This window comes from Kitasatospora sp. NPDC057015 (assembly GCF_042673745.1).
GTDB lineage: Bacteria > Actinomycetota > Actinomycetes > Streptomycetales > Streptomycetaceae > Kitasatospora.
Genome location: NZ_JBHUSG010000040.1, coordinates 1 through 56844 on the forward strand (window position 1 = coordinate 1; position 56844 = coordinate 56844).

Annotated in this window: 48 protein-coding genes and 1 pseudogene (1 of these 49 only partly in view); 25 read left to right on the forward strand and 24 right to left on the reverse strand. The window is 75.6% G+C overall.

Features of this window, described 5'->3' with window-relative positions:
* From ACFTWP_RS29755 to ACFTWP_RS29780, 6 genes and pseudogenes are all read left to right on the forward strand, one after another.
* Window positions 1–116, forward strand: a pseudogene (locus tag ACFTWP_RS29755) (electron transfer flavoprotein subunit alpha/FixB family protein); the annotation flags it as partial.
* A gap of 107 nt (window positions 117–223) precedes the next feature.
* On the forward strand, window positions 224–1672 hold the full coding sequence (locus tag ACFTWP_RS29760) for an acyl-CoA synthetase (RefSeq protein ID WP_380268019.1): 1449 nt from the start codon (window positions 224–226) through the stop codon (window positions 1670–1672).
* A 396-nt stretch (window positions 1673–2068) separates the two neighbouring features.
* A complete protein-coding gene (locus ACFTWP_RS29765; protein WP_380268020.1) occupies window positions 2069–3073 on the forward strand; it encodes a C40 family peptidase in 1005 nt (334 codons plus the stop codon).
* Between the two features lie 128 nt (window positions 3074–3201).
* Window positions 3202–4143 carry an ROK family protein gene (locus ACFTWP_RS29770; protein WP_380268021.1) on the forward strand — a complete coding sequence of 314 codons (942 nt, stop codon included), beginning with the start codon at window positions 3202–3204 and terminating at the stop codon, window positions 4141–4143.
* Window positions 4144–4381: 238 nt separating this feature from the next.
* Entirely contained in the window at window positions 4382–5479 is a 1098-nt protein-coding gene (locus tag ACFTWP_RS29775; protein ID WP_380268022.1) for an NUDIX domain-containing protein, read from the forward strand.
* Between the two features lie 112 nt (window positions 5480–5591).
* A complete protein-coding gene (locus ACFTWP_RS29780; RefSeq protein ID WP_380268023.1) occupies window positions 5592–6437 on the forward strand; it encodes a DUF4184 family protein in 846 nt (281 codons plus the stop codon).
* Here the strand turns inward: ACFTWP_RS29780 and ACFTWP_RS29785 are convergent.
* Complete coding sequence (locus ACFTWP_RS29785; RefSeq protein WP_380268024.1) at window positions 6413–7777, reverse strand: dipeptidase; 1365 nt, start codon at window positions 7775–7777, stop codon at window positions 6413–6415. The two genes, ACFTWP_RS29780 and ACFTWP_RS29785, sit on opposite strands and share 25 nt — an antisense overlap.
* Window positions 7778–7935: 158 nt before the next feature.
* Between ACFTWP_RS29785 and ACFTWP_RS29790 the strand changes: the two genes are divergently transcribed.
* Window positions 7936–9222, forward strand: a complete 1287-nt coding sequence (locus ACFTWP_RS29790; RefSeq protein WP_380268025.1) for a geranylgeranyl reductase family protein — start codon at window positions 7936–7938, stop codon at window positions 9220–9222.
* Between the two features lie 93 nt (window positions 9223–9315).
* Here the strand turns inward: ACFTWP_RS29790 and ACFTWP_RS29795 are convergent, their stop codons facing one another.
* Together ACFTWP_RS29795 and ACFTWP_RS29800 are read right to left on the reverse strand one after the other, a co-directional pair.
* Window positions 9316–11616, reverse strand: coding sequence for a glycosyl hydrolase family 18 protein (locus tag ACFTWP_RS29795; RefSeq protein ID WP_380268026.1), 2301 nt, complete (start codon window positions 11614–11616; stop codon window positions 9316–9318).
* 256 nt (window positions 11617–11872) lie between these two features.
* The gene (locus ACFTWP_RS29800) at window positions 11873–12859 is read right to left on the reverse strand and encodes an ArsR family transcriptional regulator (RefSeq protein ID WP_380268027.1); all 987 of its coding nucleotides are present in this window, start codon (window positions 12857–12859) and stop codon (window positions 11873–11875) included.
* Between the two features lie 83 nt (window positions 12860–12942).
* Here ACFTWP_RS29800 and ACFTWP_RS29805 point away from each other — a divergent pair, with 83 nt between their 5' ends.
* Window positions 12943–14433 carry an MFS transporter gene (locus tag ACFTWP_RS29805; RefSeq protein ID WP_380268028.1) on the forward strand — a complete coding sequence of 497 codons (1491 nt, stop codon included), beginning with the start codon at window positions 12943–12945 and terminating at the stop codon, window positions 14431–14433.
* Window positions 14434–14485: 52 nt separating this feature from the next.
* On the opposite strand, the gene ACFTWP_RS29810 is transcribed toward ACFTWP_RS29805, so the two are convergent.
* Entirely contained in the window at window positions 14486–15025 is a 540-nt protein-coding gene (locus ACFTWP_RS29810; RefSeq protein WP_380268029.1) for a GNAT family N-acetyltransferase, read from the reverse strand.
* 262 nt (window positions 15026–15287) lie between these two features.
* Window positions 15288–16127, reverse strand: a complete 840-nt coding sequence (locus ACFTWP_RS29815; RefSeq protein ID WP_380268030.1) for an ATP-grasp domain-containing protein — start codon at window positions 16125–16127, stop codon at window positions 15288–15290.
* A 190-nt stretch (window positions 16128–16317) separates the two neighbouring features.
* Between ACFTWP_RS29815 and ACFTWP_RS29820 the strand changes: the two genes are divergently transcribed.
* The gene (locus tag ACFTWP_RS29820) at window positions 16318–17082 is read left to right on the forward strand and encodes an enoyl-CoA hydratase family protein (RefSeq protein ID WP_380268031.1); all 765 of its coding nucleotides are present in this window, start codon (window positions 16318–16320) and stop codon (window positions 17080–17082) included.
* An 89-nt stretch (window positions 17083–17171) separates the two neighbouring features.
* Here the strand turns inward: ACFTWP_RS29820 and ACFTWP_RS29825 are convergent, their stop codons facing one another.
* Complete coding sequence (locus ACFTWP_RS29825; RefSeq protein WP_380268032.1) at window positions 17172–17921, reverse strand: maleylpyruvate isomerase family mycothiol-dependent enzyme; 750 nt, start codon at window positions 17919–17921, stop codon at window positions 17172–17174.
* 162 nt (window positions 17922–18083) lie between these two features.
* On the opposite strand from ACFTWP_RS29825, the gene ACFTWP_RS29830 reads away from it, so the two are divergent.
* Complete coding sequence (locus ACFTWP_RS29830; protein WP_380268033.1) at window positions 18084–18845, forward strand: acyltransferase; 762 nt, start codon at window positions 18084–18086, stop codon at window positions 18843–18845.
* Window positions 18846–18894: 49 nt separating this feature from the next.
* On the opposite strand, the gene ACFTWP_RS29835 is transcribed toward ACFTWP_RS29830, so the two are convergent.
* Both ACFTWP_RS29835 and ACFTWP_RS29840 read right to left on the reverse strand, forming a co-directional pair.
* Entirely contained in the window at window positions 18895–19461 is a 567-nt protein-coding gene (locus tag ACFTWP_RS29835; protein WP_380268034.1) for a HutD family protein, read from the reverse strand.
* 293 nt (window positions 19462–19754) lie between these two features.
* A complete protein-coding gene (locus tag ACFTWP_RS29840) occupies window positions 19755–21008 on the reverse strand; it encodes an MFS transporter (RefSeq protein ID WP_380268035.1) in 1254 nt (417 codons plus the stop codon).
* A gap of 17 nt (window positions 21009–21025) precedes the next feature.
* On the opposite strand from ACFTWP_RS29840, the gene ACFTWP_RS29845 reads away from it, so the two are divergent.
* Complete coding sequence (locus tag ACFTWP_RS29845; RefSeq protein WP_380268036.1) at window positions 21026–22279, forward strand: ROK family protein; 1254 nt, start codon at window positions 21026–21028, stop codon at window positions 22277–22279.
* 638 nt (window positions 22280–22917) lie between these two features.
* Here ACFTWP_RS29845 and ACFTWP_RS29850 read toward each other — a convergent pair.
* Entirely contained in the window at window positions 22918–23121 is a 204-nt protein-coding gene (locus tag ACFTWP_RS29850) for a hypothetical protein (RefSeq protein ID WP_380268037.1), read from the reverse strand.
* Window positions 23122–23420: 299 nt separating this feature from the next.
* Here ACFTWP_RS29850 and ACFTWP_RS29855 point away from each other — a divergent pair, with 299 nt between their 5' ends.
* Window positions 23421–24545, forward strand: coding sequence for a PLP-dependent cysteine synthase family protein (locus ACFTWP_RS29855; protein ID WP_380268038.1), 1125 nt, complete (start codon window positions 23421–23423; stop codon window positions 24543–24545).
* A gap of 222 nt (window positions 24546–24767) precedes the next feature.
* On the forward strand, window positions 24768–27764 hold the full coding sequence (locus ACFTWP_RS29860) for a hypothetical protein (protein WP_380268039.1): 2997 nt from the start codon (window positions 24768–24770) through the stop codon (window positions 27762–27764).
* A 248-nt stretch (window positions 27765–28012) separates the two neighbouring features.
* Here the strand turns inward: ACFTWP_RS29860 and ACFTWP_RS29865 are convergent, their stop codons facing one another.
* The 9 genes from ACFTWP_RS29865 to ACFTWP_RS29905 form a co-directional block, all read right to left on the reverse strand.
* Complete coding sequence (locus tag ACFTWP_RS29865) at window positions 28013–28819, reverse strand: DeoR/GlpR family DNA-binding transcription regulator (RefSeq protein WP_380268040.1); 807 nt, start codon at window positions 28817–28819, stop codon at window positions 28013–28015.
* 230 nt (window positions 28820–29049) lie between these two features.
* Complete coding sequence (locus tag ACFTWP_RS29870) at window positions 29050–29595, reverse strand: GNAT family N-acetyltransferase (protein WP_380268041.1); 546 nt, start codon at window positions 29593–29595, stop codon at window positions 29050–29052.
* A 77-nt stretch (window positions 29596–29672) separates the two neighbouring features.
* A complete protein-coding gene (locus ACFTWP_RS29875) occupies window positions 29673–32069 on the reverse strand; it encodes a right-handed parallel beta-helix repeat-containing protein (protein ID WP_380268042.1) in 2397 nt (798 codons plus the stop codon).
* A 237-nt stretch (window positions 32070–32306) separates the two neighbouring features.
* Window positions 32307–33209, reverse strand: a complete 903-nt coding sequence (locus ACFTWP_RS29880; protein WP_380268043.1) for an MOSC domain-containing protein — start codon at window positions 33207–33209, stop codon at window positions 32307–32309.
* 306 nt (window positions 33210–33515) lie between these two features.
* Entirely contained in the window at window positions 33516–34310 is a 795-nt protein-coding gene (locus ACFTWP_RS29885; protein WP_380268044.1) for a DUF6643 family protein, read from the reverse strand.
* Between the two features lie 321 nt (window positions 34311–34631).
* Window positions 34632–35075 carry a large conductance mechanosensitive channel protein MscL gene (gene mscL / locus ACFTWP_RS29890; RefSeq protein WP_380268045.1) on the reverse strand — a complete coding sequence of 148 codons (444 nt, stop codon included), beginning with the start codon at window positions 35073–35075 and terminating at the stop codon, window positions 34632–34634.
* 303 nt (window positions 35076–35378) lie between these two features.
* On the reverse strand, window positions 35379–36446 hold the full coding sequence (locus ACFTWP_RS29895; RefSeq protein WP_380268046.1) for a GNAT family N-acetyltransferase: 1068 nt from the start codon (window positions 36444–36446) through the stop codon (window positions 35379–35381).
* A gap of 7 nt (window positions 36447–36453) precedes the next feature.
* Entirely contained in the window at window positions 36454–37746 is a 1293-nt protein-coding gene (locus ACFTWP_RS29900; RefSeq protein WP_380268047.1) for a glycosyltransferase, read from the reverse strand.
* Window positions 37747–38204: 458 nt separating this feature from the next.
* Complete coding sequence (locus ACFTWP_RS29905; protein ID WP_380268048.1) at window positions 38205–39335, reverse strand: glycosyltransferase family 4 protein; 1131 nt, start codon at window positions 39333–39335, stop codon at window positions 38205–38207.
* A 436-nt stretch (window positions 39336–39771) separates the two neighbouring features.
* Between ACFTWP_RS29905 and ACFTWP_RS29910 the strand changes: the two genes are divergently transcribed.
* Both ACFTWP_RS29910 and ACFTWP_RS29915 read left to right on the forward strand, forming a co-directional pair.
* Window positions 39772–41067: a glycosyltransferase family 4 protein gene (locus ACFTWP_RS29910; RefSeq protein WP_380268049.1), complete on the forward strand. Its 1296-nt coding sequence runs from the start codon at window positions 39772–39774 to the stop codon at window positions 41065–41067.
* Window positions 41068–41283: 216 nt separating this feature from the next.
* The gene (locus ACFTWP_RS29915; RefSeq protein WP_380268050.1) at window positions 41284–42189 is read left to right on the forward strand and encodes a slipin family protein; all 906 of its coding nucleotides are present in this window, start codon (window positions 41284–41286) and stop codon (window positions 42187–42189) included.
* Window positions 42190–42282: 93 nt separating this feature from the next.
* Here the strand turns inward: ACFTWP_RS29915 and ACFTWP_RS29920 are convergent, their stop codons facing one another.
* Window positions 42283–43764: a purine-cytosine permease family protein gene (locus ACFTWP_RS29920; RefSeq protein ID WP_380268051.1), complete on the reverse strand. Its 1482-nt coding sequence runs from the start codon at window positions 43762–43764 to the stop codon at window positions 42283–42285.
* Between the two features lie 370 nt (window positions 43765–44134).
* On the opposite strand from ACFTWP_RS29920, the gene ACFTWP_RS29925 reads away from it, so the two are divergent.
* Window positions 44135–44788: a thiol:disulfide interchange protein DsbA/DsbL gene (locus tag ACFTWP_RS29925; protein ID WP_380268052.1), complete on the forward strand. Its 654-nt coding sequence runs from the start codon at window positions 44135–44137 to the stop codon at window positions 44786–44788.
* Window positions 44789–44830: 42 nt separating this feature from the next.
* Here ACFTWP_RS29925 and ACFTWP_RS29930 read toward each other — a convergent pair whose 3' ends face one another.
* On the reverse strand, window positions 44831–45454 hold the full coding sequence (locus ACFTWP_RS29930; RefSeq protein ID WP_380268053.1) for a TetR/AcrR family transcriptional regulator: 624 nt from the start codon (window positions 45452–45454) through the stop codon (window positions 44831–44833).
* A gap of 87 nt (window positions 45455–45541) precedes the next feature.
* Here ACFTWP_RS29930 and ACFTWP_RS29935 point away from each other — a divergent pair, with 87 nt between their 5' ends.
* Both ACFTWP_RS29935 and ACFTWP_RS29940 read left to right on the forward strand, forming a co-directional pair.
* A complete protein-coding gene (locus tag ACFTWP_RS29935) occupies window positions 45542–46417 on the forward strand; it encodes an alpha/beta fold hydrolase (RefSeq protein WP_380268054.1) in 876 nt (291 codons plus the stop codon).
* An 8-nt stretch (window positions 46418–46425) separates the two neighbouring features.
* Entirely contained in the window at window positions 46426–47028 is a 603-nt protein-coding gene (locus ACFTWP_RS29940) for a flavodoxin family protein (RefSeq protein WP_380268055.1), read from the forward strand.
* Between the two features lie 87 nt (window positions 47029–47115).
* Here ACFTWP_RS29940 and ACFTWP_RS29945 read toward each other — a convergent pair whose 3' ends face one another.
* Both ACFTWP_RS29945 and ACFTWP_RS29950 read right to left on the reverse strand, forming a co-directional pair.
* On the reverse strand, window positions 47116–47865 hold the full coding sequence (locus ACFTWP_RS29945; RefSeq protein WP_380268056.1) for an SAM-dependent methyltransferase: 750 nt from the start codon (window positions 47863–47865) through the stop codon (window positions 47116–47118).
* Between the two features lie 148 nt (window positions 47866–48013).
* The gene (locus tag ACFTWP_RS29950; RefSeq protein WP_380268057.1) at window positions 48014–49168 is read right to left on the reverse strand and encodes a glycosyltransferase; all 1155 of its coding nucleotides are present in this window, start codon (window positions 49166–49168) and stop codon (window positions 48014–48016) included.
* 57 nt (window positions 49169–49225) lie between these two features.
* Between ACFTWP_RS29950 and ACFTWP_RS29955 the strand changes: the two genes are divergently transcribed.
* Complete coding sequence (locus tag ACFTWP_RS29955; protein WP_380268058.1) at window positions 49226–50017, forward strand: glutamate racemase; 792 nt, start codon at window positions 49226–49228, stop codon at window positions 50015–50017.
* Between the two features lie 40 nt (window positions 50018–50057).
* On the opposite strand, the gene ACFTWP_RS29960 is transcribed toward ACFTWP_RS29955, so the two are convergent.
* The gene (locus ACFTWP_RS29960) at window positions 50058–51173 is read right to left on the reverse strand and encodes a polysaccharide deacetylase family protein (RefSeq protein ID WP_380268059.1); all 1116 of its coding nucleotides are present in this window, start codon (window positions 51171–51173) and stop codon (window positions 50058–50060) included.
* A gap of 309 nt (window positions 51174–51482) precedes the next feature.
* Between ACFTWP_RS29960 and ACFTWP_RS29965 the strand changes: the two genes are divergently transcribed.
* The 3 genes from ACFTWP_RS29965 (at window position 51483) to ACFTWP_RS29975 (ending at window position 53226) form a co-directional block, all read left to right on the forward strand.
* Window positions 51483–51755, forward strand: coding sequence for a hypothetical protein (locus ACFTWP_RS29965; protein ID WP_380268060.1), 273 nt, complete (start codon window positions 51483–51485; stop codon window positions 51753–51755).
* A 243-nt stretch (window positions 51756–51998) separates the two neighbouring features.
* Entirely contained in the window at window positions 51999–52634 is a 636-nt protein-coding gene (locus tag ACFTWP_RS29970) for a sugar transferase (protein ID WP_380268061.1), read from the forward strand.
* 94 nt (window positions 52635–52728) lie between these two features.
* Window positions 52729–53226 (forward strand): NUDIX domain-containing protein, encoded by a 498-nt coding sequence (locus ACFTWP_RS29975; protein ID WP_380268062.1) that lies wholly within the window; start codon window positions 52729–52731, stop codon window positions 53224–53226.
* 268 nt (window positions 53227–53494) lie between these two features.
* Here the strand turns inward: ACFTWP_RS29975 and ACFTWP_RS29980 are convergent, their stop codons facing one another.
* Window positions 53495–54034 (reverse strand): PTS-dependent dihydroxyacetone kinase phosphotransferase subunit DhaM, encoded by a 540-nt coding sequence (locus ACFTWP_RS29980; RefSeq protein WP_380268063.1) that lies wholly within the window; start codon window positions 54032–54034, stop codon window positions 53495–53497.
* 444 nt (window positions 54035–54478) lie between these two features.
* Between ACFTWP_RS29980 and ACFTWP_RS29985 the strand changes: the two genes are divergently transcribed.
* The 3 genes from ACFTWP_RS29985 to ACFTWP_RS29995 form a co-directional block, all read left to right on the forward strand.
* Window positions 54479–54742: a DUF397 domain-containing protein gene (locus ACFTWP_RS29985; protein ID WP_380268064.1), complete on the forward strand. Its 264-nt coding sequence runs from the start codon at window positions 54479–54481 to the stop codon at window positions 54740–54742.
* Between the two features lie 803 nt (window positions 54743–55545).
* Entirely contained in the window at window positions 55546–56040 is a 495-nt protein-coding gene (locus tag ACFTWP_RS29990) for a hypothetical protein (protein WP_190212576.1), read from the forward strand.
* A 342-nt stretch (window positions 56041–56382) separates the two neighbouring features.
* Window positions 56383–56844, forward strand: partial view of an acyl-CoA dehydrogenase family protein gene (locus ACFTWP_RS29995; RefSeq protein WP_380268065.1) — the 5' portion only. It continues 750 nt past the right edge of the window; 462 of the gene's 1212 nt are visible here — the first part of the coding sequence; it begins with the start codon at window positions 56383–56385; the stop codon falls past the right edge of the window.

The following is a 56844-nucleotide window of genomic DNA, read 5'->3' on the forward strand; positions in this document are numbered from 1 at the left end:
CGGTGAACAAGGACCCGGAGGCGCCGATCTTCGAGCTGGTGGACTACGGCGTGGTCGGCGACCTCTTCGCCGTCCTGCCCCAGCTCACCGCCGAGGTCAAGAGCCGCAAGGGCTGAGCTGCGCGACCCGCCCGGAGGGCGCGACGGCCGTAATCGGCCGGCCGCGCCCTCCGGCGTTTCCGGGGCCCGTAGAGTCGGCGCCAGAAACCGACGCGGAGGGGCTCATGAGTCTGTTGACGGCGCTTCAGGAGGGGCACGGCGACACCGCCGACGCCCTGCGGATCGACGGGGTCGCGCTCTCGCGCGAGCAGTTGCTCGGCGCGGCCACCGCCGTCGCCGACCGGGTGGCCGGTGCCCCCGCGCTCGCGGTCCTCGCCCGACCCACCGCCGAGACCGTGGCGGCCGTGGTGGGCGGGCTGCTGGCGGGCGTACCCGTGGTGCCGCTGCCCCCGGACTCCGGCCCCAAGGAACGCGCGCATATCCTCGGCGACTCCGGCGCCGCGCTGCTCGCGCTCGCCGCCGGCGAGCGGGCACCGGAGGGGCTGGACGAGCTGCCCGGTCTCGACACCCTCCAGGTGGACCTGGCGCTGCGCTCGTCCGCCACCCACCCCGAGCCGGCCGGGGACGCCACCGCCTTCGTGCTCTACACCTCCGGCACCACCGGCGCCCCCAAGGGCGCGGTGATCCGCCGTTCCGCCGTGGCCGCCGACCTGGACGCCCTCGCCGGCGCCTGGCAGTGGACGGCGGACGACACCCTGGTCCACGGCCTGCCGCTGTTCCACGTGCACGGCCTGGTGCTCGGTGTGCTCGGCGCCCTGCGGACCGGCAGCCGCCTCGTCCACACCGGCCGGCCCACCCCCGAGGGCTACGCCCGGGCCGGCGGCACGCTGTACTTCGGCGTCCCCACCGTCTGGTCGCGGATCGCCGCCGACCACGAGGCGGTGGCGAGCCTTCGGGACGCCCGGCTGCTGGTGTCCGGCAGCGCACCGCTGCCCGTGCCGGTGTTCGAACGGCTGGCCGCACTGACCGGGCACGCGCCGATCGAGCGCTACGGCATGACCGAGTCGCTGATCACCGTCAGCACCCGGGCGGACGGCGAGCGCCGACCCGGCAGCGTCGGGCTGCCGCTGGACGGCGTGCGGACCAGGCTGGTCGGCGAGGACGGCGCGCCGGTCGCGCGGGACGGCGAGAGCGTCGGCGAGCTCCAGGTGGCCGGCCCGACCCTGTTCGCCGGATACCTCAACCGGCCGGACGCCGACGCGGAGTCCTGGACGGACGACGGCTGGTTCCGCACCGGCGACGTGGCGGTGATCGGGGCGGACGGGTTCCACCGGATCGTCGGGCGGGCCTCCGTCGACCTGATCAAGAGCGGCGGCTACCGGATCGGCGCCGGCGAGGTGGAGGCCGCCCTGCGCGACCACCCCGCCGTCGCGGACGCGGCCGTGGTGGGCGCGCCGGACGCCGACCTCGGCCAGGCCGTCGTCGCGTACGTGGTCGCGGACGGCGCGGTCACGGGTGAGCAGCTCACCGCGTTCGTGGCCGACCGGCTGTCCGTCCACAAACGGCCCCGGCGAGTGGTCCTGGTGGCGGAACTGCCCCGCAACGCGATGGGCAAGGTGCTGAAGAAGCTGCTGCTCCAGGAGCAGCCGGCGGGCGGTGGCGGGCACTTCTGACGGTCCGCCGCACGACCCGCCGCCACCTGCGGCACGACCCGCCGCCACCTGCGGCACGACCCGCCGCTGCGACCTGCGGCGGGACCTGCCGAGCCGCCTGCCCGGCGACCCGCCGCGCGGGCTCCCGGCCTGACGGACCCTCCGGAGTCGGGCCGTGCTCGGCTGACGGCCACTCACCGAGGGTGAACCACCCATTGGCTCCGCTCGTTGCGCGCCGTGAGCGCGGGCGTGCTTAACGTGACTTCCAGAACTGAACCCCGGGCCGCCGCGCCCGCGCCGCCTCAGCGGCCGGTGCGCATCCGGACCGATCGGCCTCCGGAGCAAGCGGCTTCCGGTCCGTGGCGCAAGGCCGCCGCGGACCGCCCGGGCCCCCGTCAGCAGAGGAAGTCAGTAGCAATGAACACCGTCGTGACCGGCGCTCCGAGCGCCCCGCAGACCGAGCCGACCACCGCGATCAGTGCCGAGCGGGCCCGGTCCCACCGGATAGCCCGGATCGGGCGGATCCGCCGGGGCCTCGGCCTGGTGGCCGTGATCGCGGCCGGGGCGGGCGTGATCGGCCTCGGCAGCAGCGTCGGCACCGCCGCCGCCGAGCCGGCCCCGGCGCACGCGGGCTGGGACGGCTCCAAGTACTGGTTCAGGGACGCGCAGGGCCAGTGGCGGTGGACGAGTCACTACGACGTCTACCAGCAGCGCACCGGCGCCGGTGGTGGCGGTGCGGTGAAGGTGTCGTCCGGCGGTGGGATCACGCAGGGCTGGGACGGTTCGGTCTACTGGTTCAGGAACGCGCAGGGCCAGTGGCGGTGGACGAGTCACTACGACGTCTACCAGCAGCGCACCGGTACCGGTGGTGGCGGTGCGGTGAAGGTGTCGTCCGGCGGTGGGATCACGCAGGGCTGGGACGGTTCGGTCTACTGGTTCAGGAACGCGCAGGGCCAGTGGCGGTGGACGAGTCACTACGACGTCTACCAGCAGCGCACCGGCGTCACGGCCGCCCCGGCGTCCTCGGACACCGCCGCCGCCCCGGCCGCCGCCGCGAGCGGCGACTTCGAGGACGCCGTGGCCTTCGCCCTCGCCCAGCTAGGCAAGCCGTTCAAAACGGCCGGCAACGGACCGGACGGCTACGACTGCTCGGGCCTGGTCCAGCAGGCCTTCCGGCGGGCCGGCGTCGAGCTGCCGCGGGTCGCCAACGACCAGTACGAGGCGACCACCCCGGTCAGCGCGGGCCAGCTGCGCCGCGGCGACCTGCTGTTCTGGTCCGAGGACGGCACCGCCCGGGGCATCGAGCACGTCGCCATCTACCTCGGCGGGAACCAGTACGTGGAGGCCGCCCGGCCCGGGACCAACATCCGCGTCTCGACCATCAGCAGCGGCTACTACCCGGACTACATGGGTCGCCCCTGACCCGTCCGCAGGAGCCGCCCGCCCCGTCCACGGGAGCCGGGGGTGCCGTCGGCGCGAAGCCGTCGGCACCTCCGGCATGCCCGGCGGGGCCCGCTCGCCGGTCCGGGCCGGGGGTAGGGTCTGGTGCTGTGAGCAGCGAGCAGGCCCGGGTGGCGGCCATCGACATCGGCGGTACGAAGATCGCGGGCGCGCTGGTCGGGTCGGAGGACGGCCTGCTGTCCGCCCGCACCCAGCGGCCGACCCCCGCGAAGGAGCCCGGCGAGCGGGTGTTCGCGGCCGTCGCCGAGGTGCTGGCCGAGCTGCGCCGGGCGCCGCAGTGGGCCCGGGTGGAGCGGATCGGGCTCGGCAGCGCCGGGCCGGTGGACGGCCGGCGCGGGCTGGTCAGCCCGGTGAACATCGCCGGCTGGCGGGACTTCCCGCTGGTCGAGCGGGTGCGCGAGCTGGCCCCCGGGTTGCCCGTGGTGCTGACCGGCGACGGCGTGGCGATGGCCGCGGCCGAGCACTGGCGGGGCGCGGCGCGCGGCTACGACAACGCGCTCTGCATGGTGGTCTCGACCGGTGTCGGCGGCGGCCTGGTCCTGGGCGGGGCGCTCCACCCGGGGCCCACCGGCAACGCCGGCCACATCGGTCACATCAGCGTCGACCTGGACGGCGACCTCTGCCCCTGCGGGGGCCGCGGGTGCCTGGAGAGCCTCGCCAGCGGTACCGCGATCGCGCGCCGGGCGGCCGCGGCGGGCTGGCGCCCGGCCGGGGGCGACGCCTCGGCCGCGGCCGTCGCGGAGTCCGCCCGGCAGGGCGACCCGATCGCACGGGAGGCCTTCGACCGCGCCGCGCAGGCGCTGGCGGCGGGGATCGCGGCCACCGCGACGCTGGTCGAACTGGAGGTGGTGGTGATCGGCGGCGGCGTCGCCCAGGCCGGCGAGCTGCTGTTCGGCCCGTTGGAGAAGTGGCTCGGCTCGTACGCGGCGCTCTCCTTCGTCCGGGGGATCGAGGTCGTGCCGGCGCTGCTGGGCACCGACGCGGGCCTGGTCGGCGCGGCGGCGGCCGCGTTGCGGGCCGGCGGTCACTGAGCGGATCGGCGCCGCCCCCGGGGCGTCCGCCGGGCGGCGGTGGCGCGAGGCGGGCCGCCGTGCCCGGCCTGGCACATGCCGCTGACAAGCGGTGAGGCCGGTAAGTGACGGTGGGTGAGAGGGCGAGGTATGGGGACGGCCGCGCAGCGGGTACCACCTTCACTGGCGCCGGCCGCGGGTGGCCGGGCCGCGCGCCCGGCGGCGATCGCCGCCGGGCTGATCTAGGGCAGGGGACGTCGTGATCGTCTGGGTCAATGGCACGTTCGGCGCGGGTAAGACCAGCGCCTGTCGCGAGCTGGTGGAACTGCTCCCGGGGAGCCTGCTGTTCGATCCCGAGCTGGTCGGGTACGGCCTGGCCCGGATGCTGCCGGCCGAGCGGGCCGCCGAACTGTCCGACTTCCAGGACCTGCCGTCCTGGCGTCGGCTGGTGCCGGAGTACGCCGCGGCGCTGCTCGCGGAGGTGCCCGGCCCGCTGGTCGTCCCGATGACCGTGCTGCGCGAGGAGTACCGCGACGAGATGTTCGGCGGTCTGGCCGCCCGCGGTCTCGCGGTGCACCACTTCGTACTGGACCCGGCGGAAACGATCCTGCAGTCCCGGATCGAGGCCCGCGAGGAGTACCCCGGGCAGCCGGAGCGCAGCGCCCGCGTCCGGGAGTGGTGCCTGGAGCACCTGCCCCGCTACCGCGCCGCCCGGCGCTGGCTCAGCCGCGACGCCGAACTGCTCGACACCGGCGGGCTGACCCCGCGCCAGACCGCCGAGCGGCTCGCCGCGCTCGTCCGGGACGGCGCCGCCCGCTGCCCCATCGTGCAGAGCGCCGACACCACCGGGGACACCGTGGCCGCCGCCGTGCTGCTCTTCGACGAGCAGGACCGGGTGCTGCTCGTCGACCCCGTCTACAAGCCGGCCTGGGAGTTCCCCGGCGGTGTGGTGGAACGCGGCGAGGCCCCCACCGACGCGGCCCTGCGGGAGACCGCCGAGGAGCTCGGCCTGCGCCTGGACGCCGCCGACCTGCGGTTGCTCGCCGTCGACTGGGAGCCCAGAACCGGCCCGCGCCGCGGCGGCCTGCGGCTGGTCTACGACGGCGGCCGGCTCGACGCCCCGGCCCGCGGCGCCCTGCGGCTGCAGGCCGAGGAACTGCGCGGCTGGCGCTTCGTCACCCTCGACGAGGCCGCCGGCCTGCTCACCCCCGGCCGGCACCGGCGGCTGGCCGCCGCCCTGGACGCCCGCCGCCGCGGCGAGCTGCGCTACCTGGAGGCCGGTCTGCCGGCCGCCGAGGGCGTCACCACCGGACGGCTGGCGGCTGGCGGCCTGGCCGGCGCGGTCGACGCCGCCTGAGCGCGGACCGGCCCGGCGCCGCGGGTCCGCTCACCCGCGGTGCGAGGCCGATCGTCCGCGCGGCCCCGGGGTTCACCGGCGACGCCGGAGCGGACGGGGCAGGATGGGACCCATGCCGTTCACCCTCAGCCATGTCGCCGCCGCCCTGCCCTTCCTGGACGGCACCAGGGCGCGCGGCCCGCTGGTCGCCTCGGCCCTGGTCGCCGGGTCGATGGCCCCCGACGTCCTGTTCTTCGCCGACTCGCTGCTGCCGGGGGTCTACGGCCGGGGCGAGCTGACCCACCACTGGTGGGCGGTGCCGACCGCGGACGTGGCGCTCGCCGCCGCCCTGGTGGCCGGCTGGCACGGCCTGCTGCGCGGGCCGCTGGTCGCGCTGCTGCCCGAGCGCTGGGCCCCCGCCGCCGAGTCGATGACCGCGCCCGGCCCGTGGCGGCGGCCCGGCGCCGAGCGGGCCGCCTGGTTCGCCCTCTCGGCGGCGCTCGGCGCGGCCACCCACGTCGGCTGGGACGCCTTCACCCACGGCGGCCGGTTCGGGGTCGTGCTGCCCGTGCTGAACACCCCGGTCGTGGGTGGCCTGCCGCTCTACACCGTGCTCCAGTACGGCTCCTCGGCCGTCGCCCTCGCCGTGCTGGCGCGGTACCTGGTCCGCCAGGCGCGCCGGGCCGAGCCGCGTCCGCCCGAGCTGCGCCTGCCCACCGGGGTGCGCCGGGCCGCCGTCGGGCTGCTCGCGGCGGCGACGGCGGCCGGGGCGGCGCACCGCCTGGCGGGGACGGACCGGCAGCTGATCGCGGAGTTCTGCTTCGGCGCCGGCGCCGGACTCGCGGTGGGCGCGGCCGGGTACGCGACGGCCGTGCGGCTCTGGCAGTGGCGCCGCGGCCGGCCCGGCCCGGGCCCCGCCCACGAGCGGGACCGCGGACCGGACCGGGCCAGGACTCAGCCCCGGCGGGCCTCGGCGTAGTTGCGCAGGAACAGCGCCTCGGTGAGTGCCATCAGCTCCAGCTCCCGGGGGTCGACGCTCTCGTTCACCGCGTGGATCCGGGTGGTCGGCTCCTCGACGCCGATCAGGATGATCTCCGCCTCCGGGTACAGCGTGCGCAGGGTGCTGCACAGCGGGATCGAGCCACCCTCGCCCGAGGAGGCCATCTCCTTGCCGAAGGCCTCCAGCATCGCCGCGCCCATCGCCTCGTAGGCCGGCCCCGAGGTGTCCGCGCTGAACGCCTCGCCGCTGCTGAGCCGCTCCACCGACACCCGGGCGCCGAACGGCACCGCGGCCTCCAGGTGCGTCACCAGGGCCTGCTGCGCGGCGGCGGTGGTCACGCCCGGCGGCACCCGCAGGCTCACCAGCGCCTTGGCAGCGGCCTGGACGGAGGAGGTGGCGCCGATCACCGGCGGCGCGTCGATGCCGAGCACCGTGACGGCGGGCCGGGCCCAGAGGCGGTCCGCGACGCTGCCGGTGCCCACCAGGCGTACGCCGTCCAGCACCCCGGCGTCGGCGCGGAACTGCTCCTCCGGGTACTGCACGCCGGGCCACTCCTGGTCCGCCGCCAGGCCCGCGACGGTGAGCGCGCCCTGCTCGTCGTGCAGCGAGGCGAGCGCCCGGACCAGGGCCTGCAGGGCGTCCGGGGCGGCGCCGCCGAAGGCGCCCGAGTGCAGGTTGCCGGCCAGCGTGCGGACGGACACCTCGACCACGGTCATCCCGCGCAGCGAGGTCGTCACGGTCGGCAGGCCGGCGGTGAAGTTGCCGGCGTCGCCGATCACGATCGCGTCCGCGGCCAGCAGCTCCGGGTGCGCCTCGGCGTACCGCTCCAGCCCGCCGGTGCCCTGCTCCTCGGAGCCCTCGACGATCACCTTCAGGCTCACCGGGTACGAGCCGTCCACCGCGCGCAGTGCCCGCAGGGCCGTCAGGTGCATCAGGATGTTGCCCTTGCAGTCCGCGGCGCCGCGCCCGTACCAGCGCCCGTCACGCTCCGTCAGCTCGAAGGCGGGGCTGGCCCAGGCCGCCTCGTCCAGCGGCGGCTGCACGTCGTAGTGCGAGTAGAGCAGTACGGTCGGCGCACCGGCCGGGCCGGGAAGTTCGGCGTAGACGGACTGGGTGCCGTCCGGGGTGTCCAGGATCCGCACGTCCGTCAGGCCCTCCGCGGCGAAGGCGTCGGCGACCCAGCGGGCCGCCTTCTCGCACTCCTCGACCGGGAACTGCCGGGGGTCGGCCACCGACGGGAACGCCACCAGCTCGGCGAGGTCGGCGCGGGCCCGCTCCATCAGGGTGCTGACGGTGTCGGCCAGGGACTGCTGCGGCATCGGGGCTCTCCAGGTTCTCCGAGGGGGTGGTTCGGGTGAACGCGACCGGGGGATGCTGCCGATCATAGAGGTGCGCGCAGGCGGCTCCGCGGGGGAATCTGACACGACCGTGGCGGCGGTCGGCGACCCGGCCCGGCGGACGCATAGGATTGCTCGACGTGACAGACTCCGGTAGCCCCGTTTCCCGCAGCCCGCTCGGTGCAGACCGCCCGGCGGGTGCAGACAGTCCGGTCGCCGCAGAACCCGCCGGGGCCGGGCCCGGGCCCGAACCCCTCGACGGCGTCTGGGACGTGGTCGTGGTCGGCGCCGGGCCGGCCGGCTCCTCGGCGGCCCACGCCGCGGCCGCGCAGGGCCGGCGGGTACTGCTGCTCGACAAGGCCGAGCACCCCCGGTACAAGACCTGCGGCGGCGGCATCATCGGCCCCTCCCGGGACAGCCTGCCGCCGGACTTCGTCCTGCCGCTGCAGGACCGCGTGCACGCCGTCACCTTCGCCTACGACGGCCGCTTCACCCGCACCCGGCGCTCCCGCCGGATGCTGTTCGGCCTGGTCAACCGGGACGAGTTCGACCTGCGCCTGGTGCAGGCCGCGAAGGCGGCCGGAGCGGTGCTGGTCACCGGAGTGACCGTCAGCGGCGTCGAGCAGCGCGGCGGCGAGCACCGCACCGTCACCGTCACCGCCACCGACGGGCGCAGCTTCGAGGCCCGCGCGGTCGTCGGCGCGGACGGCAGCGCCGGCCGGATCGGGCGGCACGTCGGGGTGAGCTTCGACCAGATCGACCTGGGCCTGGAGGCGGAGATCCCCGTCCCGCCGGAGGTCTCCGCGCACTGGGCCGGCCGGATCCACCTCGACTGGGGTCCGCTGCCCGGCAGTTACGGCTGGGTGTTCCCCAAGACCGAGTCCGGCAGCCTCACCGTCGGGGTGATCTCCGCCCGGGGCGACGGCGAGCGGACCAAGAAGTACCTGGCCGACTACATCCGCCGGCTCGGCCTGGCCGGGTTCCCGCCGAGCGTGGAGTCCGGGCACCTCACCCGCTGCCGCGCCGAGGACTCGCCGCTCGCGCGCGGTCGCGTCCTGGTCGCCGGTGACGCGGCCGGCCTGCTGGAGCCGTGGACCCGCGAGGGCATCTCGTACGCGCTGCGCTCCGGCCGCCTCGCGGGGGAGTGGGCGGTCAAGGTCGCCGAGGCGAACGGCGCCACGGACGTGCGGCGCCAGACCCTCAACTACGCCTTCGCCATCAAGGCCGGCCTGGGCGTGGAGATGCGGGCCGGCAAGCAGATGCTGGCCGCCTTCGAGCGTCGGCCGCACCTCTTCCACGCGGCCGTCTGCCTGGTCGACCCGGCCTGGCGGGCCTTCGCCCGCACCACGCAGGGGCACACGACGTTCGCCCAGGTGCTGCGCCAGTACCGGGCGGCGCGGCGGCTCTCCGCGCTGGCCTCGCGCTGACCTCCGGCCACCGGTCCGGCGGGCTCCCGCGGGAACCCGCCGGACCGGTGGCCGCCCGGGCGCGGTGCACCCGGGGCCGGTCGTCGCGGGAGGCTACTTGAGACCGTTGTCGAGCGCGGTGATCAGGGTGCCGGAGGGAGTGTCACCGGACATCTCCCAGATCATGCTGCCCAGCAGGCCCTTGGACTTGAGGTAGGCGGTCTTCTGGCCGATCGACCAGGGGTCGTCGAAGGTCCACCACTGGCCGCCGGCGCCGGTGTAGCCGTAGGTCGAGATCGACTGGGTGTCGTGGTAGACGGTCAGGTTGGGGACGCTGGCCAGCAGGTTGTTGTAGCCCCTGGTGCCGGCCTCCTCGGCGAACTGGCCCGGTGCGGCGCCGGTCGCGGCCTGCCACTCGCCGTTCGCGCCGCCGGCGGTGACGCCCTGCCAGCCCCGGCCGTAGAACGGGAACCCGATGGTGAGCTTGCGCGGGTTCACCCCGGCGGTGAGGTAGGCCTGGACGGCGGCGTCCACGCTGAAGTGGAAGGCGTACGGGTCCTGCGCGTCGGCGTAGAGGTTGGCCTGGTGACCGGCGCGGTTCGGCTCCCAGGAGTTGTCGCTGCCGGCGCCGTGGAAGTCGTAGCCCTGGACGTTGGCGATGTCCAGGTAGCTGAAGATCTTCGACAGGTCCCAGCCCTGGTTGATCTTCACCGGGTCGGCCGGGGTGAAGGCGGTCAGCAGCTTGTGCGAGCCGCCGAGGGCGTCCAGCTGCTTGCGGAACTCGGCCAGCAGCAGGGTCAGGTTGTCCTTGTCGGCGGCGTTGTAGTGGTTGCCGGCGTGGCCGTCGGCCGAGCCGGGCCACTCCCAGTCGAGGTCGATGCCGTCGAAGATGCCGGCCCCGACGCCCGGGCCGCCCGCGCCGTTGTAGAGCGGCAGGTTGCCCTTGATCCAGACGTCCAGGCAGGAGGAGACCAGCTTCTTGCGGGAGGCGTCGGTGGCGGCCGCGTCCGAGAAGTACTTGGAGTAGGTCCAGCCGCCCAGCGAGACCACCACCTTGAGGTTCGGGTACTTCGCCTTGAGCTTCTTCAGCTGGTTGAGGTTGCCGCGCAGCGGACCCCAGCCGTCGTCGGCCACGCCGTCCACGGACTGCGCCGCGCTCATCGGGCGCGCGTAGTCGGCGTCCGCGTCACCGGCGCCGGTGCCCTGGTCCGGGTCCTGCGGGTTGGCGGTGGTGCCCTTGGTGACGCCGGCCAGGCAGGTCAGGTTGACCGGATCGATGTTCTCGAAGGCGTAGTTGATGACGTCGAGCTTGGCCGCGCTGCCCGAGGTGTCCAGGTTCTTCACGAAGTACTGCCGGCCGTAGATGCCCCACTGGGTGAAGTACCCGACCCGTGCGTACTTGCCCGGGCCGACCAGGTCACCGGTGCTCACGGTGAGCGCGTTGGACGCCGGCGAGGCGTTGTCCGCGGGGTCGCGGGCCTTGACGGTGAAGGTGTAGGCGGTGGACGGCGAGAGGCCGGCGACGGTCGCCGTGGTGGTGGCGCCGGTGACCGTCTGCACCAGGGTGGTGCCCTGGTAGACGTCGTAGGCGGAGATCCGCTGGTTGTCGGTGGCCGCCGTCCAGGCGAGCGTGATCGAGGACGAGGTGACCGCGGTGCTGCGCAGCGCGCCCGGCGCGGTCGGCGGGACGGTGTCGGTGGCCGGGTCCACCGTCCTCGCCGTGACGGCCGCGCTCGCCGGGCCGGTGTTGCCCCGGGTGTCCTTCGCCCGGACGGTCAGGGTGTACGCGGTGGCCGGGGTCAGGCCGGTGACCAGCACGCCGGTCGAGGCGGAGGCGGCCAGCACGGCGGCGCCGTTCAGCACCTCGTACGAGGCGACCGGGAAGTCCCCGGCGGTGGCGGCCGGCCAGCTCAGCGCCAGGCTGTGCGCGGTGGCCTCGGTGACCTGCGGGGTGCCCGGGGCCCCCGGCAGGACGTCCGAACTGCCGTCGCACTTGTCACCGTTGATCCGGCAGCCGGTGGGCGCCCCGATCGGGCCGTTCGCCACGAACCAGAAGCTGTACGGCTCGGTGGTGCCGTGCGCGGCGACGTTGGCGTTGTAGTAGGCGTTCTTCGCGGTGACGTGGCGGCCGCTGACGGTGGCGTCGCCGTTGTAGCTGCCGCTGACGGTCACGCCCGCCGGGAGGTCGAACTCCAGCGTCCAGCCGGAGACGGCGGTGGCGTTGTCGTTGTGGACGATGTAGGTGCCCTTCCACCAGGAGCCGTTGTCGGCGCTGGTGAAGGCGGCGGTGAGCTTGCCGGCGGCGTGCGCGGGTGCGGCCAGGGCGGTGATCGCGGCCAGCGGCAGGAGCAGCGCGGTGAGCAGGCTCAGCAGTCTGCGGCGCACGCGGCGGCGGGGATGATGCTTGACGGACATGGTTCTCCCTGTAGCGGTGGGGGTTGAACAGGGTGGTGCCGAACCTTGCGCGTGCGGGGAGCCTGTGCGGGGAGACCGGCCGGGCACGCGTGCGCGCACGTACGCCTTGCCGTGCGTGCGCCCGATGATCCGGTGCGTGTCCGATCGATGCCGCGGACTGTGGGGGTCCGGACACTAGGCAATGTAGGAGGACTGGACCAAAGCGTCAACAGGTCCATACCATTTGGGAGTTGGGCCCGGAGTCGCGGGCCCGCCCTCAGCGGGCGGACAGCTCGTCGCCCAGCGCGCTGCGCGCGTACAGCACCGAGCGGCCGTGGCGGGTGCGGGTGACCAGGCGGGTGTCGAACAGCACGGCCAGGTGCTGGCTCACCGCGCCCGGGGTCACCCCGAGGCGGCGGGCCAGGTCGGTGGTGGAGGCGGGCTCGGCGAGCAGGGCCAGCAACCGGGCCTTCGGGGCGCCGAGGAGCAGCTCCAGGGCGTGCGAGGTCGGTGGCGAGGCGGGTGCCCCGGCCATCGTCGCCTGGCCGCGCGCCGGGTAGCTGATCATCGGGGGGTGGTGGTCGCTGATCGAGGTGATGGCGCCCCGGGCGAAGAAGGTCGGGACGAACACCAGCCCCCGGCCGTCCACCACGACCTCCCCGTCCATCGACTCCCACTTGCGGTTGATCCCGAGCACCCCGTCCGTCCAGTGCAGTCGCGCGTCCAACTCCGTGAACAGCGCCGCCGCACCGCGGTGGGCCAGCACCCGCGAGCGGTACAGCAGGTCGGCCTCCAGGACGCCCCGCGCCCTCGGCCACCAGTGCGGCGCCAGGCAGCGCTCCCAGTACTCCTCGATCGCGTCCGCGATCCGGGCCAGCAGCGCGGCCGGGTCGTCGATCCCCGCCGCGAGCGGTGCGGGGAGCGCCCGGTCGTGCGGCAGGAAGGCCTGCTCCAGCTCGGCCCGCAGCCGCTCCGGCGGAGTGGCCCTGACCACCGCGAGCTCGGCGCGGAAGTCCGGCGCGGGGCCGGACGGGCGGGGCGTCAGGAAGTCCGGCACCCAGCGGTTGGAGGCGATCAGGGCGCAGAGCAGCGGCCCGCAGTCGAGCTGTTCGAAGGCCGGACGCAGCTCCTCGAAGGCCGGGGTGTGCCAGACGTACACCCCCGGGTGGGTCCACATCCGCAGGCTGAGCACCGCCTCCTGGAGCGGCGAGTAGGCGAACGAGGCCGCGGCCAGGTCGGCCAGTCCGAGCCGGAAGAGGTGCACCGCGGGCCCCTTCCTCCATGACGACGATTCAGGCCCAGCCTAAATGAGTTCTGCCCGGGCGCAGGGCGCGGTGGGATCGGCGCATGACCACCACACCCACCGAGGCGCCGGCCGGCCCGAGCGGTCCCGGCCCCCTCGTCGCCGCGCCCGCGAACCCCGGCCGCGGCCCGTCCCGACTGCTGCACCCCGACCCGACGGTGCGCCGGCTGGCCCGCATCACCCTGCTCAACTGCCTCGGCAACGGGCTCTCCCTCGCCGTCGCCGTCCTGTTCTTCACCCGGGTGCTCGGCCTCTCCGCCGCCCAGCTCGGCTTCGGCCTGACCGCCGCCGGCCTCTGCGGCGTCGCCGCCAGCATCCCGGCCGGCCGGGCCGCCGACCGCTGGGGCACCCGGCGGGTCCTGGTCCTGCTGGTCGCCCTGGAGGCCGTCGGCACGGCCGGGTACGCCCTGGTGCACGGCTACGCCGCGTTCGTCGCGCTGGCCTGCGCGGTGACGGCGGCGGACCGCGGCTCCTCCGCCGTGCGCAACGCGCTCTACGCCGAAGTCCTGCCGGCGGACCGCCGGGTGGCCGGCCGCGCCTACCTCCGGGTGGTCACCAACGTGGGCATCTGCCTCGGTACGGCGCTCGGCGCCCTCGTCCTCGAGGTGGACACCCGCGCCGCGTACGCGAGTGCGATCCTGCTCGACGCGGCCTCCTTCGCGGTGGTCGCCGTCCTCTACGCGCGCATGCGGATCGAGGTCCCGGCCGCCGGGGCCGGGACGGCCGGTACGGACAAGGCCGCTGCGGACATGGCCGGGACGGCCGGTACGGACAAGGCCGGTACGGACATGGCCGGGACGGCCGGTACGGACAAGGCCGGTACGGATCCGACGGGTACGGAGGTGGCGGGCGTCGGGTCCGCCGACGCCCTGTCGACCGACCCGGGCGAGGCCGGGCGGCCGGCCGGCCGGCGGCGGAACCCGGCGCTGCGCAACGGGCCGTTCCTGGCGGTGACGGCGCTCAACGCCGTGCTCTGCCTGCAGTTCGCGATGCTGGAGGTCGGGGTGCCGCTCTGGATCGTGCGGGAGACCGAGGCGCCGCGCACCGTGGTGGCCGCCACCCTGGTGGTCAACACCGTGCTGGTGGTCGCCCTCCAGGTGCGCGCCACCAGGGGCACCGAGCGCCCGGAGGCGGCCGCCCGGGCCTGCGGCCGGGGCGGGCTGCTGCTGGCCGGGGCCAGTGTGGTGCTGGGCCTGGCGCACGGCCTGCCGGCGGCCCTCGCCGCCGTGGTGGTGCTGGCCGGCGTCGCCCTGCAGGCCCTCGGCGAGGTGCTCAGCCAGGCCGGCGGCTGGGCCCTCGGCTACGACCTGGCGGACGACGGCGCGCACGGCTCGTACCAGGGCGTCTTCAACGCGGGCACCTCCGCCGCGATGATGATCGGCCCGGCGCTGGTCAGCACCGCGGTGATCGGCTACGGCCTGGCGGGCTGGGCCGTCCTGGGCGCGGTGTTCGCCGCCGCCGGGCTGGCGATGGCGCCGGCCGTCCGCTGGGCCGCGCGCCGGCGAACGGCGGCCGGCTCGGCGGCGGCGATCTGACGGCCGGTCGCTCCGCCGCAGGTCAGGGCGCTGCAGGTCAGGGCGCCGCAGCTCAGGGTGCCGGCCGGACGAGCCTGAGCAGGACCTCGTCGTACTCCTCGTCGCCGCGCCTGCTCTGCTCGGTGAAACCCATCCGGGCGTAGAACCCCCGGGCGGCCGTGTTCCGCTCGTACACCTCCAGGGTCAGCGCACCGTGCCGGGCGGCCGCGTGCCCGACCAGCGCCCGGCCCACGCCGTGCCCCTGCGCCTCGGGGGCGACGAACAGCCCGCCGATCTCCGCACCGGTGTCCGGGCCGGTGTCCGTCCCGGTCTCCGCGCCGGCCGCCGCCTCGCTCCCATGCGGTACGTCCGATACGTCCGGTACGGCGGTGCCGGAGTGCAGGAGCCCGAGCACCCCGACGGCCCGGCCGTCGATCTCGGCCATCCAGTTGTCCGCGTGGACCAGGTAGACCTCCCGCATCTTCCGCTCGCGCTCGCCCGTCCCCTCGCCCGGGATGAAGGGGTGCGCCTGCCGGCCGGCCCGGGCCCACACCAGGACGGCCGCGTCCTCGTCCGCCGGAGTGTACGGACGGATGATCAGATCGTCGGTCATGGTGCCGACGGTACCCGGGGACGGTCGCGGCGGCGGGGCATTTACCGGGTGCCGGTGCCGGCACCCGCTCAGGCCCGCCGGTGCTGGGCCGCGTGATCGTTCTGGTAGTGTTCACCACGTCGAAGAGAGATCTTCCACATGCGTCGGTGGTGCTGGTGGAGCACGTCCTACTTTCAGTAGGAAGAGTCCGTTCGAATCGGGCCCGGCGCTCCAGTTCTCCATCCTCCGCCCGGGCCGCCTCAGCGTCCCGGGCGGAGGCGTTTCAGCCGACCACCAGCGGCAGATCGCGGCAGAACCGCCGGTCGGCGTCCCGCAGCTCGCCGGCCGGACCGGCCGCTCGCAGCACCACGTCCAGCACCGCGTCCGGGTCGCAGGCGTAACCGCCGCTGGCCCAGGCCGGATTGGCCTCCACCACGCTCCAGGCCCCCGAATCCGCGAGCAGGCCGACGTCCACCACCACCGCGCTCGGCAGGCTGCCGGCGCAGCCGGCCAGGACGTCGGCGGCGAAGGCCAGCGCCTCCTCCCGGTACGGGTCGGCGGCGAGCGGCGCGACGGACAGCCCACCGTCCACCGCGTACCGGCTCGCCGCGTGCACCACACCGTCCAGCACGAACAGCCGGTACTCCCGCCGGAACGCCACGATGTCGCTGACCAGGACGAGGGTGTCGTCGTCGAGCGCGTCCGGGCCGGGCAGGCCGCTGCCGTCCGGGTAGATCCGGGCGGGGAAGAGCTTGTCCACCGGGGGCTTGAGGAACGCCGGCCGGCGCAGCCGGCGCGCGTCGGCCAGGGGCAGGCACTCGATCCGGCGTCCCGTCAGCCCGACGGGCAGGGTGGTCAGCCAGTCCGGCGCCGCGTCCAGCAGCGCGAGGCCCAGCTCGCGACCGACCGCGTCACCGAACAGCGGCCCGCCGTAGACGTGCGCGGCCACCGCGGCGGGCAGCCCTTCGGGCACCCGGTACGACGTTGCCGTACGGGCCGCCAGCCCCCGCCGCTGCGCCGCGGTGCGCAACGCGAGCCCGGTCTCGTTGATCCGGGGTGCGAGCAGGAGCAGCCGGCCACCGGTGGGGCCGGTGCCGTCGACGGTCTTCGGGCTGATGGTCATGGAACGTGATGCTGCCCGGCCGGAAGGACGGCTGACCAGTGGTTTTCGCCGGGGGATCTGGTGACGGGGCCCTCTGCCGTGCCAGAGTCCTCCCTGAACCGGCCGGCGACGGGGGTGGGCGACACCGGCCCCCGCACCGGTCGCCGCAGGCACTCCGACCCACCCTCAGCCGGAAAGCAGGCCACCGCCGATGACCAGCGAAGCACCCTTCGTCCGCGTCAGCACCGCCGACGCCGTCACCACCCTCGAACTGGACTCGCCGCACAACCGCAACGCGCTCTCCACCCGCCTGATGGCCGAGCTCACCGCCGGGCTCGCCGCGGCGGCGGCCGATCCCGCGGTGCGCGCCGTGGTCCTCGGGCACACGGGCAAGGTGTTCTGCGCCGGTGCGGACCTCTCGGAGGCCACCGGCGCCGACCCGACGGTCGGGCCGCGCGGACTGGTCGACCTCCAGCGGGCCCTGCTGGACTGCCCGAAGCCGGTGATCGCGGTGATCGACGGGCACGTCCGGGCGGGCGGGCTCGGCCTGGTCGGCGCCGCCGACCTGGCGATCGCCGGTCCGGCCTCCACCTTCGCCTTCACCGAGGTACGGCTCGGGCTGGCCCCGGCGGTCATCTCGCTGCCGCTGCGTCCGAAGCTGGAGCCCCGCGCGGCCTCCCGCTACTACCTCACCGGCGAGACCTTCGACGCGGCCGAGGCGGCCAGGATCGGCCTGGTCACCGAGGCGGCCGAGGACGTGCCGGGCGCGCTGAAGGGGCTGCTGGACGCCCTGCGGCTCGGTTCGCCGCAGGGGCTGGCCGAGTCGAAACGGCTCGCCAACGCCGAGGTGGTGCGCTCCTTCGAGCGGGACGCGGACGAGTTGGTCGCGCTGTCGGCCCGGCTGTTCGGTTCGGACGAGGCGCAGCAGGGCATGCGGGCCTTCCTGGAGCGCCGTCCGGCGCCGTGGGCGCAGTGAGCACCCGCGCCCGATAGGGCCGGTGGCCGGGCTCCCCGCGGCCGGTTGCCTGGTCGACCGGGGGAGCCCGGCTTGCCGCCGGGCCGGCGTCAGCCGATCGCCGCGCGCTCCCGCCAGAGGTCCAGCAGTGCGCGGTCGCCCTCGCACTCCACCGCGTCCGGCCGGAGGCGGTTCCAGAGCAGCAGGTACAGGTCCCGGGCGGGCCCGGTCAGTACCAGGTCCGCCGGGGCGTCCCGGAGCTCGACCGTGAGGGGGTCCGGACCGATCGTCGCCAGCCAGGTGCCGGGTCCGTCGGTGGCCCGGACCGCCACCGTGCGCGGCCGCTCGCTGCGCAGCCTGGTGCGCGGGCGGGCGAGCATGCCCCGCAGCAGCTCGTCGATCCCGTCCAGCGCGGGCTCGGTGGCCAGCCGAGGGCCCGCGAGGCCGGCCGCCGCCTCGGCGTCGTGGCGGTGCACGGCCGTCTCGTGGGCCTGCCGGCGGGCCCAGAAGGCGAGCGGGGAGGGAGCCGGCAGGAAGGTCCAGCAGTCCAGGTCGGCGGGGGCGTTCCGGAGGGCGGCCAGCAGGTCCGCGTGCCCGGCCCGGAACCAGTCGACGAGGTCGGCGTCGGAGGGCTCCGGGCCCCAGAGGGCCGCGGTGGCGTCGTCGTCCAGCGGTGCGGTGTGACCCCGCGTCACATAGGCGCCGGCCCACCGGTGCACCCGGCCGGTGTGCACCACCAGGTCGCGCAGCAGCCAGTCGGGACAGGTCGGTACGGGGGCGGCGGGGTCGGTGGCCGCGGCGGCGTCGGCGAGCAGCCCGCCCTCGCGGTCCAGTACGTCGAGGTGCGCGTCTATGTCCATGGTGGACATGATCTCTTGCGGCGCCTGCGGCTGGTGGTGGCGGTGGCGGTGGGGGTGGGGGTGGGGGTGGTGAGTGCGGCGTGGCAGGTGCGGGCGTGGCAGAGGTGTGACGTTGCTCGCCCCGTCCGCCGGGTGGCGCCTACGGGCCGGTAACGTGAGCGCATGTCGATCACCAGTTCGCTGTTCTCCACCGCCCGGGCCGGCGGGCGTCGCGCCCTGGGGCGGCTGGTGCACCGGGGCTGGGCCTGGGTGCAGCGGACCGGCGCCGTCTCCAACGACAACCCGGGGCCGTACCGCTTCGGCGCACTGGGGGACGGCACCAAGCTGGCCTTCCCGCTCGGCGCCGTCTTCAACGAGCAGTGGATCACCATCGGCCCGTTCTCGATCATCGGGGAGCGCGTCACCATCAGCGCCGGCTTCCTGCCCGGCCTCGATCTCGGCCCCGAGCCGATCGTCCGGATCGGCGGCGGCTGCGTGATCGGCCGGGACAGCCACATCGTCGGCCACCAGTCGATCGTGCTCGGCGACGACGTCTGGACCGGCCCCGGCGTCTACATCTCCGACCAGGCGCACGAGTACCGCTCCACCGACCTGCCGATCGGCAAGCAGTGGCCGCGCAACGAGCCGGTGGAGATCGGGGCCGGCAGCTGGATCGGCACCGGCGCGGTGATCCTGCCCGGCGCGCGCCTGGGCCGCAACGTCGTGGTCGCGGCCGGATCCGTGGTGCGCGGCGAGGTGCCGGACCACAGCGTGGTCGCGGGCGCCCCCGCCAGGGTGGTCCGCAGCTGGACGCCCGAGGAGGGCTGGCAACCGCCGTTCCGCAACGAGGCGCCGAGCCCGATCCCGGAGGGCGTCACCGCCGAGCAGCTGCGCGCGCTGGTCGGCTGGGACCTGCGCCTGCCCGGCGAGGGCACCGCGCCCTGACGGGCGGTCCGGGCCGGGGCCGCGGGTGCGCGGGTGGCCGCCCGGGGCGTCAGCCCGCGGGGCGGAGCGTGACGACGGCGGTGACGCCGTCCACCCGCAGCAGGTCCGGGCCGGGGGAGTCCAGCAGGGCGGCGTCGAACCGGCCCAGCCGCAGGTCGGCCGCGCCCAGGCCGGCGCTGCCGGTGAGGCAGACCAGCAGCAGCGCCGCGCCCGGCGGCACGTCCACCTCCCGCTGGTAGTCGGCGATCGCGACCTCGGCCGTCGCCCGGCCGCGCCGGGTCATGACGTTGAAGTCGACCACCGGGCCGCCCAGCAGGCGGCAGTCCGTCACGGCGTCACCGGCGAAGGCGAACGGCCGGTACGGCTGCGCGAGGACGTGCTCGGTCCCGTCCACCGTGAGGGCCATCCCGGGGCCGTCCACCAGGGTGATCACCCGGTCGACGCCGGGGAAGGCCGAGAACGGCCCGCCCTGTCCGACGTCCGCGAGGCTCACCCGCCAGTCGAAGTCGGCCAGCCCGGCGCCGGCGGGCGCGCCCGCCACCTCGCGGGTGACGCCGCCGCCGTTGAGCCAGGCCGTGGCGGGGCGTTCGGCCGCCCGCAGTACCCGTACCGCCATGCCGCACCTCGTCCCGTCGGTTCCGGTCGCCGGTCGCCGATCACCGGGCGTCAGCCACCGGCCACCGGTCCTCGGTCCTCGGTCAGGAAGATCCTCGCACGCGCCCGCGGCAGCGACCCGCCGTGCCGGCTGCCGCACCGGTCCTCCGTGCACTCCCGGGCGGGGGTGGGCGGCCCGGGAGGGCAGACCCGCCCGACCCGCGGGGCAGTGATTCGGGGCGCCGTCGTTTCGGGACGCCGTCGGCGGGCGGTGTCCGCGGCCCGGGCCCGGAGCCGCGCCCGTTCGCGGCCGGCTCAGTGCGCCGCGGCGGCCGGTCGCCGGGAGCGGATCGCGAAGGGCAGCAGCCCGGCCAGGGCGGCGGCGCCGGCGACGGTGGTGAGGGCCGTCGGGAGCCCGGTGGCGTCGGCCAGGAAGCCGATCACCGGGGGGCCGATCAGCATCCCGGCGTACCCGAGGGTGGAGGCGGTGGCCACGCCCTGCGGGCCGCCGGCCGCGCCGGCCTGGGCGATGGCCAGCGGGAAGATGTTGGCGAGCCCGAGCCCGACCAGCACCAGCCCCGCGAGGGCGGCGGCTACCGACGGCGCGAGCGCCGCCACCAGCATGCCGGTGCAGGCGGCGAGCCCGCCGATCGCCATCACGCGGGTCTGGCCGAGCCTGATGGAGAGCCAGGTGCCGCTGACCCGGCCGGTCGTCATCGCGAAGGCGTAGGCCGCGTAGCCGGCGGCGGCCAGGGCCGGGGTGGCGTGCACGTCGTCGGTCAGGTGCAGGGTGGCCCAGTCGGCGATCGCGCCCTCGCCGTACGCGGTGAACAGGGCGGTCAGGCCGAGCAGGACGACCAGCAGCGTCGCCGGCCGGGCGCCCGCCGCCCTGGTCGTGCCCTTCGCGTCGGCCCGGTCCGCCGCCTTGGCGGTGCGCGGTGCCGCGGCCGGGGAGGACGGGCCGCGCAGCAGTGCGGTGCCGGCGGCGGCGGTGACGGCCAGGCCGAGGGCGCCGCTGAGCGCGAGGGCCCAGGCGGTGCTGAGGGTGCCGGCGAGCAGGCCGCCGATGCCCGCGCCGAGCAGGCCGCCGAGGCTGTATCCGGCGTGGAAGCTGGGCATGACGGGCCGCCGCAGTTCGGCCACCACCTCGACGGCGGCGCTGTTCATCGCCACGTTCGCCCCGCCGTAGCCGGCTCCGAAGAGCAGCAGGACGGCGCCGAGGGTGAGGACCGAGTGGGTGTGCGCGGGCAGCGGCACCGCTGCGCTGAGCAGCGCGACCGAGGCGATCGTCACGGGCCGGGAGCCGTAGCGGACGCAGAGCCTGCCGACCACCGGCATGGTGGCCACCGCGCCGGCCGAGATGCAGAGCAGGGCGAGTCCGAGCGCGCTGTGCGAGGCGCTGACCTGTCCCCGGATGTCGGGGATGCGAACGACCCAGGCGGCGAAGAGGAAGCCGTCCATGGCGAAGAATGCGGTGAGGGCGAGTCGGGCGGGCGACCAGGCGGCCCGCTTGCTGGGAGACTGGTAGGGGGCTTCCGAACGGGCGCGGGTTTTGTTTAGGAGCGGCACAAAGTAAGAATAGGGGTGTGCAGCACTCACCCACAAGCCCGAAGCCCGTCCAGGACACCAGTCGCAGGGCCGCGCCCGACCGCGGACGCACGCTGCTCGGGCCGGCGCTCACCCTCATCCACACCGGTCAGGCGCCCACCAGATCGGCCCTGACCAAGGCCCTCGACGTGACCAGAGCCACAGCCGGGGCCGTCACCGGGGAGCTGGAGGCGCTCGGACTGATCACCGTCGACTCCCGCCCGGCGGGCGGCGGACGCGGCCGGCCCTCGCACCGGCTCGCCGTCGACCCCGCCGGGCCGGTGGTGGTGGCCGGCCAGATCCACTCGGACGGGTTCAGCGTGGCGCTCGGCGGCCTCGGCGGGCAGCTGGAGCCGCCCGTCCACCTGCCGCTGCCGGCCGCCACCGACCCCGTCCGGATGCTGCGGGCCGTCGCCGAGACCGGGGCCGAGCTGGCCCGCGCCACCTCCCGCCGCTGCCTCGGCGCCGCCCTCGCACTGCCCAACCCCGTCACCGAGCCGGACGGCACCGCGCTCGCCGCGCTGCACTTCGCCTGGCCGAGCGGCACCCCGGTGGCGGACCTCTACGACGTGGAGGTCCGCCGCGCCGACCACGGCCCCCACGCGCCCGCCGCGCTGCCCAGCTTCGTCGCCAACGACGCCAACCTCGGCGCCCTCGCCGAGTACCGGCACGGCGCCGGCCGCGGGGCGCGGCACCTGCTGCTGGTGACCTCGGGCCACCGGGGCGTCGGCGGCGCGCTGGTCATCGACGGGAAGCTGCACACCGGCAGCGCCGGACTCGCCCTGGAGGTGGGCCACCTGACGGTGGATCCGCAGGGCCGGCTCTGCCAGTGCGGCAACCGGGGCTGCCTCAACGCGGAGACCGACCCCGACGCGCTGTTCGCCGCCGCCGGACTCGTCCCCGACCCGGCGCGTCCGCTGCTCGACCAGGCCCGCGAGCTCACCAGGTCCGCGGCCACGGACCCGCGCGCCCGGGCCGCGGTCGCCCACGTCATCGACCGGCTCGGCCTCGGCCTCGCCGGGGTGGCCAACATCCTCAACCCCGACCGGGTGGTGCTCAGCGGCCTCCACCTCGACCTCTGGGAGGCCGACCCGGACCGCCTGCGGGCCGTGGTCGCCGAGCGCTGCCTCTGGGGCCGCAGCGGACGGGTGCCGATCGTCGGCGCCGCCCTGGAGCACGGCGCCCTGGTCGGCGCGGCCGAACTCGCCTGGCTGCCCTACCTCGCCGACCCGCAGGCGGTGACCGGCGACTGAGGTCCGCCGGCGGCCCCGGGCGGCGCCCGTCGCGGCGTCCTGTGCCCGTGATCCCGGCGAGCCGGTGGCCGGCGTCCGGTCCGTAGGCCTGCCGGGCTGCTGTCGACGTCCGTGTACGCGGCGGACACTGCCCGTGGCGGGACGGCTCGTGGTTGGAGGGTTCGCGGCTGGAGGGTTCGCAGCGGGACGGCCTGCCGGGTGCCCGCCGTGGTCGGCGAAGCGCGGCTCGTTCGGGTCTCGCCCGTCGGGGTGGGCGCGAGGCCGCGGCTGTCGCAACCCGTGGGCCGGGTGCAGCTCGCGGTGGCGGCGTAGCCCGCCGATCCTGGCCCGGCCCTGGCGCCTGCCGTGCCGGCCCTGCGGCGGGAGCGGCCGGTGCCGCGGGGGAGGGCCGGGAGTGGGGGAGGGAGGCCGGCCTCGGCACGCGGTCCTTCGCGTGCGGCGGCGGCTTCCGCTGTCCGGTCGACTTCTCCGGCGAGGGGTGACCTCTCCGACGAGCCGGTGGCGCTGCCGGCGGACTCCGTCGTCCTGCTCAGCAGCTCCCCGCTCGTCGGTGGCGTGGTGGGCCCGTCAGGGCTCCCGACCGACGCCGTCGTCCGTTTCACGACCGGCTGACGCACCTGCGTCGGCGGCCGGCGGTGCTACGCGAAGGACGGCCGCCGGCCGAAGGGGCGGCGCAGCAGGCGGACGGCCGGCCGGCTCGGCGCCGGAGCGTCATCGCGGCGGGCGGTCGAGGCGAGCCGGTCGGCCTCGTGGCCGGCGAGCCGAGGCGGCGGGCCGGATCCGTCGTCGGTGTCGGTGTGAAGCTGGGTCAGGGCTGCGACGAGTACGGAGTAGTCGCTCATTTCAGGGTTCCTTTCGGTCTGCTTCCTATGACCTCAAGGTTGACACCTCGTCATGACGCCAGTTTTGCAGGCGGGTCTCGTTCTGGTGGCCGTTGGGTGGACGTCTGCCCCCGGGCGTTTCCGGCGGGCCGCGCGAATGTTACGGCGGGATAAGCGGAAGCTGGAATGCCGGTAACAGTTACTTATTGTTATTAACTGTTACACTGGGTGTGGATGTGAGGGGAGTGACCAAAGCGACGGATGTGACGTCGGTGGGTCGTGCCCCGCACACCGGACCGCCTGCCGCGAGGAGAGCTGCGATGACCGCCGGGAATGCTTCGACGACCGCCGAGACCATCGACGTGGACCGCTCGGACGCGGAGTACCGCGACTGGCTCAAGGAGGCCGTCCGCAAGGTCCAGGCCGACGCCAACCGCTCCGCCGACACCCACCTGCTGCGCTTCCCGCTGCCCGCGGACTGGGGCATCGACCTCTACCTCAAGGACGAGTCCACCCACCCGACCGGCAGCCTCAAGCACCGGCTGGCGCGCTCGCTCTTCCTCTACGGGCTCTGCAACGGCTGGATCCGGCCGGGCAAGCCGGTGATCGAGGCCTCCAGCGGCTCCACCGCCGTCTCCGAGGCGTACTTCGCCGGGCTGATCGGCGTCCCGTTCATCGCCGTGATGGCCAGGAGCACCAGCCAGTCCAAGATCGACCTGATCGAGTTCCACGGCGGCAGCTGCCACCTGGTCGACAGCGCCTGCGAGGTCTACGAGGCGGCGGCCCGGCTGGCGGAGGAGAGCGGCGGCCACTACATGGACCAGTTCACCTACGCCGAGCGGGCGACCGACTGGCGCGGCAACAACAACATCGCCGAGTCGATCTTCGCCCAGCTGCGCCTGGAGCCGCACCCCGAGCCGGCCTGGATCGTCGCCACCGCCGGCACCGGCGGCACGTCGGCGACCATCGCCCGCTACGTCCGGTACACCCAGCACGACACCCGGATCTGCGTCGCCGACCCGGAGAACTCCTGTTTCTTCGAGGGCTGGGTCGAGCACGACCCCGACGCCACCTGCGAGAGCGGATCCCGGATCGAGGGCATCGGCCGGCCCCGGATGGAACCGAGCTTCGTGCCCGGCGCCATCGACCGGATGATGAAGGTCCCGGACGCCGCGTCGATCGCCACCGTCCGGGTGCTGGAGCAGGTGCTCGGCAAGAAGGCCGGCGCCTCCAGCGGCACCGGGCTGTGGAGCGCGCTGCGGATCGTCGCCGAGATGCGGGCGGCCGGGCGGCGCGGCAGCGTCGTCACCCTGATCTGCGACCCCGGCGACCGCTACCTCGACAAGTACTACTCGGACGACTGGCTGGCCGCCCAGGGCATCGACATCGGCCCGTACCGCGACCGGCTGACGGCCTTCCTCGCGGGCGGCTCCTGGCTGGACTGACCGGCGACCGGCCGTCCGGCGACGGACCGGACCGGCCGGCGATCGCCCGGGACCAACCGTGCCGCCGCACCGGACTGACGGATCGTCGGCTCCTGACCTGGACACGCCCACGGGCGGCGCACTCACCGGCCCGTCGCACCCTCCCCGCCCAAGCTGGGACCCCCGGACGCCCGAGGCGCCGGGTGGAGCACCCCAGCGACGAGGTTCGAGGAGTCGGTTGCGATGGCCTGGCACGGGCGGACACTACGCAGGACGAGCGTCCTGGTACTGAGCGCGTTGGCGTTCGGCGGCCTCACGGCGGGCCCGCTGGCCGGGCCCGCCGTCCCGGCCGGCCTCCCCACCGGTGGCACGGTGATCGTGAACGAGACCTTCGAGGGCGCCACGGTGCCGGACCCGGCCTGGGAGCCGCTCGGCCGGGCCTGCCTGACCGGGGCACCCGTGGGCAGCACGCCCCCGTCCGGGGCGGCCCAGATCCCCGCCTGCCCGCAGGCCGGCCAGGGCCCGCCCCCCACCCCCGGGGTGACCCCCGGCTACCTCCAGCTCAACGACGCGAGCGGCTTCGTCGGCGGCTCGCTGCTGTACCGGCGCCCGGTGCCGGCCTCCGCCGGACTCTCGGTCACCTTCGAGCAGTACCAGTACGCCGGGACGGCCGCGCCCGGCGACGGCATCGGCTTCTACCTGGTCGACGGCTCGACGCCGCTCGACGGCCAGGGCGCGGACGGCGGCAGCCTCGGCTACGCCCAGCGGAACCTGGTGCCCGGGGTGGTCGGCGGATACCTCGGCGTCGGTCTGGACGCCTACGGGAACTTCTTCAACGACGGGGAGTCGCGCGGCGCCGACTGCCCGGTCGGGCAGCAGTCACCCGTCCAGGTGGACGGGCCGGTGGCGCCCAACGCGATCACCCTGCGCGGCCCGGGCGCCGGAATCTCCGGCTACTGCTACCTCGCCTCCACCACCACCCCGACCGCCGACCCGAACCGGTACGCCTCGACGCTGCCGGGCACGCTCAGCGCCGCGTTCGGGGTCACCGACCCGGCGGTCGCCAAGCGCCTGGTCAACGTGCAGATCACGCCGGCCCCCGCGTCCCGGGTGATCGTCCAGCTGGACTTCCAGGACGGCGCGGGCTGGCAGGAGGTGCTCAACCAGCCGGCCCCGGCCGGCCTGCCGTCGACGTACAAGTTCGGCTTCAGCGCCTCCACCGGCGGCAGCACCGACGTCCACCTCATCCGCGGCGTGAACGCCGCCACCATCGTGCCGCTCAGCCGCCTCGACCTGGTCAAGCAGGTCGACCGGACCGGCACCCCGTTGCCCGCCGAGATCACCGCCGGCACCGTCATCCCCTACCAGTACGTGCTGACCAACGGCGGCCTGGACACCCTGACCGGGCTCCAGGTGACGGACGACCGGCTCGCGCCGGTCACCTGCCCCGCCACCAGCCTCCCGCCCGCGCCGGCCACCGGCAGCACCGTGGTGTGCACCGGCAGCTACACCGTGACCGCCGCCGACGTGGCCGCCGGGAAGGTGGTCAACACCGCCAACGCCACGGCGACCGCGCAGAACGGATCGACCGTCGACGCGCCGCCCTCCTCGGTGACCGTCCCGCTGGTCTCCTCGCTCGGCCTGACCAAGACGGTGCTCACGCCGGCGCCGCAGACGGCCGGCCAGAGCATCGACTACGCGTTCACGGTCACCAACACCGGTGGCTCGACGGTCTCCACCGTGACCGTCCAGGACCCGCTGATCAGCCCGGCCGACGGGTCGAACCCGATCTCCTGCCCGGTCTCGGTGCTCCAGCCCGGTGATTCGACCGTCTGCACGGCGAGCTACGTGCTCAAGGCCTCCGACCTGGCGGCCACCGGCACCTTCACCAACACCGCCACCGCCGGTGGGCAGACCGCCCTGGGGCAGCGCGTGGTCTCGGCGCCCGCCAGCGCCACGGTCGGCCAGGTGGCCGACATCGGGGTCACCGTGACCGCCGACCCCACCACCCCGCCGGTCGGCGGGACGGTCACCTTCACCGTGACGGCCACCAACCACGGCCCGGACGACGCCTCCTCGGTGGTGATCTCCAACCCCGTCCCGGCCGGCTCGACCTACGTCTCCGCCACCCCGGGCGCCGGCACCACCTTCGACCCGTCGACCTCGAAGTGGACGATCCCCGCCCTGCCGCTGAACGGCTCCGCGCAGCTCACCTTCGTCGTGCGGGTGTCCGGCACCGACCCGGTGACGGACACCGCGACCGTCGTCTCCGCCGCCCAGACCGACCCCGTGATCTCGAACAACACGGCCTCCGCCACGGTCACGCCGGTGCAGGCGACCGACATCGCGGTCACCAAGTCGGTCGACGACGCGAGCCCGCTGATCGGGCAGCAGATCACCTTCACGGTCGGCGCCGAGAACAAGGGCCCGGCCGCCGCCACCGGGGTCACGCTGACCGACGTCCTCCCACCGGGGCTCACCCTGATCCGGTCCACACCCTCCACGGGGACGTACGACCGGATCACCGGGGTCTGGACCGTGGGCGACCTCGCGGTGGGGGACAAGGCGACCCTGCTGCTGACCGTGGCGGCCACCAGGACCGGGCTGCTCGCCAACAGCGCCTCGCTGACGACGGTCCAGCCGGCCGACTCCGTGCCCGCCAACGACGAGGCGTCGGCCCAGGTCGTCGTACGGAACGTCAGCCCGAGCCCGAGCCCGAGCCCGAGCCCGAGCCCGAGCCCGTCGCCGTCGCCGTCGCCGTCGCCGTCGCCGTCGCCGAGCCCGAGTCCGTCGCCGAGCCCCACCCACACCCACAGCCCGAGCCACAGCCCCAAGCCGAGCCCGAGTCCCACCCACACCCACAGTCCGAGTCACAGCCCGAGCCACGGCCCGAGCCACAGCCCCAAGCCGAGCCCGTCGGACGACTGCTCCAGCCCGGCCCCCGGCGGTTGGTCCGGTCACCACCCGGCGCCCATTCCGCGCCCGGGTGCCAGGGCGGTCCCGGTCGTGGTCCCGGTCGAGGTCCCGATGGGTGTGCCGATGGACGTGCCGGTGGACCTGCCGGACGCCGCTGAGGGCGGGGAGCCCCGGGTGAGCACGTCGGACGGTCCTGCCGCCGCGCCGGCCGCGGCCGACCTGGCGCGCACCGGATTCTCGGTCGTGCCGCTGGTGGTGGCCGCCGGGCTGCTGATCCTGATCGGTGGAGTGTTCTCCGCCGCCGGGCGTCGCCGCAGGCACTGATCCCGGGCACCGGATCCGAGGTCGGAGCCGGTCACGACGAGCGGCGGGTCGCCCCTTCGAGGGGGCGGCCCGCCGCTCGCGTCCGTTCCCGGGCGAGGGTCAGCCGGCGCATGGCGCGGCGGCGGCCGTCGCCGAGCAGGGCTTCGCCGGGACGGCGGCCCGGCGGACGGCTGAGCGCGGCGGGACGGCCCGCCGACCGGTGCCGCGCTGGGCGGCGGTGCGGAGCGGTCCGTGCGGTGCGCGGTGACTCAGTCGGACGGGGTGACCAGGACCTCGCGGACGTGCTCGCGGGCGATCCGGGCGGCGTCGTCCGGGAGCCCCGCGTCGGTCACCCAGGTGTCGGCCTCGGCGAGTTCGGCGAAGGTCGAGAGGCCGACCAGCCCCCACTTGGTGTGGTCGGCGACGACCACCAGCCGGCCGGCCGAGTCGACGAACTGCCGGTTGGTCTCGGCCTCGGCGATGTTCGGGGTGGAGAGCCCGGCCTGCGCCGACAGCCCGTGCACGCCGAGGAAGAGCAGGTCGAACCGCATCGAGCGGATCGTGCGGTCCGCCACCGGGCCGACCAGCGAGTCGGACGGCGTCCGGACCCCGCCGGTGAGCACCACCGTCGCCCCGGCGCCCTCGCCGCGGCGCCGGGCACGCTCGAACACGTCCGAGACCGGCACGGAGTTGGTGACCACGGTCAGCCGCTCGATGCCGGTCAGGTGCGCCGCCAGCGCGTGGGTGGTGGTGCCGCCCGAGAGCGCGACCGCCGAGCCGGGCACCACCAGGGCCGCCGCCGCACGGGCGATCTCCTCCTTGGCGGACGGCTCCAGTGCCGACTTCGCCTCGAACCCCGGTTCGTGGGTGCGGGCAGCCTCGGCCGGGACGGCCCCGCCGTGCACCTTCTCCAGCACGCCGGCCCGGGCCAGCGCGTCCAGGTCGCGGCGGATGGTCATGTCCGAGACGTTGAGCCGGCGGGTCAGCTCGTTGACCCGGACACCGCCGCGCCGGCGCACCTCGTCGAGGATCAGCGCCCGCCGTTGCTCGGCCAGCAGGTTGCTGTTGTTCGCCATCCGCGCGCGTCCGCCTCTCCGTGACCGGCCAGTCCTTCGGGCCATCCTCGCACGGGCGTTCAGCGGGCGGGAGGCCGGACCGTCGACCCGCGGCCCTCGCGTCGCCCGACCGGGCGGGTGGGCGCGGCCGGGCGCCGCGACCGGTGTCGACGCCCGACCCCGGCACCCTGGGCCGTGTCTGACAATTCCCGCCGGGCGCCGCTGATCCGCCGAGATCCGCCGGACAGGCCCTAGCGGGACCCGGCGTCCCGGCGGCGGATCCGGTACAGCACGGAGGCGCGCAGCGGGCCCGGCGGCACGTCCGGATCGTCGAAGTCGTCGGCCGGGTCGTAGGTCATGCCGATCCGCCGCATCACCGCCCGGGAGCGGAGGTTGCCGTGGGCGGTGATCGCCAGCAGCTCCGGCAGCCCGAGGGTGGTGAAGCCGAACTCCAGGACGGCCAGCGCGGCTTCGGTGGCGTAGCCCTGGCCCCAGGCGGTGCGGGCCAGCCGCCAGCCGATCTCCACCCCGGTGAAGGGCAGGCCCTCGTCCACCGGGTCCAGGCCGGTGAAGCCGATGAACTCGCCGGTGGCCCGGACCTCGACGGCCCACCAGCCGTACCCGCGTTCGGCCAGCTCGGAGCGGAAGCGGGCGACCGAGTCCGCGCTCTGCTCGGCGGTGAGTACCTCGGGGAAGTACTCGCGGACCTCGGGGTCGGCGTTCAGGGCGGCCCAGGGCGCCAGGTCGGAGTCCCGCCACTGGCGGAGGAGGAGGCGGTCGGTGCGCAGTTCTGACATGGCGGCAAGCTACGTGACCGCCGCCCGCCGGGCGAGCGCATTACCGCCCGGGCCGACCGCTCCGGCGCCGCGCCCCGCTACGGCGCCCCCGCGCCGGGCAGGTCGGCGGGGACGAGCAGCTGGAGCTCCTCGGTGGACGGGTCGGCGAGGTGGGCGACCCGCATCGCGTGCCGCTCGACCATCGTCTCGAAGACCTGGCGGGCGGTCCGCCCGTTGCCGAAGCCGGGCCCGCGCTCCAGCCCGGCGAAGTGGTCGAGCAGCGCGCCCTCGGTGGCCTCGGCCAGTGCGTACTCGTGCTCGGCGCACTGCGAGCGGGCGATCTCCAGCAGCTCGCCCGCGGTGTAGTCGGGGAAGGTGATGGTGCGGGAGAAGCGCGAGGAGACACCGGGGTTGGCGGAGAGGAACCGTTCCATCTCCAGGGTGTAGCCGGCCACGATCACCACGACCTCGTCCCGGTGGTCCTCCATCAGCTTCACCAGGGTGTCGATCGCCTCGCGGCCGAAGTCGCGGGCGCCGTCCTCGGGCGCCAGCGCGTACGCCTCGTCGATGAAGAGCACTCCGCCGCGGGCGCGGTCGAAGGCGGCGGCGGTCCGGATGGCGGTCGAGCCGATGTGCTCGCCGACCAGGTCCACCCGGGCGACCTCGACCAGGTGCCCGCGCTGCAGGACGCCGAGCGCGGCGAGGATCTCCCCGTAGAGCCGGGCGACGGTGGTCTTGCCGGTGCCGGGCGCACCCGTGAAGACCAGGTGGCGGCGGAGCGAGGGCGCCTTCAGGCCGGCCTGCCGGCGGCGCCGCCCGACCGCGATCAGGTCGATCAGGGTGCGCACCTCCTGCTTGACGGTGGCGAGGCCGACCAGCGTGTCCAGCTCGGCGAGCGCCTCCTCGGCCGGGCGGCAGTCCGGGATCGCGGTGATCTGGGGCGGCGCCGCCGGCGGCGCGGCGGTGGTCAGCTGGGCGGCCCGCGGCGGCGGCAGGGCGGCCGGCGCGGCGGCGGGCGCCGGTGCGACGTCGTCCGAGGTGCAGTGCTCGACCAGCGGCCCCGGCTCGGAGAACTCGAAGCCGGCGCGTTGGTTCTGCTCGGCCCGGCAGCGGGTCAGCGCGGTGCGGCAGCCGTCGATGATGTGGAAGCCGAAGCCCTTGCCGTGCGAGACCCGGCAGTCCTCGAAGGTGCCGCGCCCCTGGGCGGAGACGTAGACGGCGGCCTCGGCGCTGCCCCGGACGGTGCAGTCGCGCAGCACCGGATCGGCGCCCTTGGTGACGATCACCCCGGTGGCGACCTCGGAGATCTCGCAGCCGGTGAGCAGCCCGCCGCTCCCGTGGTCGCGGAACCAGAGCCCGGTGCCGGCGTCCTGGACCCGGCAGCCCGAGAGCGCCACGGTGGCGCCGCCGCTGACCGAGACCGCCGAGCTGCGGATCCGGCTGAACGAGCAGTCCCTCGCGGTGGCCCGGGACTCCCGGTCCAGCACGAACAGCGCGTCGGGGAGGTCGTGCAGCGAGCAGTCGGTCAGGGTCAGCTGGGCGCCGTCGCTGACCCAGAGGGCCGGGTAGTCGCCGCCGCTGCTGTGGATCTCGCAGGACTCGGCGACCGCGGTGGTGCCCTGGTCCCAGACCGACAGCGCGCCGCGTCCGAAGTCCCGCACGGTGCTGTGCGACAGCGTCAGCCGGGCCCGGCCGCGCAGGTCGGCGCCGTTCTCCGGCAGGTCGTGCACCCGGCAGCCGGTGAGGGTGAGCTCGGCCTCGCCGTCCAGGGTGAGGCCGTTCCCGGTGACCCGGTGGATCTCGCAGTCGGTGAGCCGGCCGTCGGCGTGCGCCTCGGCCTGCACCCCGCTGCCGCGGATCTCGTAGATCTCGCAGCCGGTGAGCTCGGCGGCGCTGCCCGGGTCGCTGAGCAGGACGCCGGCTCCGGCGGCGTGGTGGAGCTTGCAGCGCAGCAGTGCGGTGGTGGCGCCGCCGAGCACGGCGAGTCCGGCCTGGCCGGCGGCGGCCACCTCGCAGTCCTCGAACACGGCGGCCGTGCCCTCGCCGCGCAGGCGCAGGCCCAGGCCGGCCGGGTTGCTGACCACACAGCCGCTGAGGGCCGGGCGGGCGCCGTCGGTCACCTCGACGCCGACGGCCGAGCGGGTGTCCACCCGGCAGCCGACGAGCAGCGGCGCCGCGTCCTGGCCGGTGACCAGGACGGCGGGGGCGGAGCTGTCGTTGCCCTCGATCACCAGGCCGCGCACGGTGGCGGCGGCGGTGACGGTCAGCGGCACCCCCGAGGGCGGGTCGATCCGGACGCTGCCCGGGCCCTCGGCCGGGACGACCGTGACGGCCTTGTCCAGCACCAGGTTCTCCCGGAACGTCCCGGGCCGCACGGTCACGGTGTCGCCCGGTTCGGCGGCCGCGAGGGCCTCCGTGAGCGTCTCGTACTCCCCGGCGCGGCGGCGCCACCGGGAGGCGCTGTCCTGAGTGACCCGGACCCTGTGCTCAGCCATGACGCTCCGCCATCCCCACCTTCGTCGGGCCCTCGTTCGCCGGGCCCGGTGCTCTCGGGCCCGCTCCTGCCGAGCCGGCGCACGTCCTGGCGCGCGGCGCCCGCCCACCGTAGCGCGCCCGCGCCTCCCGGCCGGGCCGTCGGCGCGTCCTGCCCGGTCAACGACTGGCCGGAGATTCCGTTCCGCTGGCCCGGTGCCCCGGCCCGGGCGGTCGCGGGGTGCACCGTCGCGCGCCGCCTACAGGTCCGATCCGCTCCGGTCCACGGAGCCGGCCGGCCAGCGCGGGCCGGTCTCCAGGACGGTGACCGCGTCCCCGACCCGGAGGGTGCCGAGCACGTCGCCGGTGACGCCCTCGGGCCGCTCCGGGATCAGGTTCTGCCCGAACGAGGCCTTCTTGAGCAGCCGGTTGTGCTTGGCCAGGGTGCGCAGCGGCTCGCGCCCGCGCCGCTCGCCGGTCTCCTGGTCGGTGGTGGTGACCACGCAGCGTCCGCAGGGCTTGACCACCCGGAAGGTGAGCTCGCCGACCCGGATCCGGCGCCAGGTGTCCTCCTCCCACGCCTGCGTCCCGTCGACCACCAGGTTCGGACGGAAGCGCGTCATCGGCAGGTCCTCGCCCGCGTCCTCCGGGTGCTCGGCGGCGATCAGCTCGTTCAGCCGCGCCAGCGAGGCGGTCGTGGTGAGCAGCAGCGGGAACCCGTCGGCCATCGAGACGCTCTGGCCGGGCTCGGACCAGTCCGGGTCGACCGGCCGCCGGCGCGGGTCGTCGAGGTGGACGAGACGGAAGTCGCCGACGTTCTCGGCGATCCAGGCCTGGGTCTTGCCGTCGGCCTCGGCGGCCTGGAACCCGGCCCCCCAGACCTCGACGTCGGCCAGCGGGTCGTGGCGGGCCGCGGAGGGCGGGGGCACCTCGATCCGGGCGCCGTCGGGGGTGCTGAGGGTGAGCGTGCCGTCCTCGGCGGGGAGGGTGCGGAGCTGGCCGAGCGCCGGCTGTTCGCGCTGGCTGACGAAACGTCCGGCGGCGTCGACCAGCATCCAGCGCCGGTCGCCGGCCAGTCCCCAGGGTTCGACCCGGGCGCTGGCGGGGCTCAGCCGGTACGTGGACTTGACGGGGTAGACGTGGAGTCCGGTCAGCAGTGGCATACCACCATCCTGCCAGCGTGCGGGGCGGGCCGGGGAGCCGGGGCGGGCCCGGTGCGGGCTGCGCGGGGCGGGGCGGCGGCGCTCCGGCGGGTGGTTCGGTGCGGCCTGCGGCGGGTGGTCGGGCGGGTTGTAGGGCGCGGCCTGCGGCGGGTGGTCCGGCGGTGGTCCGGAAAACGCGCACGGACCGTCCGGACACCGCGGTGGCGGTGGTCCGGACGGTCCGTGGATGACCCGTTTCTCCGTACGCCCGGCCCTTCGTCGCGCCGGGGTGTGCTCAGGTGGTGCGGGTGGAACCAGGGGCTGGGTTCAGTAGGCCTGGCCCTGGGACTGGTAGCCGGGCTGGGCGTACTGGCCCTGCTCGCCGTAGGGCGCGGGGCGCTGCGGCTGCATCGGGCGGACCGGGGCGACCGGGGAGACGGCGGGGCGCAGCTGGTTGCCGCCGAAGCTCTGGTCGGACTGGTTCTGGAAGCCCTGGCCGGCCGGGCCCTGCCCGGTGAAGGACTGCTGGCCGCCGAACGACTGGCCGCCGAAGGACTGGCCCCCGAAGCCCTGCCCGCCGAAGCCCTGCTGGGAGGCCTGCGCACCGAACGGCTGGCCGCCGCCGACGCCCTGCGGGGCGGTGGCGAAGGTGTTCTGGCCGCCGAAGCTCTGGCCGCCGGACTGGTAGGCCGGTGCCGCCTGCGGCTGCTGGAAGCCGCCGGGCATCGGGGCCTGCGGGCGGAACGGCTGCGGCGGGCCGCCGTAGCCGGGCACCGGCGGTTGCGGCACCGAGGCGTAGCTGGGCTGCGCCGGGATGTAGGAGGTGGCGGGGCCGGCGCCCGGGCTGCTGCTCGGCCCGGGGCCGAGGGCGAGCCGGGCGGGCGGCAGAGCGGGCAGGTTGCTGCCGGTGCTCTCGTACCCGGAGGAGTACCGGCTCTCGTAGGACGAGCCGAGGCCCGTGCCGTAGCCGGGGGAGAGCGCCGGGGGCAGTGCCGCCGGCACGTTGATGGGCGCGATCTGCGGGACACCGCGTTCTGCGACGAGGCTGTCGTAGATGGGCGTGCCGGAGGAGAAGGACGGAGGGGGGTAGCCGACTCCGTCGTAGGAGCGGGGCGAGGTCATGGGGCATACGGTAAGCCCACAATGTGCCTGCTGAGGAGAGTGGGAGGGCGGGCAGTTCAAGTGTTTACACACTCTTCGCTCGAACAAAGGCCTCGAAAGTAGGAAGATCCGACATATTGGCATCGACTTCAGGCCACCCGCGCACGCCATGCGACGACCCGAACACGATTCGAGTGGCCCGATGTCCGCCCCCTGGGACGTCCCGCGGCCGAGCGCCGAGGTTCACCCGTTCCGGCGGGGCGTGCGCGGGCGCACCGCGGCCCGTGCCCCCGCGACTGGCGGGAACACGGGCCGGAAGGGCAACCCCGCTGGTGGGCGGCGTCAGCGCGGCTGCATCGCCTGCGCCGGGAACCCCGGCCGGCCGGCCAGCTCCGAGGTGCAGAAGGAGCAGCGCACCGCCGCCGCCGGGACGGGGCTCAGGCACTCCGGGCAGTCGGCCTTGGCCACCGGGGCAGGCTTGGCCGATTCGAACCGGGACTGCAGCCGGCCGACCGGGACCACCACCACGAAGTAGATGACCGCCGCCACCAGCACGAAGCCGATCAGCGCGTTGACGAACACGCCGTAGGGGAAGCTGGTGCCGCCGACCTCGAAGGTCTTCTTGGTGAAGTCGCCGACGGCCCCGGTGGCCACGCCGATGAGCGGGGTCAGGAAGGCCGTGACGAAGCCGGTGACGACGGCGGTGAAGGCGGCGCCGATGACGATGCCGACCGCGAGGTCCACCACGTTCCCGCGCAGCAGGAAGCTGCGGAATCCCTTGAACACCGGGCTGACTCCAAATCCGTGCTGAGGGCGGCGCTCCCCGTACCGACGGGTGGTCCCGGGGGCCGACCTGGTGGGTGTCGGGCCGAGGCCCGCGGCTGGTCATGCTGCCCACTCAACAGGCTTGTGGTCCAATCGAGTTCACTCGATCCGCGTAACGCCGCACCGAGGTACGGCGCTCGGAAGCCCGTTCTCCCCGGGCGGCCCGGCGCGGCCGGTCCGCGCTCCGGTGGCCGCCGCGCCGCGGTCGTCGGGCCGGGGTCGTCGGGCCGGCTGCCGTCCGCCGGGCCGGGTCCGCGCCGGCGGTCAGAAGACCTCCAGGTCACCCAGGCTGAACCGCCAGGACGCCAGGGTGAGGTCGGTGGGCAGTGGTCCGGCGCCGGACCGTGCGGCGAGCGCCATCCCGGAGCGCGGGGCGGTCAGGTACCCGCTGCGCAGGGCCACCTTGGCGGCCTCGGTGCCGGGGGAGAGGTGGGTGGCGACGTGGTCGCAGCCGGAGCGGGCGGCGGCCCGCAGCAGCCGCGCGGCGCTCACCCGGTCACCCGGGCGGACCAGGATGTCGGAGAGGGCCAGCTCCATGAGCGGCCCGCGCCGCCGCGGCCGGCCGAAGGCCACGCCGGTCAGCTCCTCGCCGTGCCGGCAGGTGAGCACCCGGTAGTCCAGGCCGGGGGCGTCGCCGTAGCGCCAGCGCAGGAACTCCGCCGTGCGTGCGACGGCGAGCCGCGGATCGGCCCGGTCGGCCGCCGCCCGCTCGTCGAGCAGTTCCTTGAGCGGCCCGCCGGCGTCCCCCGACATGTCGGCGAACCAGTCGGCGGCGGCCGGCAGCGAGCAGTACGGCGGCCGGACGCGGTCGGCGGGCCGGCGGGCCAGCGCCGCCCGGGCGCCGCGCGCGAACGCCGCCGGGCGGACCGGGCGCAGTGCCACCGGCACCTGGCCGAGCTCGTGCCAGCCCATCGACCGGTAACCGGGCAGGCTCTTGCCGTTGGGCGTGTTGAACACCAACTCGGCCTCACCGCTGACCTGTTCCAGTAGGTCGAGGGTGAGCCGGCGGAAGATCCCGTGCCCCCGGAAGTCGGGGTGGGTGGCGGTGTCCACCGGCCGCACCGCGCGGACGGTACGGCCGGCCGCCGCGTCCTGCCACTCCCAGCGCAGGAACAGCCGCACGCCCGCGACCTGCCCGTCGGGCGTCAGGGCGAGCAGGCCGGGGCTGGCGCCGAACGGACTGCGGCGGTGCTTCCAGTCGAAGAAGTCCGCACCGTGGGTACCGGTGGGGCTGCCCGCCAGCGAGGTGGCCAGCAGGGCGAGCACGGCCGGGGTGTCGGCCTCCGCGAGCGGGCGTACGGTCAACTCGGCGGGGGCGGGCAGGGCGCTCACGTCCGGCTCACATCTCCTTGGCGGGGCGGCCCGCCGGTGGAAGGGCGTCCGGAGGAGGGGTGTCCGGGACGTCGTGCGGTGCGGTGCGCGGCGCGGCGGCCGGCCCCGGCCGGGGCCGCAGCACCCGCCGGTACAGCGCCTCCACGGCGCGCTGGGCGGCGACCGCGTCGAAGCGCGCGGCCCGTTCCCGGGACGCGGCGCCGAGCCGCTCGCGCAGGGCGGGGTCCGCGACCAGCGCGGCCAGGGCGTCGCGCACGGCGGACGGGTCGCCCGGCGGGACCAGGAGTCCGTGCGCGCCGTCCACCAGCACCTCGGGGATCCGGCCGACCCGGGTGGCCACCGTCGGGAGGCCGACGGCCATGGCTTCCAGCAGGGCGTCCGGCAGGCCCTGCGCGGGGGAGGCGAGGGCGAACACGTCCAGGCCGGCCGACAGGGCCGGCCCGCCGGGCCGGGGCCCGGCGAACACCACGTCGTGCAGGCCGAGTTCGGCCGCCCGTGCCCGGAGACCGGACTCCGGCGATCCGTCACCGACCAGCACCAGCCGGGCGGACACCCCGGAGCGGCGCAGCTCGGCGTACCCGGCGAGCAGCCCGCGGTGCTCCGTCGCCGGAGTCCCGCCGTCGAGCAGGCCGATCGCCACCACGCCCGCGGGCAGGCCGAGTTCGGCCCGGGCGGCAGCCCGGGCGGCCGGCCCGACGGTCACCTCCGCGAGGTCCGGCCCGTGGTGGACGACACTCACCCAGTCCCCGGCGCGGCGGCTGCCGGCGGGGATGCTCCGCTCGACCGCCGGCGAGACGGCGATCACCGCGTCGTTGCGGCGGTACGTGAGGGCGTTCGCCCAGCGGTCGGCGGTGCGCCGGTGGTCCCAGACCTCGTGCTCGGTGTGCACCAGCCGGGGTGCGTACCGTCCGAAGGCCAGCAGCCGGGCCGCGACGGCCGGGACGGGGGCGTGGGTGTGCACCAGGCCGTACCGGCGTTCGGTGAGCAGTCCGTTGAGTTGCCAGGGCCACCGGGAGCCCGTCCGGCGGGAGCCCGTCCGGTCCGTCCGGTTCCTGCGGTCCGTCCGGCGAGGGTCCGTCCGGTCGGTGCCGTCGGGCTCGCCGCCACCGAGGCGGTGCACCCGCAGGCCCGCGCGTTCCAGTTCGGCGGCGAGCGCGTCCGGCGCGGGGGAGCAGCAGGCCACCTCGATCTCGAAGCGCGAGAGGTCGGCGTGGCGGGCGCAGTTGACCAGTGACCGCCCCGCCCCGTCGTGGCCGAGGCCGGCGGCCAGCCAGAGCACCCGGGTGCGACGCGGGCTCATCGGGCCTCCGCCTCGCCGTGGCCGGCGTGCCGCGCCGGGGCCGCCGGCCGACCGGCGGTCGGTGCGGCCGGTGCGGCCGGAACGCGGCCGGGGATCGGCCGCCCGAAGATCCCACGCCGGGGTGGCTCCCCGCCCTGCTCCCGCACCCCGGCCCCCTGATCGACGTCCGAACCCCGGCCGCTCGTGCCGAGCCGGCCTGTGGGCAGGGCACGCCCCGGCGCGTCCGCGTCCGCGGTCCGGTCCCCACCCGCCGGTCGGTCCACCCCCGTGGCCTCCCGGATCCCTCTGCGATGCTTGCGGCCCGCGACGTGCGGCGCAACCGCTTTGGCGATTCCGGGAGGGCGCGTAGGGGCATCCGGTCGGCATCGGGGGCGGTCTCGTCGCAGCCATGCCAAGGGGCGGGGCGGCGGTGGCCCCGGGTGGTCGTCCGGCCGGCGCCCGTCGGGGCCGGAGCCGGGTCAGGCGCCGCGCGACCGCAGCGAGCGCTCGTAGAACTCCACCATCTGACCGGTGACCTGATGCAGCGTGAAGGAGGTCAGGAAGCGTGCCCGGGCGGACCTCGCCCGTACCCCGGCCGCCACCCGGTCCCCCAGGGTGTCGACCAGGGCTGCGGCCAGCGCGCCCGGTTGCTCGGGGGCGACCAGCCGGGCGTAGTCGCCCGAGCCCACCGTCTCGCGCAGGGCCGGCACGTCCGAACAGACCAGCGGCACGCCGACGCCCATCGCCTCCATCGCCGTGCTGCCCAGCCCCTCCCAGCGGGACGGCACCGCGAACGCGTCGGAGGCCGCCATCAGGTCGAAGACGTCCTCGCGCGGGCCGAGGAAGCGCACCTCGCCGGCGCGCTCGGCGAGGGCCCGCAGTCGGCCGCTCTCGGCGCCCTCGCCCCCCGCCAGCAGCAGGACCGCCCCCGGTGCCTGCCGGCGCACCTGCGGCCAGGCCTCCAGCAGCACGTCCAGGCCCTTCTGGTACTGCTGGCGGGCGGCGGCGAGCACCACCGGCACGTCCTCCGCCAGGCCGAGCGCGGCGCGGACGGCGCCGCGCCGCTCGGGGGTGACGTCGCCCAGCAGCTGCGGATCGCGACCGCGCGGCACCACGTCGATCCGGTCCCCCCGGATCCGCAGCCGGCGGGCCATCGCCGCGGCCACGTGCCGGGTCAACGCGTGGAAGCGCCGGGTGCCCTGGGCGGTGGCGGCGTCGACCGCCTGGGCGGCCCGGACCTTCCACGGGCTGAGACCGCGGGCCCGCACGTGCTCCGGCCCGTAGGCGGAGTTGACCAGGCTGGAGACCACGGGCCTGCCCGCGGCCAGGGCCGCCGCCCGGCCGAGCACGTCGGACTCGTACCGGGTGGTGTGCACGAGGTCGGGCCGGCGCTCGCGGACCAGCGCGTGCAGGGCGGCGGCCGTCCGGGTGCGGGTGGCGTGGTGCACGCCGAACACCACGGCGCCGGCCGCGGTGAGCTCGGCCTGGAACCCGCCGGGCGACTCCCGGAGGTAGGCGACGTCCAACCGGACCCCGGAGCGGACCAGTTGCGGGGCCATCGCGGTCAGGCTCTGCTCGGCGCCGCCGGCCCGGTCGAGGCTGTCTATCACGTAGAGCACCTGCACTGGCCAACCCCCGGGGTCCGGGACGCGGCCGGTCTCCCGTGCCGGCCGGCGCCCTGAGTGTGGATCAGCATCGCAGCTGCGGCGCGCGGCCCGCCAGGGATTACGGGGGGCGGCGGGGGTGCCGGGGCGGCGCGGACGGAGGCGCACGGGGGGCGCACAGCGGGGCGCACGGTGCACGTGGGGAACAGGTGGCACGGCGGCGGGGCCGGGGACGGCGCTCGCGCCCCGGCCGGCCGGGGCCCACGACCGGCCGTCGACGCCCCCGGGCCGACCGTGGCAACGGGTCGGCCGGCACCCGATCGGCTCTCCAACTCCCTTACGCTACCCGGTCGCTGTTCGCCGCTCCGGTGGAACGGGGAACCCGGGCGATCTTCTGTCCGGCGACTGTACGACCCCGGCACCCTGTGCCATGGTCTGTGCCATGTCCGACGCAGCGTCACACCTGCCTGCCGGAGCCCGTCCGAGGGTCCTGCACGTCATCTCCGATCCGCGTCGCCGGGGCGCGCAGAGCTTCGCCCGCGACCTCGACCGGGAGCTGCGCCGACGCGGCCAGGCCTCCGCCCTGCGCGCCCTGGCCCCGCCCCCCGACGCCCCCGCCTCCGGCCGGCCCCGCGACGACCGGTTCCGCGACGACCGGTTCGGTACCGGCGCACCGGGTTGCGACCAGCCGTGCGCCGGCGCTGCGTGCGCTGGCGCCGCGGGCTCCGGTTCGCCGGGCTCCGACGCCCTCGACGCCGGGCCGCCGCTCACCGCGGGCGCCCCGACCGGCCCGCCCGGCGAGGCCCGGACCGCCGTGCTCGGCCCCGGCCGGCTGCACCCCCGCACCCTGCGAGCCCTGCGCGCCGCCGCCCGCACCGCGGACGTCGTCGTCGCCCACGGCTGCGGCACCCTGACCGCCTGCGCCCTCGCCCTGGCCGGTACCCGCACCCCCTTCGTCCACGTCGCCACCGGCGACCCCCGGAGCTGGGGCACCGGCTCCTCGGGGCGGCTGCGCACCCGTGCGCTGCTGCGCCGCGCCGCCGCCGTCACCGCCCGCTCCGACGAGGCCAGGGCCGTCCTGATCGATCGCTTCCGGCTGCCCGGCACGCTCGTGCGCACCATCCCCAACGGCCGTTCCGCCGACCGCTATCCGCCGGCCCTGGACGCCGCCGACCGCCGGGCCGCGCGGAGCGCCCTCGGCCTGCCCGCCGAGGGCCTGCTGGTCGCCTGGGTCGGGGCCATCACGGCGGAGAAGCGGCTGGACCTGGCGATGGCGGCGGTCTGCAGGATGCCCGACGTCCGGTTGGCGGTGGCCGGCGACGGTCCGCTGCGGACGGCGCTGGAGCCCCGCCACGACGGCGCCCGGGCGATCTTCCTCGGTCACCTCGCCGACCCCGCCCCGCTCTACCGGGCCGCGGACGCGCTGCTGCTCACCGGCGGCGGCGAGGGCGTGCCGGGGGTCCTGATCGAGGCCGGCCTGGCCGGGCTGCCGGCGGTGGCCACCGCCACCGAGGCCGGGCCGGTCCGGTCCGCGGTCCGGGACGGTGTGAGCGGCGCGCTCGCCCCGCCCGGTGACCCGGCCGCGCTGGCCGAGGCACTGGCCAAGGTGCTGGCGGGGGACCGCCCCGCGCTCGGCGCGGCGGCCCGGGAGCACGTCCTGCCCCGCTTCGAACTGGGGGTGGTGGCCGACGCCTGGCAGGGCCTGCTGGCCGAGGTCGCCCGGCCGGGGCGCGGCTGAGCTCCCCCGGGAGCGGGTACGGAGGGCTTCCGGTGGGCCTCTCGGCCGCCCGGGCAGGCGGCTGCGCCGCCCGCCCGGCCCGGTGCCACGTCAAGTCCGGTCCGCTCCATAGGCATCGGCCGTCCGGCGGCGCATACTTTCGTCGCGGCCCGCACCCGCGCGACCGGTCCACCGCGGCCCGGCCCGGGCGCGTGCCGACGGGGAGGGTCGGCCGACATGGCGGTACTCGTGGGCATCGTGGTGGTGGGCCTGCTGTGGCTGGCGACCGGCGTCCGGGTGGTGCAGCAGTACGAACGCGGGGTGGTGTTCCGGCTCGGCCGGGTGCTCGGGCGGGTCCGCCAGCCGGGGCCGGCCCTGCTGATCCCGGTCCTGGACCGGATGCGCAAGGTCAACGTCCAGGTCATCACCATGCCGGTGCCGGCGCAGGAGGGCATCACCCGCGACAACGTCTCGGTCCGGGTGGACGCGGTCGTCTACTTCCGGGTGGTCGACCCCGTGCTGGCCACCGTGGACGTGCAGAACTACTCCTTCGCGATGTCCCAGGTCGCGCAGACCTCGCTGCGCTCGGTCATCGGCAAGAGCGAACTGGACGACCTGCTCTCCGGGCGGGAGAACCTGCACCGCGGCCTGGAGCTGATGCTGGAGAGCCCGGCCCTCGGCTGGGGCGTGCACATCGACCGGGTGGAGATCAAGGACGTCGCGCTGCCCGACTCGATGAAGCGCTCGATGGCCCGCCAGGCCGAGGCCGACCGGGAGCGCCGGGCCCGCATCATCACCGCGGACGGCGAGTTCCAGGCGGCCGCCAAGCTGTCGGAGGCCGCCGCCATGATGGAGGCCACGCCGTCCGCGATGCAGCTGCGCCTGTTGCAGACGGTGGTCGAGGTGGCGGCGGAGAAGAACTCCACGCTGGTCCTGCCGTTCCCGGTGGAGCTGCTGCGGTTCTTCGAGGCGGCCACCCCCACGGCGGCGGGCGCGGCTCCCGCCCCGGCGACCGCGGCCGTCACCGGGCCGGCCGGCTCGCCGGAGTCGAAACCCGCGGCCGGGGCCGGCCTGGAGCCGCCCGCCGCGCCCGCGCCCGTCCTGCCGCCTCCGCGCCCGGCGCACGCGCCCCGCGCGGACTGAACCGGATCACCTACCTCGACCGCGGACCCGCACTCGGCCGCTGCTTCGCCCGGCGCCGCTGCCCCGCCCGCTGCTTTCGCCCGTCGCCGCTGCTCAGCCGCGGTCCGCCGCCGCGCCGACCGCCGCCGCGCCGACCACCGGTACCGCCGTCGGCGCGGGCGTCCCGGCCCGGCCGCGTGAGGACCGGGACAGCAGCACGTACAGCACCGCCGCCACCGCGCCCGACAGTACGAAGCTCAGGTCGATGCCGCCGGTCAGCGACAGCAGCGGGCCCCGGTACACGGGGGTGTCCACCGCGCAGAGCCCCACGGCGCTGCCCAGCGCCCAGGCCGTGGTCGCGGGGAGGTTCCACCCCGCCCGGTACCAGTACACGCCCCCGCGCGTGCGCCGGTTGAGGACCTGCAGCGAGGCGCGGTCGTAGTCGCCCCGGCAGCGCCGGTACCCGATCAGCGTGATCACGGCCCAGGGGGTGCCGATCGCGGTCAGCACCAGCACGAAGGAGGTCACCGCGGACTGCGCGTTCCAGACGAAGTGGCCCAGGAAGACCAGGGCCACCGCGACGGCCGCCACCACGCCGGTCGCCTGGCGGCGGGTGGCCCGGGGCAGGATGGCGTCCAGGTCCAGGCCCATGCTGTAGAGCATCAGGCCGGTGTTGCCCGCGCTGCCCAGCAGGCCGTTGAGCAGCAGCGGCACCAGGAACCAGAGGGGCGCGCCCGCGATCAGTCCGCCGACGTAGTCCTGGCCGGCGCCGGTCGCGACGGCGGTGAACGTCCCGAACAGCTGCGGGATCAGCAGACCGGCGAACAGGCCCAGTGCGGTGGCGCCGAGGACCTGCCGGTCGCCGTGGCGGGCCGGCGAGACGTACCGGGTGTAGTCGCCGAGCAGGGTGGAGAAGGCGATCGGGCCGCTCAGGCCGGCCGCGACCACGGACAGCAGCCAGGTGGGCCAGAAGCCGCCGAGCAGGTACGCGCCGTGCCCCGAAGCGTCGAAGTGCGGGGCGAACGCGAGTAGGCCGGCCAGCAGCAGCGCGGACATCGCCCACATCAGCACCCGCTCCAGCCGCAGCATCAGCCGGTAGCCGAACACCGCCGCCGTCGCGCTCAGCGCCGCCAGCACCGCGTACGTCGCCACGTACGCCGGGCCGCCCGCGGGCAGGCCGAGCAGCCGGTTCAGCGCGCCGACCACCACGTCCCCGCCGACCCAGAGCGACAGCGCGGTGTAGCCGAGGGACAGCAGCAGCCCCACCACGGAGCCGATCAGCCGCCCGCGGACCCCGAAGTGTGCGCCGCTGCTGGTGGAGAGGTTGGTCGCGGTGCGCAGCGAGACCAGGGCCAGCGGCGCGGTCAGCACGATGCCGAGGACGGTGCCGACCAGCACCGAGGTGACGGCCGCCCAGAAGGAGAGGCCGAAGGAGACCGGCAGCCAGCCGAAGACCACCACGCCGAAGGCGAGGTTGGAGCCGACCAGGATCGAGACCACGTCCCGGGGGGTGCTGGTCCGCTCGGCCTCGGGAATGGTGTCCACGCCGTGCTGCTCGATCATCGGGTGCGCGGCGGGATCGGGGGAGTGGGGCATCGACGTCTTCCTGGGGCTCGACGCAGCGGCGCGCGGGGGCGGGGCCGCCGGTGGCTCGGCGGTGCCCGGGGAGCCGGTGCCTTCCGCCGCCTTGCCATGATCCGGGCCCTGCCGGGCCCGGATCAATGGTGGATCGTCCACAGAGGAGCCGCTCCGGGCGGGAGATGTCTGGACGGTTCGCGATGGACGGGCGGCCCCCGCCCCGGTGGCCGCCCGCGGGGGTGGGCGGCTGTGGTGGGCGGCTGTGGTGGGCGGCTGGGGCGGGCGGTCGGGGTGGGTGGTCGGGTCCGCTGGGCCGTCCGGGCTAACCGGCGCCGCCGCTCCCCGGAGTGACTGGTCGGTAACGCACGGTCGGCGCCAGACTGCCCGGGTGAAATCGCTGCTGCGCTCCGCCGTCCTGCTCACCGTCGCCACCGGTCTGGCCGCCTGTCCGGTCCAGGCCGGCGCCGCCACCCACCAGCCCGCCGCCGAGGGGCACCCCTACGTCCAGCTGGCGCATCCCCAGCCGGTCCGCGAGGCGGCCCGGGTGGAGGCGGTGGAGTTCTTCTCGTACGACTGCGTCCACTCCCAGCAGCTGGAGCAACCGCTGCAGGACTGGGCCCGGCGCCACCAGGCCGACGTCGCGCTGCGCCGGGTGCCGGCGGTCTGGCCGGGGAGCCCCGGCGAGCAGGGGCAGCAGGGCCTGGCCCGGCTGTACTACGCGCTGGACGGGCTGGGCGAGGTGGAGCGCCTCCAGTCCGCGGTCTACCGCTCGGTCCGCGAGAGCCGGGAGGACCTGCGCTCGGAGGAGGCGGCGACCGCCTGGGCCGTGCGCCAGGGCGTCGACGAGGGGGCGTTCCGGTCCGCCTACCGTTCGGCCGGGACCGACCGGCAGGTCTCCGAGGCGGCGGAGCTGCTGCGGCGCTACGAGATCGACGAGCTGCCGAGCGTGGTCGTCCAGGGCCGCTACCGCACCTCGCCGACCGCGGCCGGCGGCGTCCGCGAGATGCCCGCCGTGCTGGACCGGCTCGTCGAACAGGGCTGATCCGGTGGTGCGGGGCGGGTGCCCGGTGCCGTGCCGCCGGGCTCAGGGGGCCGGTGTCACCAGCAGTCCCGCCTTCGCGGCGTGCGCCGCTACCGCCGCCGTGCGGTCGGCGTCCTGTTCGGTGACCGGCTCGCCGGTGAAGAACGTCCGGTAGTAGAAGGTCGAGGACAGCGTCCTGACCACCTCCAGCCGGTCCGTTCCCGGCGGGACCTCGCCGCGGGCCAGAGCTCGGTCGACGAGCTCGGCGGTGGCGTCGAGCCGGTAGACGTAGAAGGCCGAGAGGGCCGCCCTGGCCCGCGCGTCCTGGAGGGCGGTGGCGAGGACGGCCTCGAAGGTCACCCGGTCGGGCTCGGAGCGGAAGAGGGCCAGCAGGCTCCGGGCGACCTGCCGCAGGTCGCCCTCCAGCGACCCGGTGTCGGGCACCGGGACGGTGCGGAGGGTCAGTTCGGAGAGCAGGTCGACGATCAGGCCGGAGATGTCGCGCCAGCGGGCGTAGACGGTGGTCTTGGCGACCCCGGCGCGGACCGCGACCTTCTCCACCGTCATGCGGGCCAGGCCGGTCTCGACGAGTTCGGCCCGGGTCGCGGCGAGCACGGCGGCCCGGGTGCGGGCGGTCCGGCCGCCGGGGCGCACCGAGCCGGGCCCGCCCTCCACGGTGTGAGACAAATGAAACTCCTGTTGTGTTTGCGTGGCCGGGTCTGCCACCATCAGGTTAACCGAACTCCGGTCCGCTTTAGGGGGAGCGTCTCACACATGACCGAACCGGCAATTCCACACATCAGGCACCGCTACGCCGAGGTCGGCGGACTGCGGATCTTCTACCGCGAGGCCGGGCCCGTCGACGCACCGGTCCTGCTGCTGCTGCACGGGTTCCCGTCCGCCTCCCACCAGTTCCGCCGCCTGCTAGACGCGCTCGGCACCCGGTTCCGGCTGATCGCCCCGGACTACCCCGGCTTCGGCCACAGCGACAGCCCGGCACCCGCCGACTTCCGCTACCGCTTCGACGGCCTGGCGGACGTGCTGGAGGGCTTCTGCCGGCAGCTCGGACTGGACCGCTTCGCGATGTACGTCTTCGACTTCGGCGCCCCCGTGGGCCTGCGGCTGGCCACCCGCCACCCGGAGTGGATCACCGGACTGGTGGTCCAGAACGGCAACGCGTACGAGGAGGGCCTCTCCGACCTGGCCCGTGCGTTCATCGCCAACCGCCCCGGCGTGGCGGGCGCCCCGGAGCGGGTGCGCGAGCTGCTCACCCTGGAGGTGACCCGGGGGCAGTACGAGGGCGGCACCACCGACCCGCAGGCCGTCGCGCCCGACGGCTGGACGCTCGACCAGCACTTCCTCGACCTGCCCGGCCGCAAGGACATCCAGGTCGAACTCGCCCTGGACTACCACGCCAACCTCGACCTCTACCCCGCCTGGCAGGAGTGGCTGCGCACCGCCCAGCCGCCGACGCTGATCGTCTGGGGCCGCGGCGACGCCTTCTTCACCGAGGCGGGGGCGCGCGCCTACCTGCGCGACGTGCCCGGCGCCGAGCTGCACCTCTTCGACACCGGCCACTTCGCGCTGGAGGAGAACCTCCCCGAGATCGCGCCGCTGATCGCCGACTTCCTCGACCGCACCCAGAAGTAAGGACCGACATGTCCCACGAGATCTCCGTCGTCGTCGCCTACCACAGCCGCTTCGGCCACACGGCACGGCAGGCCGAGGCCGTCGCGCGCGGCGCCGCCGAGGTGCCCGGCAGCACCGCCCACCTGATCGCGGTGGACGAGATCACCGAGCAGGACTGGGCCCTGCTGGACGCGGCCGACGCCGTCGTCTTCGGCTCGCCCACCTACCTGGGCGACGTCTCCGCCGGGTTCCGCACCTTCGTCGAGCTGACCAGCGGCCGCTGGGCCGAGCAGGCCTGGCGGAACAAGCTCGCCGCCGGCTTCGTCAACTCCGGCGCGATGAGCGGCGACAAGCTCAACGCGCTGCAGTCGCTGTCGATCTTCGCCGCCCAGCACGGGATGACCTGGGTCAGCCTCGGCCTGCTGCCCGGATGGAACCGCAGCACCGCCTCGGACCAGGACCTCAACCGGCTCGGCTTCTGGCTCGGCGCCGCCGCGCAGTCCAACGGCGACCAGGGCGCCGACCAGATGCACCCCTCGGACCTCGCGACCGCCGAGCACCTCGGCCGCCGGGTCGCCGAGCAGGCCCAGCGGATCACGGCCGGCGACGCCCTGCTCAGCGCCGCCGTCTGATCCCGCGCCCGGACCCCTACGGGGGATCCCCAGCCCCACCGGCCGCATCCGCGGGTACGGCCGGTGGGGCCGGCCGCGGCCCGCGGATCAGTCCGCGGTGCGCCGCAGCAGCAGCGTGACGAAGCCGAGCGTCCCCCGGTAGCCGTGCAGCCACTCGGCCCGGTGCACCTGCGCCGCCTCGCGCGCCGCCGCGGCGTCCGGGTGGTCCGGACGGTCCAGGGCCCACTCGGCCAGCGAGCCCGTCCAGGACAGCTCGTAGTCGTCCCACTCCTGGAGGCTGCTGACATGGCCGTGGACGGGCGTCCACCCCGCCGCCACCACCCCGTCCAGGGTGCCGGCCAGGTCGGTGTAGTCCGCGCGGGACGCCTCCAGCGCCTCCAGCGCCGCCGGGGACGGCTCGCGCTCCCAGAAGCCGTCGCCCACCAGCAGCCGCCCGCCGGGAGCCAGCACCTGCGCGGCGGCCGCGAGCGTGGGTAGCAGCCCGCCGAACGCGTGCGCGGCGCCGACGCTCAGCACCAGGTCGAACGGCTCCCGGGTGACGAACCGCCGGGCGTCCAGGTGGTGCAGGCCGATCCGCCGCTCCAACCCCATGGCCTGCGCGGTCCGCCGGGCCCGGGTCAGCGCGTCGGCGTCCAGGTCGACCCCGACGGCCTGCCAGTCCGGCTTCGCGGCCAGGATCCGCAGCAGCCAGGCGGCCTCCCCGCAGCCCAGGTCGAGGACCCGCCCGGCCTCGGCCCGCGCGGCGCGGCCGATCAGCCGGGCCACCGCCTCGTCGCCCAGCGGCGCGGCGATCGCGTGGTGGGTGTGGGCGATTCGCGAGATCGTCTGGCGGTCCATCCGGTCAGTGTCGCCCACACCGGCCGGATGCGTCAGGCCCTTCGCGCGCTCGAACAAACCTCGTCCCGCCGCCCGGACGGCCCTCGTCCCGCGCTCGGGAGGGGCCGGCCCGTCGGGGCGTCCGGTGCGGCCCGGCCCGGCGCCCCGGTCAGTACGTCCGGCCCTTCCAGGCCGCACCCCGTCCGCGCCAGTGCTGAACCGCCGAGTCGACCGTCATCGCCAGGTAGAGGAAGGCCGTGAACGGCAGCAGCGGCGCGGCCGACGCGGGCTGCCCGTAGTAGCGCAGCATCGGCAGGTACGTCCCCGCCATCAGCGCCCAGGCCGCGCCGCCCGCCGCCGCCACCGCCGGTCGCCCCGCCGCCAGGCCGGCCACCGCGGCGGCCGGCGGCACCAGGTACACCAGCGTCAGGCCCAGGACGGTGCCCAGCAGCAGCACCGGCGAGTGCCGCAGCTGCGCGTACGCGCTGCGCGAGACCATCCGCCACAGCTGCGCCAGCCGGGGATACGGCCTGACGCTGTCGACCTGCTCGGCCAGGCCCAGCCAGATCCGGCCGCCGCTGGCCTTCACCGCCCGGGCCAGCGACACGTCGTCGATCACCGCGCCGCGGATCGCGGCCACCCCGCCGGCCCGCTCCAGGGCCTCGCGCCGCACCAGCGAGCAGCCGCCGGCCGCCGCCGCCGTCCGGCTGCCCGGGCGGTTGCTGCGGCGGAACGGGTAGAGCTGGGCGAAGAAGTAGACGAAGGCGGGGACGATCAGCCGCTCCCACCGGGTGCTCACCCGCAGCCGGGCCATCTGCGAGACCAGGTCCAGCCCCGCGCTCTCGGCCGCCGCCACCAGCTCGGCCAGCGACTCCGGGCCGTGCGCGATGTCCGCGTCGGTGAGCAGCAGGTACTCGGGAGCGCCGGCCTCCGGCTCCGCGCGGGCCAGTTCGACACCGTGCCGCAGCGCCCAGAGCTTGCCCGTCCAGCCGGCCGGCAGCGGGGGAGGCACCGTCACGGTGAGCGGCAGCCCGTCGGGAGTGGCGAGGGCCGTCGCGAGCGCGCCCGTCCCGTCGGTGCTGTGGTCGTCCACCAGGATCACCCGGGCCCGTCCCGGGTACTTCTGGGCCAGCAGGCTCGGCAGGCTGAGCGGCAGCACCTCGGCCTCGTCCCGGGCCGGTACGACGATCGCCACGCCCGGCCAGCGGGCGGGCGGTCGGCGCTCCGGCAGGGTCACGTCGGTGCGCCAGAAGAAGCCGTGGCAGCAGGTCAGCCAGAGCCAGACCAGCAGGGAGAGCACGGAGACCCAGAGCAGGACTGTCACCCGGGCAGTCTGCCGCACCGGAGGCCGCCGGGGGTGGATCGACTAGAGTCGTTCCCCGTGAAGATCGCACTGCTGGACTCCGGTATCGGCCTGTTGGCGGCGGCCGCCGCACTGCGCGTCCTTCGTCCCGACGCGGACCTCGTGCTCTCCTCCGACCCGGACGGCATGCCCTGGGGCCCGCGTACGCCCGCGGATCTGAGGGCGCGCGCGCTCGCCTGTGCGCGGGCGGCCGCGGCGTACGAGCCGGACGCGCTGGTGGTCGCCTGCAACACCGCCTCCGTCCACGCGCTGGAGGCACTGCGGGCGGAGCTCGAACCGGGACTGCCGGTCATCGGCACCGTCCCGGCGATCAAGCCGGCCGCCGCGGCCGGGCGACCGGTCGCGATCTGGGCCACTCCGGCCACCACCGGCAGCCCCTACCAGCGGGGCCTGATCCGTGACTTCGGCGGCCGGGCGACCGTCACCGAGGTGGCCTGCCCGGGCCTGGCGGACGCGGTGGAGCGCGCCGACGACGAGGCGATCGACGCCGCCGTCGCGGCGGCCGCCGCCCGGACCCCGGCCGGGACCGCCGCGATCGTCCTCGGCTGCACCCACTACGAGTTCCTCGGCGAGCGGATCCGGGCCGCCGTCGCGCCCACCGCCGCCCCGGACCTCACCCTGCACGGCTCGGCCGACGCGGTCGCCGCCCAGGCGCTGCGCCGGATCGCCGACGCGGGCCGGGGCGCCGCCACCGGCACGGGCAGCCTCACCGTCCTGCACGGCGGCCGGGTCTCCACCCTGGACGCCGTCGCCGCCCGCTATCCCGAGGGCCGGCTGGTGGCGGCCCCGGCCCGGCTCGGCCGGGTCTGAGCCACCGCCGGCCCGGCCAGGCGTGCCCGGCCCGTTGCGGTCAGGCCACCGACTGGCCGCGCCAGCGCCGGTAGGCGGGTTCCAGCCCGGACAGGATGGTGTCGAAGCGGCGGGCGCTGGTCGTGGAGTCCACCTGCAGGCGGCTGATCTGCAGCGGGTGCCCCGGCAGCCGGGGCCCGAGCCGGTGGTCGGACAGGAAGCCGAGCCGGTAGCCCAACTCGTCGAGCACCGCCTCAGCCCGCGGGTCGTGGCCCCCGTCGGGGTACGCGAACGCCACCGGCGGCTCGCCCAGCCAGCGGGTCAGCGCCTCGTGGGCGCCGGTGATCTCGTCCCGTACGGTCGCGTCGTCGCAGCGGCCCAGACACGGGTGCCCCTGGGTGTGGTTGCCGATCGCCACCCGGCCGTCGCGCAGGGCCAGCAGGTCCTCCGGGGTGAGCTGGTCCTGGCCGGGCGGGCGGCGGTCGGCGCTGACCCGCAGCTCCTGCAGGCTGCGGCGGCGGTCCGGGTCCGGCAGCGACTTGAGCCGGGGGAGCAGCTGGGACGGGTGGTCGGTGCAGAGCGAGCGGGCGCGGCCGCCGTGCCGGGCGAGGAACGCCGCCTCGTGCCACCAGAACGGCCGGTCCGTCCCGATCAGCTCGGAGATCACGAACGCCGCGGCCGGGATGCCCCGGGCGGTGAGTTCGGGCAGCGCGTGGGTCAGCACGCTGCGGTCGGCGTCGTCGAAGGTGATCAGCACGCTGCGCGGCGGCAGCGGCCGCCGCTCGGCCACGGCCCGCTGGACGGCCTCCAGGGACACCGGTACCGCCAGCCGCCGCAGCCGGTCCAGCTGCGCGCCGAACGAGCGGGGGTCGGTCACGCCGTGGTAGGCGAGCACGGCCAGCCGCTGGGCGGCCCGGGCCCGGAACAGCGGCTGGACGGGCGCGAAGCGCAGCCAGTCGCCGGGGCGGCCCGGGTGCGGCGCGTCCTGTTCGGCGGCGGCCGGCCCCGGCCGCAGGGCCGGCCCGGCGCCGCGCGGGCGGGCCGGATCCGTCCTGATCCCGCCGACCGGCGGCCCGCCCGGGCGGGCCCGGCCCGGTGCGCCGGGCAGGCAGGACTGGCCGAGCGGCCCGAATGCCGACGGCAGGGTTCTGACGCTGGTGGTCTGGGACTGCGGCACGGTTCCCCCTCGATCGCCCATGCGGCGTGGCGGTACCGTCGGAGGACTGAGCCCGGCCTCCGACACCCGGGCGCGGCGGCTCCGCCCCCTGGTTCTCCGGTCCACGGCGGGGACTCCCAACCCGCACCCTGGACGGCTCCTGGATCGCTTGATGTAGGGGAGACCGATACGCCCCGTGGATGGTTGTACCGTTCGATGCCCGATTTTTCGGATCCGCCGCCGCGGTGCGCGAGGGCGGCGCCGACACCCCGGGAAGCCCCCGGGGCGCAGGGGCTGCTCCACCGGCCGGGCGGATGTACCTTGGGTCTCATGGCAGACGCGGACCGTGATCATTTTCAGACCCCGCCGGCCTCGCGGGCGGCCCGGCTCTGGAGCGGCGGGGCCCTGCACCGCCACCAGCTACCGCTGACCGTGGTCGGGCTCGCCTGCCTCGCCGTGGGGATCGTCGTCGCCGTGGCGGTGCCCGACACCGACGGCCCGGCCTGGGTGATGGCCGTGGCCGGCTGCCTGGCGGCCGGGGTGCTGCTGCTCGGCCGGATCGCCTTCACCGTGCTGCGGCACGGGCGCGGCGCCACTCTCTGATCCCGGCCCCGGCCCGGACGGGCCGCATCCCGCCTCCGGGCGGCGTGGGTCGGCGGGTTCCGGCCGAAGTCCTCCGGTGTGCGCACGTCCCGGGCGGCACCGACACGGCTCCCCTACCGTGAGGTCGTCCGGCGCCGGCGCCCGCCCGGGCCCCGGGCCGACGGGGGCGTCGCCCACCGAGCCGTCGCACACCGGTTCACCGCACATCGAGCCGCCGCACACCGGGCGGCAGGGGAGGCACGGGTGAGACGAGCGGGCGACCTGGCGGTCATCTCGGTGGCCGCCGTCAGTGCGATCCCGTTGGGCCTGCTGATCGCCCTGCTGCTCCGCGGGACCACGGGCGGACCGGTGCTGGTCCGCCGGACGGTGCTCGGGCGGCACGGGCGCGAGTTCGAACTGCTGCGGTTCCGCACCCTGCGCGACGCCCGCTTCCCCGGCGAACCGGAGGCCGCCCGGAGCACCCGCCTGGGCGGCCTGCTCCGTCGCACCGGCCTGGTGGAACTCCCCCAGCTCTGGAACGTCGTCCGCGGTGAGATGGGCGTCGTCGGCCCCCGTCCCACCCTCCCCGAGCGGGCTGTCCGGCTCTCGCCCGGGCACCGCGACCGGCTCGCCGTCCGGCCCGGCCTGACCGGCTGGGCCCAGGTCGGCGCCCGCGAGCCGCTCACCGCGGACCAGCGCCTCGCATTCGACCTCTGGTACGTCGAGCACCGGTCGACCCGGCTCGACCTGCGCATTCTGGCCCTCGCCGGACGGGCGCTGCTGCGCCCGGGAGACAGTCGGGCGGCGGGCGGGCCGCCCCCGCCCGGGGCGCCCGTCGATCCGCCGTGCACGCCCCCGCAGGGCGCCGGCGCCGCGGAGGGCACCCGGCCGCGCTGTTGACCGGCGGCCCGGCCCCCGTGGTTCGGCCCGGCCGGCTGCCGGGCGGCGGCCGTGGCGGCGATCGGGCCGGGCGGGCGCGGCGTAGGGTTCGGGCATGGCAATTCCTCAGTTTCTCGTGGAACTCCGCTCCTTCGTGGGCACCCGGCCGCTCTGGCTGAGCGGCGTCGCGGCCGTGATCGTCGGGGACGACGGTCGCGTCCTGCTCGGCCAGCGGGCGGACGACCGGCGGTGGTCGCTGATCGGCGGCATCCTCGACCCGGGGGAGCAGCCCGCCGAGGGGCTGGTCCGGGAGGTCTTCGAGGAGGCCGCGGTGGTGGTCGTGCCCGAGGTGCTGGCTTCGGTCACCGTCTCACCGATGCTGGAGTACCCCAACGGCGATCGCAGCCAGTACCTCGAACTCACCTTCCGCTGCCGGGTGGTGAGCGGTGAACCGCGGGTCAACGACGACGAGTCGCTGGACATCCGCTGGTTCGAGCCGGACGCGCTGCCCGAGTTGGAGCCGCGGATCCTCAACCGGCTGGTGCAGGCGCTGGAGTGCAAGGGGGAGACCGCCTTCGTCCTGGACGGGAGCCCGCAGGAGCTGGTCGGCTAGGGTCCGCCGGACGGGCCCGGGGCCCCGCCGGCCCGGACGCGGCACGACGCCGCCGGTGCGGAGCGCACGCACGGCCGAGGAGCCCCCCTCCCGCCGCTCCCGCCGCGACCCGGCAGTGTCGGACCCGTGTGCGGATGGTAGCCGCGCCATCACCATGCGTGGGGGTGTTCGCGGACACCTGTAGGTCCCTGCACCTCCCGGTCCGCCCGCGGGCCGCCACCGTCGCCCGGGCCGCTCGGTCCTCGCGCTGCCGGCAGGCCTCCTCGGCTCAGTCCTTGCGCTGCCGGTAAGCCTCCTCCGCCGCGTCCAGGACGGCCGAGAGGTCCCCGCCGGCGGTGGCGGTGGCCACGGCGGCGACCGCGCCCTCCACGAACGGCGCGTCCGCGAACCGTACGGGGAAGGGCAGCCCGTGCTCGTCCGCCGCGGCGAGCAGGGCCCGGACGGTGCCCACCGCGCCGCCCAGGTCGGCGAGCACCACCACCCCGTGGCCCTGGTCGACCCGGCGGGTGGCGGCGGCGACCAGCACCGCGCTGATCCCGGGGCCGTCCGCGAGTCCGCCGCCGGTGGTCGCCACCGGGGCCGGGCTGTCGGATCCGGCCAGGGCCCTGGCCAGGGCGCCGGCCGCGCTGGCCAGCTCCTCGCTGTGCGAGACCAGGACGACCCCGACCCTGCCGTGCGCCGGAGGCCGGCCCGGGGCCGGCTTGGGGACCTTGGCGGGGGAGGTCGGCGCGCGAGGGGCCGGGGTGTGGGCCGAGGGTGCGTCGGAGATGGGGATGACGTCGGCGCGGGTGCCGTCCCGGCGGCTCATCGGCTGCTCCTGGGGAAACGGGTGAGCGGGGCTGTCGGGCGAGGGGTGTCGGGCCGGCCGGGTCGTCGTACCGGGGGTGGGCCGTGGCGGAGCGGGCGGGTGGCGCGGCGGAGCGGGGTGCTGGTGGGTGCTCTCCCTCACTCTGTCAGCCGGTCGGGCCCGGCGGGCTGAACCGGGCCCGTGTGTTCGCCTTCCCGGCCCACCCTGACGACCCTTCGGCCACCTGTCGTCGTTCACCCGTCCACCCGCCACCCCGTCCACTGCCACTTGCCACCTGCCACCCCGTCAGGAGTCCCCGCCCCGCGCGTCGTAGCACAGGCGGCGGTCCGGCCGCAGCAGGGTCGCGAATGCGCGCCCCGGTCGGAGGAGTCCCGGCCGACAGCGGGGTCCGGACCGGCCGGCCTGGTTACGCTGGCTGCCGGACGACGTCGGGAGGAGACAGCAGTGGCAGCCAACAGCGGTACGAGCGTGGAGACGGCCGGGTCGACGGAGGTCCTCGCGAACGGACAGAAGCCCCGCCTGGACTTGGCGGGGGCGGTCTGGCAGTCCAGCAGCCAGGGAGTCGGGGACGTGCAGATCGCCTTCGTCGACGGGTACATCGCGATGCGGGACGGACGTCAGCAGGACGGGCCGGTGCTGGTGTTCACGCCGGGGGAGTGGCGGGCCTTCGTGCTCGGCGCCCGCGACGGCGAGTTCGACCTGACCTGAGGCGTCCCGCCCCCGGGAGGCCCGTCCACGAGCGGCCGGCCTCCCGGGCCGTCTTCGCCCGGCCCGGGCGGGGCGAGCGGCCGAACAAGCCGCAAACGCCACCAAAACCGGCGTGGAACGGCGGCGGAACGACGTCGTGACCGAGCTGCGGCCCGGTTGATGCCGACACGTCATAATTTCCGTTGACTGTTCGACAAAGTCGATTCAGAGTAAGAGCAGGCAGACGCCGTGCCCACCGCCCCCACGCGGCCAGACACGGCGCCTGCTGTGCTCCCCGGCGGCGACGCCGGGCTCCTCCCGATGAATCCCCATCACACCAAGGTGCGTCGGCCGGTCCCGACCCCGCTGAGGGTCGGCAGTCGCAGGGAGGATGGATCCGGACATCCGAGAGCTACTCGGAAGTACGGCTCCGGTTTGCCCGGGGCCCGCACGCCCCCACGCGGCGGAGTCCCGGGCAGATCCGCGAGTGCGACGGGCCTGGGCCCCGCGAACCTGGTATGTGTGCCAGCACCGGATCTTCGTGCTGGTGGTTGTCGGCTTGTGCGTGCAGCTGCTGTGTGCGGCGATCGCGAAGCTGGGTGCTCTGCTGTTCGGCACGACGGTGTGCACAGTGAGGGATACGCGTGTGGGGCCGCGTTGCGACAGACCGCTCCCCGGAGGATGGAACCCAGAACGGCTGTCGTGCTGAACCGAACGTAGCCCGGACGGTTGCTCAGAGTCAACATTGGTCTCTGAGCGTGGATCTCCACCCGCCGTCCGACCCACCTCGTGAACGTGGTGTGCCGGGCACGTACGATGTTGCCATGTCTTTTCTCCGCCGTCGCTCCGGCCAGCCCGCAGGCCCGGACTTCGACGTGCTCGCGATGGATCCGGGCGACTGGCCCGGTGATTTCGGCGCCGCCATGATGGCCGGCCCCGACGGCTCCTGCCAGGGGATCTTCCTTCGCTACGACCTCTTCGGCGGCCGGGGCCCCGCAATGTTCATCGGGAATTTGCCCGAGAACTCGCCGGCCCGCGACACCGGGGACAGCGTGCCCTTCGAGGTCCGCCAGTTGCTCGCCGCCCTGGAGAACAACGAGCCGGTGGATTTCGTCTCCGCCGAGGACTTTCCCGTCATGCTCGGGGACGACCTGTTGATCGTGAAGAAGGTCAAGGTCAGCGAGGAGCGGGTGTTCTGCTCGCAGTTCGGGCGCAGCGACGGGGTGCAGGTCACCATCGCCTCCTGGGACCGGCCGATTTCGGACGATCTCTACCAGCTGCTCAAGCCGCTGCCGGCCGACATGTTCCAGCAGGGCTGACCGCGCCGTTCGTCGCTCGGCCGGCCTCCGGGCCGGGGTGTGCTTGACGGTTTCGATCATCGCTTCGTACAGTCGCGAGCATGTCGTGCCGTCTGCCCCTGCTGACCCGTCGCAGCTATCTCGACCTGGGGCGGACCGCCAGCGCGGCGTGTCCGGGCAGATGAGGGGGGTTCGTCCCCCCGCGGCGGTTCGGGATCGGCTGGAATCGACCAGTCTGCCCTGATCCTCCGGGGATCCTCGTGACGAGGCCGTCCCGGGCCGCCGCATCCGGTTCCCGCACGCGCGTAGAGCGTGCCGCCCGCATTCTGCCGAGCCACGCTGCCCGCCCGGAGGCACCGCATCATGACCACCACACCCGCCGACCAGTCACCCGCCGACCTCCCGGCCCCGGCCGGCGGTGACCCCGCCCTGCTGGCCGAGGCGTTCGCCCGGCTGCCCCGGGTCGTCGACCTGCTGGCCGCCCGCGCGGAGGAGCACGACCGCGACGCCACCTTCCCCTACCAGGGGATCGAGGCCGCGCATGAGGCCGGGCTGCTCACCCTGACGGTCGGCCGGCGGTTCGGCGGAGCCGGCGCAAGCTTGGCCGAAACCGTACGGGTGTTGGCCCAACTCGGACGTGGCGACGCCTCGGTGGCGGTCCTCACCGCCTTCACCCTGCTCCAGCACGCCGAACAGGCGCGGGCCGGCGGCTGGCCGACCGCCGGGTACCGGAGGCTGCTCACCGAGTCCCGCCGCGGCCCGGCGCTGGTGAACACCCTGCGGGCCGAACCGGGCCAGCCGACCGGCGTGCCGAACACCGTGGCC

Excerpts from the sequence above, each read along its gene's own strand:
- ACFTWP_RS29760 (WP_380268019.1), top strand. The coding sequence starts at position 224 with ATGAGTCTGTTGACGGCGCTTCAGGAGGGGCACGGCGACACCGCCGAC.
- ACFTWP_RS29765 (WP_380268020.1), top strand. The coding sequence starts at position 2,069 with ATGAACACCGTCGTGACCGGCGCTCCGAGCGCCCCGCAGACCGAGCCG.
- ACFTWP_RS29780 (WP_380268023.1), top strand. The coding sequence starts at position 5,592 with ATGCCGTTCACCCTCAGCCATGTCGCCGCCGCCCTGCCCTTCCTGGAC.
- ACFTWP_RS29785 (WP_380268024.1), bottom strand. The coding sequence starts at position 7,777 with ATGCCGCAGCAGTCCCTGGCCGACACCGTCAGCACCCTGATGGAGCGG.
- ACFTWP_RS29795 (WP_380268026.1), bottom strand. The coding sequence starts at position 11,616 with ATGTCCGTCAAGCATCATCCCCGCCGCCGCGTGCGCCGCAGACTGCTG.
- ACFTWP_RS29805 (WP_380268028.1), top strand. The coding sequence starts at position 12,943 with ATGACCACCACACCCACCGAGGCGCCGGCCGGCCCGAGCGGTCCCGGC.
- ACFTWP_RS29810 (WP_380268029.1), bottom strand. The coding sequence starts at position 15,025 with ATGACCGACGATCTGATCATCCGTCCGTACACTCCGGCGGACGAGGAC.
- ACFTWP_RS29815 (WP_380268030.1), bottom strand. The coding sequence starts at position 16,127 with ATGACCATCAGCCCGAAGACCGTCGACGGCACCGGCCCCACCGGTGGC.
- ACFTWP_RS29820 (WP_380268031.1), top strand. The coding sequence starts at position 16,318 with ATGACCAGCGAAGCACCCTTCGTCCGCGTCAGCACCGCCGACGCCGTC.
- ACFTWP_RS29825 (WP_380268032.1), bottom strand. The coding sequence starts at position 17,921 with ATGGACATAGACGCGCACCTCGACGTACTGGACCGCGAGGGCGGGCTG.
- ACFTWP_RS29830 (WP_380268033.1), top strand. The coding sequence starts at position 18,084 with ATGTCGATCACCAGTTCGCTGTTCTCCACCGCCCGGGCCGGCGGGCGT.
- ACFTWP_RS29835 (WP_380268034.1), bottom strand. The coding sequence starts at position 19,461 with ATGGCGGTACGGGTACTGCGGGCGGCCGAACGCCCCGCCACGGCCTGG.
- ACFTWP_RS29850 (WP_380268037.1), bottom strand. The coding sequence starts at position 23,121 with ATGAGCGACTACTCCGTACTCGTCGCAGCCCTGACCCAGCTTCACACC.
- ACFTWP_RS29855 (WP_380268038.1), top strand. The coding sequence starts at position 23,421 with ATGACCGCCGGGAATGCTTCGACGACCGCCGAGACCATCGACGTGGAC.
- ACFTWP_RS29860 (WP_380268039.1), top strand. The coding sequence starts at position 24,768 with ATGGCCTGGCACGGGCGGACACTACGCAGGACGAGCGTCCTGGTACTG.
- ACFTWP_RS29865 (WP_380268040.1), bottom strand. The coding sequence starts at position 28,819 with ATGGCGAACAACAGCAACCTGCTGGCCGAGCAACGGCGGGCGCTGATC.
- ACFTWP_RS29870 (WP_380268041.1), bottom strand. The coding sequence starts at position 29,595 with ATGTCAGAACTGCGCACCGACCGCCTCCTCCTCCGCCAGTGGCGGGAC.
- ACFTWP_RS29875 (WP_380268042.1), bottom strand. The coding sequence starts at position 32,069 with ATGGCTGAGCACAGGGTCCGGGTCACTCAGGACAGCGCCTCCCGGTGG.
- ACFTWP_RS29880 (WP_380268043.1), bottom strand. The coding sequence starts at position 33,209 with ATGCCACTGCTGACCGGACTCCACGTCTACCCCGTCAAGTCCACGTAC.
- ACFTWP_RS29885 (WP_380268044.1), bottom strand. The coding sequence starts at position 34,310 with ATGACCTCGCCCCGCTCCTACGACGGAGTCGGCTACCCCCCTCCGTCC.
- ACFTWP_RS29900 (WP_380268047.1), bottom strand. The coding sequence starts at position 37,746 with ATGAGCCCGCGTCGCACCCGGGTGCTCTGGCTGGCCGCCGGCCTCGGC.
- ACFTWP_RS29910 (WP_380268049.1), top strand. The coding sequence starts at position 39,772 with ATGTCCGACGCAGCGTCACACCTGCCTGCCGGAGCCCGTCCGAGGGTC.
- ACFTWP_RS29915 (WP_380268050.1), top strand. The coding sequence starts at position 41,284 with ATGGCGGTACTCGTGGGCATCGTGGTGGTGGGCCTGCTGTGGCTGGCG.
- ACFTWP_RS29920 (WP_380268051.1), bottom strand. The coding sequence starts at position 43,764 with ATGCCCCACTCCCCCGATCCCGCCGCGCACCCGATGATCGAGCAGCAC.
- ACFTWP_RS29935 (WP_380268054.1), top strand. The coding sequence starts at position 45,542 with ATGACCGAACCGGCAATTCCACACATCAGGCACCGCTACGCCGAGGTC.
- ACFTWP_RS29940 (WP_380268055.1), top strand. The coding sequence starts at position 46,426 with ATGTCCCACGAGATCTCCGTCGTCGTCGCCTACCACAGCCGCTTCGGC.
- ACFTWP_RS29945 (WP_380268056.1), bottom strand. The coding sequence starts at position 47,865 with ATGGACCGCCAGACGATCTCGCGAATCGCCCACACCCACCACGCGATC.
- ACFTWP_RS29965 (WP_380268060.1), top strand. The coding sequence starts at position 51,483 with ATGGCAGACGCGGACCGTGATCATTTTCAGACCCCGCCGGCCTCGCGG.
- ACFTWP_RS29975 (WP_380268062.1), top strand. The coding sequence starts at position 52,729 with ATGGCAATTCCTCAGTTTCTCGTGGAACTCCGCTCCTTCGTGGGCACC.
- ACFTWP_RS29980 (WP_380268063.1), bottom strand. The coding sequence starts at position 54,034 with ATGAGCCGCCGGGACGGCACCCGCGCCGACGTCATCCCCATCTCCGAC.
- ACFTWP_RS29990 (WP_190212576.1), top strand. The coding sequence starts at position 55,546 with ATGTCTTTTCTCCGCCGTCGCTCCGGCCAGCCCGCAGGCCCGGACTTC.